This is a genomic window from Streptomyces sp. NPDC059787, from assembly GCF_042732315.1.
GTDB lineage: Bacteria > Actinomycetota > Actinomycetes > Streptomycetales > Streptomycetaceae > Streptomyces > Streptomyces atrovirens.
This window is the reverse complement of the sequence record NZ_JBHWHX010000013.1, coordinates 1-56680: the sequence shown is the minus strand read 5'-3', so window position 1 is coordinate 56680 and position 56680 is coordinate 1. Positions and strand designations below refer to the sequence as shown.

Genomic DNA, 56680 nt, shown 5'->3' with positions numbered 1-56680 from the left:
CGTCACCACCGAAGACCTCCTGGACGAGGACAACGCCCTCGCCTGGCTCACCGCCGCCCAGCGCGGCACCACCCGGCGCCGCCCCGGCCTGCACGGCCCCACCGCACCCGCCGCCGTCAACTCCATGGCCGCACGCACCAGCTCCCTGAACACCTTCTCCCGCTACTGCGGACACCCCCTCGCACTACAGCCGCCCGCCCCGCAGTTCGCCCAGCGGCTCACCCCCACCGAAGCCCACCGCACCCTGCGGCTCCTCGCCGGCCACCACCCCGCCGGAACCCTCGAAGCCACCTGGCAGCGCTCGGTCGCCCTCATCGCCCTCGCCGTCTGCACCGGACAGGGCATCAGCACACTCCACCCCATGCGGCTCACCGACCTGGAACTGGAACGCCCCCTGCCCCGCGCCCGGGCCGCCGGCGAGTGGTACCCCCTGGACACCGTCTCCCAGGGCGCCCTCACCCGCTGGAAGACCACCCACCAGGCACTGACCGCCGGACACCTCAAAGCCCTCCAGGGCGGACGGGTCCAGCACCTGTGGATCACCACCGCACCCGGCCGCCCCCGCGACGGACAACCCGCACTCCCCGCAGGCCTGCCCGCAGCCGTACGCACCCTGGAAGCCGCCCACCGCAAACTGACCGCCACCGCACTGGGCACACCACTCCTGCTCGAACAGTTCTGCGGAACCGAGACCGGCGACGGCTCCGAGAACCCGGCCCTCACCACCGACCGGACCACGACACCGAAACGACGACCGGGCAACAGAACCAGGCTCCACAGCTCCGGCCCGGACACCGAAGAACAAACGACCCGCCGGTAGCTCTCAGGGCCCTGCCGCGGCGGTCCTGCGGCCCCGGCGTCGCCCCGCTCACGCGACAGCGGCACCAGCCGGAAAGCAGCGGGGCCCTCACCGGCCGGGGCAGCCCGGTCCGCACCGGGCCGGGCTCACGTACGGCGGTGGCCGGCCCGGTGAGCGCCTTGGCGAGTCGGGGCACCGGGCGCAAGCGGGCGGTGCGGTATTCGGATCGCCACCCGGCCCCTCCCGGTCCGGCACGGGGAGCCCGCACGGGCGCATCACCACTGGGCAATGAGCGGCGTGTCCGGCGTGTGCTGCTGCCAGGCTTCGGTGAGGCGGGCGAGGCGGGTGGGGGCAGCGATGCCGCGCACGGTCGCGATCCTGCCGTTGGCGATGTCGAACGTCACGGAGCCGACGACCTGGTCGCCGAGTACGAAGAGGATGGCGGGGGCGCCGTTGACGAGCGCGTAGTGGACGGCGGGCGTGCCGCCGGCAAGCCGCCGTTTCGCGGGTGTGGATTTGAAGCCGGCCCGTACGATGGCGGCGATGCGCCGCGGGGTGTCGTACCGCAGCAGCTTCCCGGTCAGGCCGGCGCCGTCGGAGATCGCGGTCGCGTCATCGGTGAGCAGCGCCACCAGCCGTTCGGTGTGGCCCGAGGAGGCAGCGGCGAGGAATTCCTCGACGATCCTGCGGGCGGATGCCGGGTCGGCTTCGCCGCCGCGGCGTGCGGCGGTGATGCGGCGCCGGGCCCGGTGGAGATGCTGCTGGCTCGCGGACTCGGTGATGTCGAGGATCCGGGCGATCTCGGCGTGGCTGTAGGAGAACACTTCGCGCAGGACGTAGACGGCACGCTCGACGGGCGACAGGCGCTCCATGAGGGTCAGCACGGCCAGGGAGACCGATTCGCGCTGCTCGAACGTGTCGGCCGGGCCGAGCATCGGGTCGCCGTCGAGGAGCGGTTCGGGCAGCCAGGCGCCGACGGCGCGCTCACGGCGGGCCTGTGCCGAGCGGAGCCGGTCCAGGCACAGGTTGGTGACGACCTTGGTCAGCCATGCCTCCGGCACCTTGATCAGCTGCCGGTCGGCGGCCTCCCAGCGCAGGAACGCGTCCTGCACCGCGTCTTCGGCGTCATCGGCGGAGCCCAGCAGCCGGTACGCCAGCGAGGCCAGCCGGTTCCGGCTGGCCTCGAACCGGCTGGTGTCGAAGCGATCAGTGGCGGTGCTGTCCACGCGGGCCACCCTAGGGCTACGCGGCCGCCTTCCGGGCGGACGTGTTCGCGGGCATGTCCGGGGCGGTGGCCAGGCGGCGCTTGCGCTTGGGCAGGCCGAAGGTCGGGTGCGAGGTGGTCCACAGCGACATCCTGAGGATGCCCGCCTTGATCCGCGCGGCCTTCCGGCCGCCCATGTACTTCGGCTTTGCCTGCGCTTCGTCGTCGACCATCTGCAGGATCCCGTCCCGCCGTCCGAAGCTGATGTGGTTGCCCAGGTACTCCAGCTTGGTGTTCGGGACCTTGCGGCCGGTCAGGCGTCCCACGATCGCGGCTGTGGCCTGCATGCCGGTGTAGCCGGCGGAAGCGCAGGACATCGGCAGCGGCCGGCCGTTGTCGCCGATGGCGTAGGCGCTGTCGCCGGCGGCGTAGACGTTCGGGTGCGAGACCGACCGCATGGTGCGGTCGACGACGATCCGGCCGTTCTCGGTGACCTCGAGGCCGCCGGCGGCGGCGATGGGGCTGACCGCGAACCCGGCCGTCCACACTGTCGCGTCGGCCGCCACGGCGGTGCCGTCGGCGCACAGTACCCGCGCCGCTTCGACAGCCTCGACGACGGTGTGCTCCAGGACCGTGATGCCCAGCCGGTCGCAGGCCTGGCGCAGGTGGCCGCGGGCTCCGGTGGAGAGCCGGGCGCCCAGTTCGCTGCGGGCGATGAGCGTCACCGACAGGCCGGGCCGGGATTCGGCGATCTCGGTGGCGGTCTCGATGCCGGTCAGCCCGTCGCCGACGACCAGCACCCTCCCGCCTTCGTCCCGCCTGTCCAGGCTCTCCAGACGCTCGCGCAGGCGCAGCGCCGAGGGCCGGGTGGCGACGTCGAAGGCGTACTCGGCCACGCCGGGAACGCCACCGTCGTCCCCGTGGCTGCCGAGCGCGTAGAAGAGTGTGTCGTAGCCGAGCTCGCCGCCGCCCTCGGCGTCGGCCACGGTGACGACCTGGCGCCCGGGGTCGACGGCGGTGACCCGGGCCAGGCGCAGTGCTATCCCCGTGCCCGCGAAGACGTCGGTGAGTTTCGGGGCCTCGATCGCCTGGCCGGCCGCGAACTGGTGCAGCCGCAGCCGCTGGACGAAGTCCGGCTCGGCGTTGACCACGGTGATCCCGGTGTCCGCCGGGGACAGCCGGCGGGCCAGGTTACCGGCCACGTAGGCCCCGGCATAGCCGGCGCCGAGAACGACGATGCGGTGCTTCATGAGTAGCTCCTGTCGGTTCGCTTGCCTCCGGCGATTGAGCGGAACAGCATCCGGATCGCTGACAGGAAACGTATGTGACATGAGTCACATCAAGATCGGAGGGTGATCCCGGGCCCGTCACTGCCGGAGGTGGGCCGGGGCGCGGGAGTTTCCTGGAGGGCGCGGCTGCACATCCCGCGTCACGCGGCCGAGGAGGAGACCCACGGCGCGTGGATGACCGGGGAGCCGGCCTCCCACGGCTACCGGATCAGCCCCGGCGCCCTCTCCCCGACACCGCACCGGCCGGAGGCGACGGTCTGCTGGTCTCCGAGCCGCGGGTGGTCGACGGCCGTACCCGGCGCGTCCGCGAGGCGACCGAGGCCGGGAAGCAGGCTCTGGCGGAGGATCGGCGGACAACTCGGGCGGCAGCACGGTCTTCGAGTCCGGAATCGCCTCAAGAACCTGTTCCGCCTTCAGGCCGTCTGCCGTACTGAGATCAGCCCCCACGGAGATCCGCATCTTTGAGATGAGCATCGGCCAGGTCCGCATCGGGACTTGAGGCAGCCGACACAACGAGATGGATCACCCCTCAGTGTCTGTGACGCCGGCGTGCAAGCCACCCCTCGACGTGGTTGCCGTGCGTCGCGAAATCGGTCGACAAGCGCAGCCGTGAACCACTGTGATGGCTGCGACTGCCCGTCGCACGGAGCGGGCCGGCCACGGGAGCTCTCTTGGCAGCCGAGAGAACTGCGGACATCCGCCCCCAGATCGATGAGGCACTGGTCAGGCGCCTGGTCGACACCCAGTTCCCGCAGTGGGCAGGGCTGGCCCTGAAGCTGCTCGATCCCGCTGGATCCGATCATGTGATCTACCGGTTGGGTGAGGAGCTGTCCGTCCGGCTGCCCCGCCACCCCGGAGCCATCGGGCAGGCCAGGAAGGAATTCCAGTGGCTGCCTCGACTCGCCCCGCACCTTCCCCTGGCCATCCCGGTACCAGTGGGAGTGGGCGACCCCGACTTCGGTTATCCGTGGCCGTGGGCGGTGTCCCGCTGGCTGGACGGCGAGGTGGCGACCGTCGACGCACTGGGCGACTCCTCCGGGGCCGCAGTTGAACTGGCCCAGTTCCTGGCCGCCCTGCAGCGGTTCGCACCCGAGGACGTCCCCGCCGGAAACACCGGGGAAGATCTCACCGGCCGCCCGTTGTCCGACCGGGACCGCGCGACGCGGGCCGCCATCGCCGAGGTCGACGGCGTGTTCGACACAACAGCGATGACGGAGCTGTGGAACGCGGCACTGAGCGCGCCCGGATGGGACCGCTCTCCGGTGTGGTTCCACGGCGACTTCCACACCGGCAACCTGCTGACCTCCGACGGCCGCCTCGGCGCCGTCATCGACTTCGGCGGGCTCGGCATGGGCGACCCGGCCTGCGACCTGATGATCGCCTTCACCTTGATGTCGGCGAACAGCCGAGCCGCCTTCCGCGATGCGCTCGGCGTGGACGACGCCACCTGGCTGCGGGGCCGCGGCTGGGCCCTGGCCACCGGCCTGAACGCCTACACCTCCTACGCCGCCGTCAGCCCCCGGGTCGCCGCGCAGACGACCCGTCAGATCACCCAAGCCCTCATCGGCTGACGACGACACCATGCCCGGAGCTGCCGGTGGGTTGTCAGGCAGCAGGCGAGGCCGTGTGACGTCGTTACGGTTGCCACCGGTCGGCAGGACCGCAAGCGGAGTGCCGTGGCCTCCGCTTCGGCTCCTGCTGCCGTGAGTGCGGCTCTTGACCCTCACGTGACGTCAGCCCGCACAGTCGGAGCCGTGGAGGATCACTGGACCGTGGGACGCGTGGCCGAACTGGCCGACGTGAGCGTCCGCACGCTGCATCACTATGACGAGATCGGGCTCGTGCGTCCGTCGGCGCGGACCGCGGCCGGGTACCGGTCCTACTCGGCGGGCGACGTGGAGCGGCTCAGGGAGGTGCTGGCCTACCGGCGACTGGGCTTCGGTCTGCGAGAGGTCGCGGAACTGGTTGGCGACTCGTCCACCGACGCGGTCGCACACCTGCGCCGGCTGCGCGGCCTGCTGCTGGAGCGGCGTGATCGCGCCGACGCCATGGTGGCGGCCATCGACAGGGAAATCGAGGCACGGGCGAAGGGAATGAAGGTGACGCCGGAGGAGCAACTGGAGATGCTCGGCGCACGGTTGTACGACGCGATCGGTGGCGCCTACACCGCGACGCGGCGTACCGATCCTCGCATCGCCGCGCGGATCTCGGACGCGCTCGGGGACGCGCGGACGGTGCTGAACGTCGGTGCCGGCACCGGTTCCTACGAGCCTGCTGATCGTGACGTGACCGCGGTGGAGCCATCGGCGGTCATGCGGGGGCAGCGGCCTGCCGGCTCGGCGCCGTGCGTGGCCGCCGTCGCGGAGAACCTGCCGTTCGAGGACCGCTCCTTCGACGTCGCGATGGCCGTCTCCACCGTTCACCACTGGGGGGACCCGATAGCGGGACTGCGCGAGATGCGGCGCGTGGCCCGCCGCGTGGTGGTGCTCACGTTCGACACCGACGAGCCCGACTGGCAGGACCGGTTCTGGCTCACCCGCGACTACCTGCCCGAGTTCGCCACCGTCCTCGCGCGGTTCCCCTCGCTCGCCAGGATGACCGGCGCGATCGGCGCCCGCGCCGAGCCGGTACCCGTCCCGTGGGACTGCGCCGACGGCCTGTTCGAGGCGTACTGGCGCCGGCCTGGGGCGTATCTGGAGGACCACGTGCGCCGTGCGATGTCGGTGTGGACGAGGGTCGGGCCGGAGGCCGAGCAGCGTGCGGTGCGAAGCCTCGGCGACGACCTCGACTCCGGCCGGTGGGCCGAGCGCAACAGCGACCTCGCGGACCTCGACGCGGCAGATCTCGGCCTCCGCCTGCTCACGGTGTGAGACGAGGACCGGTCGGCGGACCGCGCCGGGCCGCCCCGCGGCCGGGCGGACGCCCGGCGCCGCACGCGTCCCGCGGTGCCAGGCGGGACGAAGGCCGGTACGGGTGCGTGGCTGCCGGGCTTCCGCCGCTGCGCGGGAGTCGCGGACGTCGGGGCTTACTCGGGTCCGGGACGGGCGGCACCCTTCCGGCCGGGTGACGGGCGGGGTACCGGGACGGCCGGTGCCGTGGGAAGCCATCGGCCGAGAGCCGGGGGCCTCCCCGCCGTCAGAGGCGGAAGATCTCCGTGAAGCGGGTGAGGAGGGGCTCCGGGCCCTTGAGGGCGATGCTCCGGGTGGCGAGTGCCTCGGTGGGGGCCAGGGTGGCGCGCATGAGGTCGAGGACGGGGTGGCCGGAGCGGGTCTCGATGACCAGGTCGGGGGCGGGGTGGGGGCCGTGGGCGACGGTGAGGCGGTCGCCGTCGACGGACAGGGCGAAGGTCGCGTCGGCCATGCGCACCTCGTAACCGAGGGTCTCTCCGGCGGCGGCCTCGGGGCGGAAGGCCGTGTGGAAGGACAGGGCGCGGCTTTCGGTGGTGGTGATCTCGCCGGGGCGGGGGCCGGTCATGGTGCGGGCGCCCCAGCGGCCGAGAGCGGTCACGGCCGGCTGGAGTGCGTGGCCGTGGTCGGTGAGTTCGTAGACGACACCGCGGTCGGGGTGGGGCAGGGCGCGGCGGACGGCGACGCCGTGGGCCTCGAGCTGCTTGAGGCGGGTCGCGAGGATGTTGGTGGGGATGTTCGGCAGGCCGTTGCGCAGGTCGGTGTAGCGCTTGGGGCCGAGCAGGAGGTCCCGGACGATCAGCAGGGTCCAGCGCTCGCCGACGACCTCCATCGCGCGGGCGAGGCCGCAGAACTGGCCGTACTCCTTCACCGTCATGGTTCACATTCTAGTTCCCGCACCATATTGCGAACAGAGCTTGCGTTTTACAAGCAGACTTCGGTCTGCTTGGTTGGTTGCACCGGCACGGTCGGCATCGGCAGAGGGAGTGGGAGAGGACATGTCCTTTCAGGCGTATCTGGACAAGATCGAGGACAAGACAGGCCTGACGCCCCGGCAGTTCATCGCGCTCGCCCAGGAGCGCGGCTACGACAGCGCGGACACCAAGGCCGGCGTCATCCTGGAGTGGCTCAAGCAGGACTACGAGCTGGGCCGCGGGCACGGGATGGCGCTCGTGCACGTCATCAAGAACGGCGCGAAGATCTCCGACAAGCACGTCGGTTCGGGCGGGACCCACCAGGACGAGTCGGACACGCTCTGGCTCGACGGCAAGGCGAACCGTCCCTGAGACGGGCGCGGGCCCTTCCGGCAGGTCGGTGTCCGTGCTCCGGAGGTCCGTGGGAAGACCGCCGCTCCACCGGGAGCGGCGGTCTTCTCACGTCCGGGGCGGTCCCTCAGCCGGCCACCGGCCTGCGCCGGGCGGCGGCCACCAGCAGGGCCGCGCAGACGACACCGAGGACCGCCAGGGCGGTCCCGGCCCACATGGCGTCGGCGTAGCGCAGCGTCGTGCCCGTCGCCGGGTAGAGGAAGGCGCCCACCACGGCGATCCCGGCGGCGGCCCCCAGCTGCTGGGCGGTGCTGAGCACGCCCGAGCCGGCGCCGGCGTCCTGGGGCGGCACCTGGGCGAGCACGATGCCGGTGAGCAGGGGGACGATCATTCCGTTGCCGAGCCCGTAGACCGCGAAGCCGGCCATCAGCGGCAGGATCGCGGCGTCCGGTGTGCCCAGGCCGACGGTCGCGAGCGCTACGGCGAGGCCGGCCGCGGTCAGGGCGGCGGCGACGACGAGCACCCGGATGCCGTAGCGCTTGTGCAGGGCGGGGCTGACGCGTGAGCCCACGGCGATGGCGACGGCCGCCGGGGTGAAGACGAGGCCGGCGGCGGCCGGACTGAGGTGCGACTCGTCCTGGAGGTAGAGGCCGAGCATGACGGCGAACGGCACGCTCGACATGTACAGCAGGAAATTCAGCAGGACGCCCAGGCTGAATGTCCGGCTGTGGAAGAACCGGACGGGAAGCAGCACGGGGCGGTTCTCCCTGCCGCGCCGCGTCTGGTGTCCGACGAAGAAGGAGAGGAGCAGAACGGCGGCGAAGAGGAGGAGCGGCCCGGTGGGCAGGAAATCCCATTCCTGCAGGGCCGCGAGCGGCAGGAGGAGCAGGGCGAAACCGGCGGCGCTCAGGGCGATGCCGATACCGTCGATTCCCTGTCCGGTGCGCGGGGTGCGGTCGGCCGGCGCGGTCCGGGCAATGGCGATGTGGGCAAACGCGCACAGGGGTACCGCGACGAGGAAGACGGGACGCCAACCCAGGCCCAGCAGATCCCAGGAGGGAATCGCGCCGCCGAGTATCTGTCCGCTGACCATGCCCAGGCTCATGGAGACGCCGTACCAGGACAGGGCCTTGGCCCGTTCGGCGGGCGGGAACTGGACCCGGATGAGGGCCAGCACCTGGGGCTGGAGCACGGCCGCGGAGGCGCCCTGGGCGAGGCGTGCGGCGATCAGGACCGCCGGTGACCAGGCCAGCGCGCACGCCAGCGAGGTCACGGTGAACAGGACGAGTCCGAGGCGGTACATGCGGCGGCGGCCGAAGAGGTCGCCCAGCCGTCCGCCGGTGATCAGGCCCAGCCCGTAGAGCAGGCCGTATCCGCCGACGACGGCCTGGAACTCGAAGGGCGACAGCGTGAACGACTGGTTGATCGAGGGCGCCGCGAGGTTGACGCAGAACTGGTCGAACAGGGAGAGGAAGGGGCCGATGGCCAGGACGGCGAGCGCCTGCCACCGGCGGGGGTTCAGCGGTGCCTCGTCCGCCCCCGCGGGCGGGGCGGGGGTGCCGGCCGGGGACGGTGCGCGGCCGTCCGTGCGGGGGGGCGATAACCGTACGGCCCGGTTTCACGAGAATTTTCTCCTAACGCGGCCGGTCATGACTGCCGATTCGAGGAGCGGTACGGATCGGCGGTTCATCCAATCCACCGGCCGCCGCGGTCACAAGCGGACTTGGCGAAGTCTCCGCGGCGGCCGTTGTTCGCGGCGGCTTGCGCAACTCCGCATGGACAGCGTCGTACGGGCACGAACATCCTTCCGGTGGCAGCGTCCCCTTTCAGGAAGGCTGTGCCGTGGAAAGCCATCGCTCGGCGTCCCTGCTTTTCGGGGAGAAGGACCAAGACGAGAAGGACCGGCGGGAAGAAGCCCGCTCGCTGTTGCTGCGCGTTCTGGACGGCTCCGTGCGTTCCGATCCGTATCCGGTGTTCGACCGGATTCGTGAGGCCGGGCCCTTGTGGTGGGACGGGTCGACCGTCGTCCTCTCCTCGTACGAGCACTGCTCGGCCGTGCTGCGGGCGCCGGAGGCCGTCGCCCGGCGGGCCGACGCGTGTCCCGCCGGGCGGGACGGCCGGCCGGAGGGGCTGGCCGTCGCCGTGGCGGGCTCGGCGGAGCACGTGTGGCTGCGCCGGCTGGTGGCGCGGGTGCTCACGCCGGAGCGGCTGCGCGCCCTCGTCCCCTTCGTGCGCGCCCTCGTCGACGACCGTCTCGACGGGGTGGCGGCGCGGGGGCGGCTCGAAGTGGTCACGGACCTGGCGTATCCGCTGCCCGCGGCCGTGCTCTGCCGTCTGCTGGACCTGCCGCAGGAGGACGCGTCCTGGCTGCACCGGCAGGCCCTGCTGCTCTCCCCCGCCCTGGACCCGCATCCGCTGCTGACCGGCACGGCCCCGCCGGGGGGCGAGGCCCGCCGGCGGGCGGAGCAGGAACTGGACGCCTACCTCGGCGAACTGGTGCGCTCGCGCGGCGCGCGGGGCGGCGAGGATCCGCTGTCGGTGCCGGAGGACGCGGACGGGCCGTCCTCGGCGGTGCGGCTCGCCGCCGCGTGCCGGGCCCTGCTCGTCGCGGGGCACGAGACCAGCGTCGACCTGGTCTCGGGCGGTGTCCTGGCGCTGCTGCGGGCCCCGCACGTACGGGAGGCGGTGCGGCGGGACGCCCGGTACGCGGGCCAGGTGGTCCAGGAGGTCCTGCGCCTGGACCCGCCGGTCCAGCTGCTCCACCGTCATGCCGTCGCCGATCTCGACGTCTGCGGCACACGGGTGCCCGCCGGGACCACCCTGCTGCTCCTGCTGGCCGCGGCCCACCGGGATCCGCGGGTGTGGGACAGCCCCGAGGTGTTCGCCCCGGACGCGTCCGGGGCGCCGCACGCCGCCTTCGGGATGGGGCCGCACGCGTGTCCGGGCGAACCGGTGGCCCGGCTGATCGCCGAAACGGTTCTCACCCGGTTCGCCCAGCGGGTCACCGGTGCCCGCTTCGCCACCGGAACCCCGTCCTACCGACCGAACGTCACCCTGCGCGGCCTGCGGGCGCTGTGGGTCGATTCCGACGGCTTCGGCGACCGCGGTCTGCCGTGGCCGCCCGCGTGACGCACCCGCCGCTTCGCTTCGCAGCGCTCACCCGGCTCACCCATGGGAGCAAACTCGTGACAGTCCTTCACACCGCTTCGCGCACCCTGACGCTGGACTGCGTGTTCGACACGCCGGCCGGCGAGGACCGGGACGTCCTGGCCGGCCGGCACGTCCTGGCCCGCATCGTGTACGGGCACCACGGCGGGCAGCCGACGCTGTACCAGGGGTCCCCCCGGCTCGACGTGCACATGATGGCCGCGCCCGCCGTCCCGTTCACGGAGGCCTGGGTCACCGACCGTCCCGTGCGCTCCGGACTGCAGGACAACCTGGTCTACGCGGAGGACGGCGAGCACTTCTTCTGCGCGGTACGCGTCGAGGAGAGCGGCGTGTACCGCGACGCGGTGCACGCCGCCTACGGCGCCGCGCTCCGGATGGCCTGGCAGCAGGGGTACACCGACCTGTTCCGCATGTGGAACCTGGTCGGTGACATCACCGGCGACAACGCCGAGGGCACCGAGATCTACCAGGACTTCTGCGCCGGCCGGGCCCTGGCCTTCGACGAGTGGTCCGAGCACTTCGAGGGCATCCCCGCGGCGACCGGCATCGGCTCCCTGGGAACGGGCATCGACCTGTACTTCCTGGCCTGCCGCCCCGGGCGCACGACCCACCTGGAGAACCCGCGGCAGACCCCGGCCCACCGGTACCCCGACCGGTACGGGACCCTGTCGCCGAGCTTCGCGCGCGGCACCCACCTGGCGTCCGAGGGGTACGGGACGGGCGCCCTCTACGTGTCGGGCACGGCCAGCATCCTCGGGGACGACACCGTGCACCCCGGCGACATCGAGCGGCAGCTGGACGTCACGCTGGCCAACATCGAGGCGCTGGTGAGCGGGGACAACTTGCGCCAGCACGCCGTCGACGCCGGGTACGGGCTGACGGAGCTGGACAGCGTCAAGGTCTACGTCCGTGACGCGGAGCACCTGCCGGCGGTGCGGGCCCGGTGCGCCGAGGTGTTCTCCGGCGCGGCGGACGTGGTCTTCCTCAACGTCGGTATCTGCCGGCCGGACCTGCTCGTCGAGATGGAAGGGATCTGCCGGTGACCACCGCCCCGCCCCACCCCGCCGGCGGCACGGCCGCCCCGGTCTCCGTCTCCGGGACCCGCAGCGGCAACCTGGTCGAGCTGCTGGAGGAGTCCGCACGCGCGCACGGCCGGCTGGACCGCACCGCCTACATCGACGAGGACGGCGAGCACTCCTTCCGCTCGGTGTACGAGGGGGCGGGCCGGGCCGCCGCGGCGTTCGCGGCGCGCGGTCTCGGCCCCGGTTCCCGGATCCTCGTCGCGCTGCCCGACGGCATCGACTTCGTACGGGCGTTCCTGGGCGCCGTGCGCATCGGCGCGGTGGCGATCCCCGTCAACTCGATGTTCCACCCGGACGAGATGGCGCGGGCCGGGCGCATCGCCGAACCGGCGGCCGTGGTGGCCTCGCCGGAGTTCGACGGGCTGTTCACCGCGCCGGTACTGACCGCGGAGTCGTTGACGCGGGACGACGGCGGTGCGGTGCCGCCGTACGCCGACTGCGCGCCGCACACGCCGGCGTTCGCCGCGTTCACGTCGGGCACGACCGGCGGCCCCAAGCTCTGCTTCCACACGCACGCCGACGCGGAGGTCCTCGACCGTGCGGCCGGCGAGGCGATCGGGGTGACCGAGGACGACGTCTGCTACTCGGTGCCGCGGATGAACTTCGCCTACGGGCTCGGCAATTCGCTGTTCTTCCCGCTGCTGCGGGGTGCCGCCACGGTGCTCACCGGCCGGCGGCTGGGCCCGGCCGACTGCCTCGCCCTCATCGCCCGGCACGGCGTGAGCGTCTACTACAGCCAGCCCACCTTCTTCGCGCACATGCTCGCCCACCCCGACGCGGAGGACGTCCTCGGCCGGCTACGCGTGGCGGTCGTCGCCGGGGAGGTGCTGCCCCAGGCTCTGGAGCGACGGCTGCGCCACATCATGGGCGAGCGCCTGCTCAACGTGTACGGCACAACCGAGATCGGGCACGCCCTGCTGGTCAACGGGGCGGGCTCCTACCGGGAGTTCACCCTCGGCAGGGTGCTGGCGCCGTACCGGCTGCGCGTCGTCGACGAGGAGGGACAGCCGGTGGCCGCCGGCTGCGAGGGCCGGCTGGAGCTGGCCGGGCCCACCATCGGTCCGGGCGTCGCCCGGGGAAGCGACACCCCGCTGCGGACGACGCCACAGGAGTGGTACGCCACCAGCGACGCCGCGACGGTCGACGCCGACGGTTTCGTCCGCGTGCACGGGCGTCTCGACGACGTCGAGATCGTCGGCGGCATCAACGTGCACCCCACCGAGATCGAGGACCGTCTCATGGAGCACCCGGCCGTGAAGGAGGCGGCGGTGTGCGCGGTGCGGCGCGACGACGGGGTCTCGGTGCTGCGGGCCTTCACCGTCCTGCGGGCGGACGTCGACGCCGCTGCCGCGCAGGAGGTGCGGCAGGAGCTGCTCGCCGCCTGCCGCAAGTCGCTGACCTGGTACAAGGTCCCCGAGGACGTCTTCTTCGTGACGTCGCTGCCCCGTAATCACACCGGCAAGCTGCTGCGCCGCACGGTCCGCGCGCAGGCCGCCGACGGTTCGTTCCGGCCCTGACATCCGCTGCCCCGACCTGTCCGCCGGTTCCTCGTCGGGTCCGGCCTCGTCCACCTGGAGTGAGAGCGTTGACAACAGCTGACACCGGCACCACCACGGTCACCTTCGACGGTGAGAGCCTCACCACCGACGCGGTCGGCCGCGTCGCGGAACTGGGAGCGCCCGTGGGGGTGTGCCCCGGTGCCGTCGCCAAGGCGCTCAAGAGCCGCGCGATGCTCGAGGACCTGGCGGAGCAGAACATCCCCATCTACGGCGTGACCACGGGGTACGGCGAGATGATCTACATGCAGATCGACAAGTCGAAAGAGGTCGAACTGCAGACGAACCTGGTGCGCAGCCACAGCGCCGGGGTGGGCCCGCTGTTCGCCGAGGACGAGGCCCGGGCCATCATGGCGGCACGTCTGAACACGCTCGCCAAGGGGCACTCCGCGGTCCGCCCGGAGATCCTGGACCGCCTGGCGCTGTATCTGAACGAGGCGATCACACCGGCGATACCGGAGATCGGTTCGCTCGGCGCCAGCGGTGACCTCGTACCGCTCTCGCACCTCGCCGGCACGCTCATCGGCGAGGGCCAGGTACTGCGCGACGGCAAGCGGCGGGAGACGGGCAAGGTCCTGCGCGAACTGGGCATCGCCCCGCTGCAACTGCGCTTCAAGGAGGGCCTGGCGCTGATCAACGGGACCTCCGCCATGACGGGTCTCGGCTCCCTCGTCGTGGAGCGGGCGTTCACCCAGGTCCGCCAGGCGGAGGTGGTCTCAGGCCTCCTCAACGACGTACTGCGCGGGTCCAGGAGCCCGTTCCTGGCCGAGGGCCACGACGTAGCCCGGCCGCACGCGGGACAGATCGACTCGGCGGCCAACATGCGGACCCTGCTCGCGGGCAGCCGTCTGGCCCTGGACCACGCGGACCTGCGCCGCGAGCTGGAGAAGGCCAGGGAAGGCGGCGGTGACGTCCAGCGCACCGACGTGTACCTGCAGAAGGCGTACACGCTGCGTGCCGTGCCGCAGATCCTCGGGGCGGTGCGGGACACCCTCGAACACGCGCGGGGGCGGCTGGAGACCGAACTCAACTCCGCCAACGACAACCCCCTGTTCTTCGAGGGCGAGGAGATCTTCCACGGGGCGAACTTCCACGGCCAGCCCATCGCGTTCGTCATGGACTTCACCACGATCGCGCTCACCCAGCTCGGGGTGCTCGCCGAACGGCAGGTCAACCGGCTGCTCAACCGGCACCTCAGCTACGGTCTGCCGGAGTTCCTCGTCGCCGCCGACCCGGGCCTGCACTGCGGTTTCGCCGGCGCGAACTACCCGGCGACGGCCCTGGTGGCGGAGAACCGGACCATCGGGCCCGCCAGCACCCAGAGCGTGCCGTCCAACGGCGACAACCAGGACGTCGTCAGCATGGGCCTGATCGCGGCCCGCAACGCCCGGCGGGTGCTGCAGAACAACAACCACATCCTCGCGGTGGAGTTCCTCGCCGCCGCCCAGGCCGTGGACGTCTCCCGGCGGTACGACGACCTGAGTCCGGCGAGCCGGGCCACGTACGACGCGGTGCGGTCCCTGGTGCCCACCCTGGGCGTGGACCGCTACATGGCCGACGACATCGAGCTGATCGCCGCGGCGCTGTCGCGGGGCGAGTTCCTGCGGTCCCTGAGCCGGGAGGGAATCGCGCTGCGCTGATCCGGCGTACGGCGGCGCGGGGGACGGGGCACGACCGGTGCGCCGTCCCCCGCACCGCGTTCGGGGGCCCTTCCCGGGGCCCGGAAACACCGCACGTCCCCTGTTCCGTCCTCTTCGGTGAAAGGCGTTTCCATGACTCAAGTGACACAGCGTCCCACCCTGGACGCCCCGGCCCCGCCACGGACCGGCACCTCGCGTACGCCCTCGTTCTTCTTCAACGGCCACGTGCCGCGGCGGCGGCTGCTGGTCGCCGTGGTGAGCGCGCTGTTCGGTTTCGCCCTGACGGTGGTGTGGTCGGCGGAGTTCGTCGACAGCACCATCGGCGACAACGTCGCCGACACCCTGCTCGGACACCACGCCAAGGACAGCCCCATCGCCGGCGCCCTGGCCGGTCTGGCCTTCGCCGTGGCGACCGGGGTGGCGGGCACGTTCACCGCGTGCAACGTCGCCGTGTTCAGCGCGCTGGCCCCGCTGACCGGCGGCCCCTCCTCACCGCGCCGGCGGCTGACCGCCGCGCTGCAGCCGCTGAGCAGACTCGCCCTGGGCGCGATCGTCGTGTCGGCGCTGTACGGGGTGCTCGTCGCGCTGGTCGGCACCGGGATGCCGCAGTTCGACGAGACCCCGTCGGGCGGCGGGCTGTCCGGCCGTCTGATCCAGGCGATGGTGGTGTACGGGCTCATCGGCCTGTGCATGCTGGTGCTCGGGCTCTCCGCGCTGGGCGTGGTGAGGGATCCGCTCGCGCGGCTGTCGCACCGCTTCCCCGGTGCGCCGATGCTGTTCATGGGCGCCCTGATCGGGGCGTTCCTCATCGGGCGTCCGTTCCCGCTGTTCCGGCAGCTGTTCCGGGACGCGGCCGAGAGCGGCAACCCGCTCTACGGGGCGGCGGTGTTCGTGCTCCAGACGCTCGGCAACCTCGCCGTCGTGGCGGTGCTGTTCCTCCTGGTCACCGTCGTCTTCGGGAACCGGCTGAACCGCTGGCTGACGGCCCGGCCGAGCCGCGCCTCGGCGCTGATGGCGGCGGCGTTCATCGCCGCCGGCGTCTTCATGCTCCTGTACTGGGACCTGCGGATCCTGGCCCGCCGCGACCTGATCTGGTACCCGATGGCCCCCTGGGCGCACTGAGGCCCCGGCGGCACGCGAACGGGCCGGATGCGCGGGGCGCGCACCCGGCCCGTTCGCGCACCCATGACGTCGTCCGGCTCCTGCCGCTGACCGGCGGGCCGGGCTCGGGGCTCAGGGTGCTCCGGCGGCGTCGCCGGAGCCGGCCGTCTCCTCCTGCGCCATGCCGAGGAAACGCCGGATCGCCTCGACCGGCATGTCGAGCCCCTCGGACGCGGACTGCTCGTCGCCGAACACCTGCACGGCCTCGGCGACGGCCCCGGCCAGTTCCACCTCTCATGCCGGGCAGGGTGCCCGGTCCCTTCAGGGCCGGGGTGAATGCCCGTTCCCGCGGAGCGGGGTACGGGGAGAGCCGCATCGCCTTCGGGAGTGATGCGGTGTTCCGGAAGAGGACGGCAGTGAGTTCGGCTGTGAACAGGTGTGGCGGTGCGCGGTGGAGAGTGGTGGCAGGGGTAGATCGCTCGTTCGGGTGAGCCGGGCCGGATGCGAAGAGAGGAACGAGTGTCGGGGCTACGTTGGGCGGCATGTCACGTTTCCGGATGTACCCGACGGGCGCGCAGGAGCAGCGGATGCTGCTGCACTGCGCGCACGCCCGGTACGTGTGGAACCTGGCCGTCGAGCAGCACGCGTCCTGGCAGCCAGGCCGCAGGTCTGCGCCCGGGTTCGCGGAGCAGTGCCGCCAGCTCACCGAGGCCCGGCGGGACAACGACTGGCTGGCCGCCGGGAACGCGGATGTGCAGCAGCAGGCGTTGCAGGACTTCGCCAAGGCCAGGAACGCGCGCTTCACCTCCGGGTTCGGTAAGCCGACCTGGCGCAGGAAGCACGTGCACGAGGGTTTCCGGGTGATCGGCACCGACCGCGTTCCGGAGTGCCATCCGGACGGTTCGCCAAAGCTGAACGCCAAGGGCAGGCAGGTGGTGGGCCGTTCGGTGGTGGTGCAGAGGCTGAACCGGCGGTGGGCTCGGGTGAAGGTCCCCGGCTGCGGCTGGATCCGCTTCCGCCTCACCCGCACCGAACTGCCGCAGGCGAAGACGTTCCGGGTCACCTTCCGCAACGGCCGGTGGCACATTGCCTTCGCGACCATCCCCGACCCCATCCCTGCACTCGGCACGGGTGAGATCGTCGGGATCGACCGGGGCGTGAAGATCACCGCCGCCCTGTCCGATGGCCGGAAGCTGAACTGCCCCCAGCTCACCACCCGCGAGCGCGCGCAGATCCGCAAACACCAGCGCCGGGCCGTCCGCGCCCCCAAGAACAGCGACCGCAAACGAGCCGAGCACGCGAAGGTGGCCAGGCTCAAGGCGCGGGAGGCGGACCGGCGCAAGGACTGGTGCGAGAAGACCTCGACCATGCTCGCCCGCACCTACGGTCTGATCCGGTTCGAAAAGCTCACCATCACGACCATGACCCGCTCCGCGAAAGGAACGATCGAGCAGCCGGGCAGGAACATCCGGCAGAAGGCCGGGCTGAACCGGGCGATTCTCGCCCAGGGCTGGGGCCTGCTGCGCCGCCGCACCGGCGAGAAGGCCCCCGGGCGGGTGGAGGACGTGCCCGCCCCCTACACGTCGCTGCGGTGCAGTGCCTGCGGCTGGATCGAGAAGAACTCGCGCAAGAGCCAAGCCGAGTTCGTCTGCACATCCTGCGGGTTCACCTGCAACGCCGACGAGAACGCAGCAGTCAACGTCGCGGCAGGACAGGGCGGGATCCCCCACCCCCGGCGCACAGCCGGTGCCGGAGGGGTGACAGCGGCCACCAGCCGCTCGAGCGCCCGTGAACCTCAACCCGTCTGGGTTGGAATCCCCCTCTTTTAAGAGGGGGAGGATGTCAAGGTGTCGACCACCGCCAACTGGCGGCGCTGCTTCTCCTGAAGCCGCTGCTTGCGGGAATTGGATGCGATGGACGCGGTGGACTGGGGTGCCGTACCAGGCCATCCCGACTGGTATGAACCGGCTCGTGCCGCCCGCGGTCTGCGCGCGCTGGCCGATGCGTCGAACCTGGTGGAGGCGGCGGAGGCCGGCTCGCTGCTCAGCGGCGGCGGAATCGTCCATGGCCACAGTGCCGCAGTGTTTCCGGCGGCTGCGGTCGCGGCCCCTCGGCTCCTGGACATCGCTCAGCAGGGTCACCCGGCGGCTCGGGACACCGCGTTGGAGCTGGTCGGCGAGGCCCTGTCGTCCTGTCCTCACGCCGAGTACACGCGGGTGACGACGTCCTACGGCACAGCAATCCCGATCTGCTGCGCCATCGCCCACCATCTGCGAGCCCGCACGGCTCTCCTCGCCGGACTGGGCAAGCGGGGCAGGGCGCTGCTTGCCGATGCGGCCGAGCACTGGCGTTTCGAGATCCGAGAGTGCGTCGCCGACGGCAATGACACGGCAGCCTTCGGGGCCCTGGTCGGTTGTTTCCCGGGCGGCGTGCACGCGGTGGAACTGCACCTCGTTGGTGAGATCGCCGTGCTGGACGAGGTTGCCCTCGAATACCCACCCGTGGAGGGCACTGTTGAAGCGTGCCTGCGTGTGATGGGGCGGCGTCCGGGCGAACTGCCGCCCGGCGCCGTCCTGTTTCCGGCAGAGTGCGGTGAACGCGTGCACTGACCGGCCCCATGGGGCACGGGGCATGCGGTGCAGGGTCCGTCTGCCGTCGTGGCGCGGTGAGACGCCTCCAGCAGATGACGACGCATCCGAAGACAAGAAAGGCTTCGTGGATGTCGTCGCGTATCTCCCAGTGGATCCGTAGGCGACGGAACCAGTGCAGGTGGGCGAACGTGCGGTGTTCTTCGGTCGAGCAACATTCTCCGGCGGTGTCGGCGTACCGGGAGAAGTGCTCAGTCGTGGGACCGGGAGGACGACCCTGCGGCCGTGAGGGTGTCAGCGAGCGTCCATGACTCGACGGCGGTCCGGGCCTGGAGCGCGCGGCGTAGGCTCTCAGGGATGCGGATAGGCGAGTTGTCCAAGCGCACGGGCGTGAGTCCGCGCTCACTGCGGTACTACGAAGAGCAGGGCCTGCTGACCAGCTCACGCTCCGAAGCGGGGCAGCGTCACTATTCCGATGCTGCGGTCCAGCGCGTGTCCCTCATCCGACAGCTGTTCGACGCGGGTATGTCCAGCAGGGTGATCGCGACTGTGCTGCCGTGCGTGGACGTCCCGGGTGACCTGGCCGTCGCCGAGGAGACGTTCACGGCGATGACGCGCGAGCGCGACCGGATCGACGCCGACATCGCGCACCTGATCGAGACCCGGGATGCACTCGACATTCTGATCAGGGCCAACAGCCGGCACCGGGCGGAGCTGTCCACGGCCCCGGAACCGGTGGCGCGGTCGGCCTGAAGCTGTGATCTGCGTCTCAGCCGGTTGCCCCTCACATCAATGTCAGAGGTGAGGATGGCGACAACGCCCGGAATCACCGGGCCGGTCGTACGAGAGGCGGCGGAAGATGGGACAGGCGTGGGGTTTCGGCAGGTATGGCGGACCCGAGGTGCAGGAGTTCTTCGATCGTCCCGACCCTGTCCCCGGTCGCGGCGAGGTGCTGATCCAGGTCGACGTCGCCGGCGTGAATCCCCTCGACCACCTGCTGCGCTCGGGTCTGGTCGACGGGCTCGACGGCGGGCGTCCGTTTCCCCGCGTGCTGGGCATGGAGGCAGCCGGAACCGTTCTCGCCCGGGGCGAGGACGTCACCGGGCTCGAGGTGGGTGACGCGGTCTTCGGCTTCGCACTCACCGGTGGCGGCACCTACGCCGAGACGACGGTGCTGTCCGCGCCGCACACCGCGCGCATCCCGGAGGGTCTGTCCGCGACCGTGGCGGCAACGCTGCCGGTGGCCGGGACGACCGCGGTGGACGTGTTCGACCAGCTCGGCCTCCCGGCCGGTGCCACGGTCCTGGTCAACGGGGTCGGGGGCGGGGTCGGCCTCGTCGTCGCCCGGCTGGCCATCGGGCGCGAGCTGCGTGTGATCGGCACCGGGAGTACTGCCAAACGCGAGCATGCCGAGGCCATCGGGGTGCGGTTCATCGACTACACCGCCGAGGACGTCGCCGCCGCGGCACGCGAGCTGGTTCCGGACGGCTTCAACGGGATCGTCGACCTGGCCGGAGGCGCCTCGCTGCGGACGGTCGCTCCGCTGGCCCGGGATCCCCGCAACGTCATCGCCGTGGGTGATATGTCCGTGTCCGATCTCGGCGGACGTTTCGTCGAGCGTCGCGTCGACCGCGAGAACCTGGAGCGGTCGGCCCAGCTGGCCCTCGACGGACTCCTCGCACCCGTGATCACCGCGGTCCATCCGCTCTCCGACGCCCCGGCCGCCCTCGCCACCGTCGAGAACGGCCACACCTCGGGCAAGGTCGTCATCAAGGTGGCATGAGAAGTACCCGGCCCTCCGACACTGCCGACCGTCCACTGCGGACTGACGAGAACCCGTGGCCAGCGCATCATCAACCGAGCACGTTCACCTGTACGGGGTTGAGCAACGTTCAGGCGTACGCCGACAGGCGGCACGGTGTCTTTCGACGGCGCGACGTTCCCGGACGGCACGGTGCTCTTCGTCGTCGCGAGGTTCTCCGGCGGCGGGGTGTCCTTCATGGACGCGACGGGTCTTGCTCCGAGGGGGCTTCTCTCTGTCGTCGGCGCTCCACCGACAAGCGGACAAACGCCCGCCGGCTCCACGCGCTCACCGAACGGCTGAAGGCCGGCGGCTCCTCAGGCGGGCAGCCTCGTGTCGATGACGAAACCGATCTCGACGACCTGGCCGGGCAGGGTCAGTTCGCTGACGCCCACGACCGTACTGGCCGGACGGTGGCCGCCGAAGTACGCCAGGTTGCCCTCCGCCGTCGCCGTGGCGTTCCGCCGCAGGTCCACCACGTACAGGGTCTGCGAGACGATCTGGTTCCGGGTGGCGCCGTAGTGGTCCAGGACCCTGTCCATGTTGGCGTGGGTCCGCTCGAGCTGGGCGGCGAAGTCGCCCGCGTGGAGGAACCCGCCCGCGTCGTCGAACGCGAGCTGTCCGGAGACGTGGACCAGCTCGCCGGACCTGATCGCCTGCGCGTAGCCGAAGTCGCTCTCGGCCGGTATGCCGTAGCTGAGGACATCGAGGGTGGTCATGGAGTTCGCCCTTCCGATCCGCTCTCTGGTGGTTACTCGGGAACTGTAGGAGAGTGAGGGCTGACCTGGAAGAACGCACTTTTCAGTGACTGAGGAACCTCATGGTGACCAAGCATCTGCTCGAGGGCCTGCCCGAGGACGCCGACCTGCGGCGCGCGGACTCCCTGGCGCGGGAGATCTTCTCGGACGTCGCCAACAAGTGGGCGCTCCTGATCATCGAGGCGCTCGGCGAGCGCACCCTGCGCTTCAGCGAGCTGCGGGACGAGGTCGAGGGCGTCAGCCACAAGATGCTCACCCAGAACCTGCGCATGCTGGAGCGCAACGGCCTGGTCGACCGGAAGGTGCACCCCACCGTGCCGCCACGAGTCGAGTACACCCTCACCGAGCCGGGCCGGGCCCTGCGCATCGCGGTCGACGTCATATGCGGCTGGACCCAGCAGCACCTCGGTCACATCGAGAGCGCGCGCGGCCGTTTCGACGCCTGACGGGCACGCGGCGGCACCCTCGGCAGAGTTGGCCGGGTCTCCCGGGCCCGTCAACGGCGTCTGCCCCACCGCGGGATGTCCGGGGTGGGGCAGACGCGTGTGCGAGCCAGGTGCTTCGGCGCCGGGGAGGTTCAGACCGCCGCCACCTTCGGCGCCGGCTCCTCCGCGGTCTCGGTCTTGTTCTCGCTCTCGGTCTCGGTCTCGGTCCCGGCTTCGGGCTCCGGCGGGGCCTCCTCCTGGCCGACCGGCGGGATGTGCCGCATCAGGACGACGAAGAAGGCGCCGGCGACGGCGATGAGGGCCGCGCTGACCCCGGCCACCGTGTGCAGGCCGCTGGTGAAGGCCACGCGCACGGGCTCCATCAGCGTCTCGGCGAGCGGTCCGGACAACCCGTCGGTGGCGGCCGCGGCACCGGCGACGCTGTCGCGGGCGGCGTCGGCGGCGCCGGCGGGCACGCCCGCCGGGACGGTGTCGGCGATCTCGTTCCGGTAGACGGCCAGGCCCGCGGTGCCCAGGGTCGCCACACCGAGGGCGGCTCCGAACTCGTTGCTCATCTGGGACAGGGCCCCGGCCGAACCGGCCTTCTCCACGGGGACGGTGCCCACGACCATGCTCGTGCCCAGCGCCACGATCGGGGCGCCGCAGAAGGAGAACACGGCGAACCCGGCGATCAGCACGGCCGTGCCGGAACCGGCGTCGAGCTGGGTGAAGGTGAGCAGGACGGCGGTCACGCCCGCGATGCCCGCGCCGATGACGTACGCGGGACGGACCTTGCGGGCGATGATCGGGCACACCGCGAAGGAGACGGTGGCCGCGGCCATGCCGGGCAGCATGCCCAGTCCCGCCTCGAACGGGGACATGCCCTGGGCGGCCTGGAAGTACTGGGTCATGAAGAGCATGACCGTACCGCCGATGAGGCTGTAGGCGAGCAGGCTGAGCAGCGCGGCGGTGAACCGGCCGTGGGCGAACAGGGTGACGTCGAGGAGCGGACTGCTCAGCCGGCGCTGGCGCTGGACGAACAGCACGCCGATCACGAGCCCGGCGACCAGTACGACGACGGGCAGGGCCTCCCACCCGTTGCGGGCGAGTTCCTTGATGCCGTAGATGACCGGGACGGTGCCGCCCAGGCTCAGCAGGACGCTCGCCGGGTCCAGACGGCCGGCCTCGGGGTTCTTGAACTCGGGCAGGACGCGCGGGCCGACGACCAGGGTGAGCACCATCACCGGGACGCCGATCAGGAACAGCGAACCCCACCAGAAGTACTCCAGCATCACGCCGCCGAGCAGCGGGCCGACGATCGCGCCGATGGTGAAGCAGCTCGCCCACAGGCTGATGGCGACCGTGCGCTGTTTGGCGTCCTGGAACATGGTGGTGATGAGGGCCAGGGTGGACGGCGTCAGGCTGGCGCCGGCGATGCCCAGGAGCACGCGTGCGGTGATGAGCATGCCCGGACTGGTGGCGAAGGCCGCCATCAGGGACGCGGCACCGAACGCGGCCGAGCCGATCAGCAGCAGCTTGCGGCGGCCGATGCGGTCACCGAGGGTGCCCATGGTGACCAGGAAACCGGCGACCATGAAGCCGTAGATGTCCATGATCCACAGCTGCTGGTTGGAGTCGGCGCCGAGATCCGCGCTCAGGTGCGGCAGCGCCAGGAGGAGTACGAAGACGTCGAGGGCCACGAGGAGGGTCGGCAGAGCGAGGATGCCCAGCCCGATCCACTCCTTCCGCCCGGCTTTGGGAGCACCGCCTGCAGTCATGTGCCTGTTACTTCCCCTCGTCATGGGTCGTGCGCGTGTGGGTGTGGGTGCGGTGGCGCCCGTGTACTGCGCGTACCGCGTGCGTCGGGCCCACCCGCCACCGTCCTCCGGGGCCTGCCGCGCCCGCATCTCCCTGCGTGCTGAGTCCGGATGCGGAATCCGCGGGCCGCATGAAGCGACTTGGAGAATGCCCAGGCCGAAGCGGGGCCCGTAACTTCGTGGACACAGCGGCCGGAACGCCCGGCTCGCCACGATCCGCGGGGAGTCGAGGTCACCGTCTGCCAGGTGGGCCCGGGCCTCGACAAGGGGAGGGCGGTGGCCGGCTGTTCTCCTTCTCCTGACACCGGGACCCGCATCGACCGCCTTTCTGAGGCGCGGTCGGCTCACCGACGTCGGCCCGCTCCCGGTCCCCGCTCCGCCACGGCCCTCTCCCCTCCGGGCCGTGGTGGCGGGGGCGGAGAGCCGCTTCATCTCCGCGGGTCGGTACCGAGACGGTGGCCGTGCCGGCGCCGGGCGGGACGGGGTCTGCGCCGTACGGGGCAGGGCTGGACCTCCGGCACGGGCGCGGCTGCGGCAGGAGGTACGGAGGTGGGGGCGGCAGACGCGGGTGTGTCCGGGGAAGCGGGCCGCGGGGCAGCAGACGCCTCCGGCGGACTCCCGGTTCCCGGCAGGCCTTCGGCCCATGGCAATCCCCCGGTTCCCGGCAGCCCTTCGGCCCTCGGCAGACCTTTCACATCCGGCAGCCCCTCGGCCCCCGGCGATCCCCCGCTCCCCGGCGGGTCTTCGGTGTCCGGCAGGCCGATGTCGAAGTCACGCCAGGCCCAGGCCCAGGCGGCGGCCCGCCGGAAGGGCCCGTCGGGGCCGTCGTCGAGGCGGGCGCCGGCCGGGGTGCTCATCGTCCGGCCGTCGTCGGGGAGCCGCCCGCCGCGGTGCGCGCCGGCGCGAGGCTGTAGCGGACGCCGGTCAGCGCCTCCGACAGCTCCCACAGGCAGAGCCGCGCCGAGGCGTCACGTGAGGCGCGGCTGGAGGACGCGGGGGCCGGCGCACCCCGGCTCTCGAACCGTTCGCCGGGGCCGAGGTAGGCCCCTCCCGGCAGGCCGGGATCGGTGGCGGCGCGCAGCACCGGCAGCATCGCCCGCTCGGGAGGCTGTGCCAGCAGCCGTAGCGCGACCCCGCTCACCGGGCGCAGCCACACGGGCGCCTCCCCCTGCCACAGGGCGGTCGCCGACAGGCCCGGGTGCGCGGCGACGGAGAGGGTCTCGGCTCCGCTGCCGGCCAGCCGCCGCTGCAACTCCCGGGCGAACAGCAGATTCGCCAGCTTCGACCGGCCGTAGGCGCTCAGTGAGCGGTGGCCGGCGCCGTCACGGGCCCCCGGTCCGTCCAGGGCGCCCCGGCCGGCCCGGTGGGCGAGGCTGGCCACCGTCACCACGCGGGAGCCGGGAACCGGGCGCATCAGGTCCAGCAGCAGTCCGGTCAGGGCGAAGTGACCCAGGTGGTTGACGCCGAAGTGGGGCTCGAAGCCGTCCTCGGTGCGCGGACGGGCGGGGAACATCACCCCCGCGTTGTTCACCAGCAGGTCGAGCCGCCAGTGCCGGCGCCGTACCTCGTCCGCGGCCCGGCGTACCGAGTCCAGGGAGGCGAGGTCGAGACGGACGACCTCGGTGCTCCCTCCGATACGGGCCGCGGCGGCCCGGCCGCGTGCGGTGCTGCGGCAGGCCAGGACGACGTGCGCACCGCGTTCGGCGAGCGCCCGGGCCACCTCGAGTCCGAGGCCGCCGCTGCCGCCGGTGACCAGGGCCGTTCTGCCGTACTGGCCGGGGACACCGGCCGGGGACCAGTCCATGGGAGTCTCCTCGGGTGGCGGCACGCGCCGCGGAAGGTCAGGCCGCGGCTCCGTAGCCGTGCCGGACGATGAAGTCCGCCGTGACGTCGTAGTAGGCCGGGTCGGAGGGCGCGTCGGTGGCCAGGCCGCTGACGTAGCGGTTGTACATGCAGAAGGCCGCCGCGATCAGCACCGTGTCGTGCAGGTGGGCGTCGGTGGCGCCCTCGGCGCGTGCGGCGCGTACCGCCTCGTCGGAGACGGGACGGGCCTGGGTCTGCACCTCGGCGGCGACCCGCAGCAGGCTCTTCAGCAGTGCGGGGACCGGGGCCCCCTCCGGGTCGGCGAGGACCGCCCGGACCAGGTCGGCACCGCCGTCCAGCTGGGCGGCGGCGAACGCGCTGTGGGAACCGGCGCAGAACGGCGTGCTGTTGAGGTGCGAGACGTAGGCGGCGATCAGCTCGCGCTCGCCGCGGGTCAGCGGAGAGTCGCCGCTGCGCAGCAGCGTCTCCGCGAGCCGGTTCAGCGGGGCCCCGGTGTCGGGACGCTGGGCCATCAGGCCGCTGATGCCGGGCAGGTCGTTGTCGAGCGTGATGTGCGCCATCGGAACACCCTTCACTGGGGCGGGCTCGGTCGGTGCCCATCGTCGTCAGCGGCCGGGAGGGCGGCCAACTCCGAGGATGCGCAGCCCCGGGGCCCGCGGCGGACGGCCGCCGAAGGTGCGCACGCTCGGAGTTGGCCGGAACCCGTGCCGCTTTCCACGATGGGCACCGGCCGGTCGCCCCGGGCAGGGGCGGCCGGCCGTCCCTGCCCTTCCGGGCCGCCCAACGACTTACGGAGCCTCATGCCCGCATCCGTGTCCGCGTCCATGCCCGCGTCCGTGCCCGCGCACGGGAAGGCCCACCGGCGCTCGGTCGCCGCGACGGTCGTCGGCAATTTCATCGAGTCCTTCGACTGGCTGGCGTACGGGCTGTTCGCGCCGCTGTTCGCCGCCCGGTTCTTCCCCTCCGACAACACCCTGACCTCCGTACTGGGAGTGTTCGCGGTCCTCGGCGCCGGTGTCCTGATGCGGCCGCTCGGCGGCCTGCTGCTGGGCCGGTTCGCCGACCGGCGCGGCAGGAGGCCGGCGCTGATGCTGGCCATCTCCCTCATGGCGGGCGGCTCGTTCCTCATCGGAATCACCCCGACGTACGAGCGGATCGGACTGCTCGCGCCGCTCGTGCTGCTCCTGGCGCGGGCCGCCCAGGGCATCTCGCACGGCGGCGAGTGGCCGGCCGCGGCCACCTATCTGATGGAGGTCGCTCCGGAGCGGCGCAAGTGCGCGTACGGCAGCCTGTTCTCGCTGACCACCTGCGCCGGCGCGTTCACCGCCTCCCTGCTGGGCGGCGTGCTGACCGCCGCGATCGGTTCCGAGGCCATGGCGTCGTGGGGGTGGCGGGTGCCGTTCCTGGTCGGCGGCGTCCTCGGCCTGGTGCTGCTGGTGCTGCGCGCCCGGCTGGCCGAGACCGACGTGTTCCGCCGCGAGGTGAGCAGCCGGGCGGGCCGCGGCTCGGTGCGCCGGGTCCTGGGCGCCCACCGGCGCCAGGTCCTGCTCGCCGTGCTGTTCGTGGCCGGTACGGGCACCGTCGGCGGTACCTGGACCGCGGTCGTCCCCGCGCTGGGCGGGCGGATGGCCGAGCCCGGCACGATGATGTGGGTCGCCGTGACCGTCACCGCATTCCTCATGGTGGTCAACGTCCCGCTCGGTCTGCTCGCGGACCGGATCGGGGCCGCCCGCTTCCTCGCCGCGGCGAGCGTGGTGTTCGCGGTGGCGGGCTCCTGGTCGTACCTGACCATGCGGGGCACCTTCACCAGTCTGCTGCTCGCCTACGGCTCCGGCGTGCTCTACCTGACGTGCGCGACCACGGTGCTGCCCAAGCTCCTGACGGAGATCTTCCCGCCGCAGGTGCGCGCCCTGGGGATCGGGCTGCCCAACGCCGTGACCAGTGCGGTGCTCGGTGCCGTCATGCCGGTGTCGGCCACGTTCGCCGCCGAACGGGACGCCTCCGGCTGGTTCATCGCAGCGGTGATGGCGGCCGTCCTGCTGTCGCTGCCGGCGGCGGTGCTCTCCCGCCGCCCGGACGCCGCCCGCCCCGTGCTGGACCGGGCCGGGCTCACGCTCACCAGGTGAAGTGAGAAGAGAGGGTCAGAGCTCGGGTTCGCGGTGGAAGTAGGTCACCGCCCGTTCACCGCGGACGCCGAGGTCCCGGCGCAGGGCGTCGGGGTCGAGGAGCTGGGTCGTGTCGACGGCGACGAGGGCCTGTGCGCATCCGCGCCGGCGCAGTTCCGTGAGGGCCGCCGCCACCAGGGCGAGACCCACGCCGATCCCGCGCAGGGCGGGGGCGACGGCGGCCTCCAGGACGCGGCCCCGGTCGTCCGCCGCGTACGCCAGGACGTGACCGGCGGGGTGGCCGCCCACCTCCAGGAGCAGCGCGAACCCGGAGAACTCGCCCAGCCGCCGGATCCTGGCCCGGAAGAGGGCGGGGTCGTACGTCTTGGGGACCCGGGAACGGCTGCGCAGGTGCAGGCCGTGCAGCACCTCGGCGTCCCGGTCCGACACGGCCGGCCGGATGTGCCCGGCCGGGGGCAGGGCCGCCGGCGGCGCCCCGTGCGACAGGTCGACGTCGTACTGGGTGAGCGTGGCACCGCGTACGAAGCCGGTCTCCTCCAGGACGCGGGGCAGCACCTGGTCGCCTTCGAGGACCCCGCCGACGTCCAGGCCAAGCGGGGTGCCCCGGGCCAGTCCGAGCTCGTCCGTGCGGTCCAGCAGGTGCAGGATCAGGAAGCGGGCCGCCGGGGCGCTGCGCGGGCCCGGCGGGACCGTGAGGGCCGCCTCGGCTGCGGTGCCGCCGCCCAGGGCCAGTGACGCCCAGGCCAGCAGTTCGTCGCCGGGGCCGGTCAGGCACCAGCTGTTGTCCGCGTAGTGGGGGTGCGAGAGCGTCAGCCGGATGTCCTCGTGGGTGCACTCGGCCGTGCCCGTACTGCCTTCCTCGTACGCCCTGACCAGTCGCACCAGCGTGTCCACGGAGACGTCCGCGGAGCGCCTGAGGACGAATTCTCCCGGCACGGTCATGGAAATTCGTGCCCCTTCCTGGGGGGATCGATCATGGGTCGGCGAGTCATCGCCCGGGGCGGTCGGCGACGGGTGGGCGGCGCGGACGGGAGGGCCGAGGGCGCGGCGGCGCCCCTTCCCGGTCGCGGAGCCGGCGGAAACGGGGTCGCCGGACACACCGTGGGCCGTACGGAGTCGTCAGCGTCTGCGTCGTCCGGTCCGGGCGGGCAGCGATCCGGTGGAGATCCGGACCGTGCCGGGCGCTCGGCCGGGTAAGGCGCCGGGGCGGAGGCGCGGACGCCTCGCGGGGGCGGCCGGGATGCGGCGCGGGGCGCCGGCACGGCGTCCGTCGAACGCCATGGCACCTCACCGCCCTTCGCTCCGGCCAACGCCCTTCGGCGTAGTCGGATGCTACTTGGCGAAGTGGTTCCGGATGTTCTTCCAGATTGCTCTCTGCCCTCGTGACGTGCGGAAATTGTCCCCGTCTGCCGGGCAAACACCGGTCGGGGGCGCCGTGTCCGCCGTGGCGGGGGCGCCCGCCGGGTGAAGAAACGATTTGCTCGGACACCCTCGCGGGCACCGGGCCGCCGGCCCGCCTACCGCGGTTCACGCCGGACCGGACCGGCCGCGCCGGGGGCGACGTCCCCGGCGAACACACCGTGCGGGTCGACGCGGTCCCGCACCCGGCCGACGGCGGCCGCGCGGTCCCGGTCGAGGTGGAGCTGCGGACGCCCGTACCCCTCGACCAGGGACGGCACGGTGCTCCCCGTGTCCCAGGGTGCGAGTGCCTCCCGCACGGTGGCGCAGTGGTCGTGCAGGGCCTGGACGGTGACCGGTCCGAAAGGCGGGCCGGACCCCATGTACGCGTAGGCCGCGTCCACCTGGGACAGCGCGCCGCCCTCCGGGTGGGCCTCGGCGAACGCCCCGCCGAGCTGGCGCAGCGTGGCCACGGCCAGCGGTGAGCCCGACCCTTCGCCGACGGCGCCCAGGAAGGCTTCGCCGCCGGCGTCGTCCAGCTCGCGCAGCAGCAGGTGGTCGCCGATGAAGGGGACCGGTTCCGCGGGGTCCATGTGGGCGTCCAGCACCCCGGCGGGTCCGGTCGGCGCCCAGGTGTCCAGCAGCGGCTCGGCGATGTCGCGCAGCGGGCCGAGGAGTCCCGCCGCCGTCTCGTGGGCCGTCGCGGTGTCCTCCGCACGACGCGCGAGGACGGCGCCGTCGACGCAGAGCACCGGGCCGGCGGCGAGCTGCGGCGGGACGCCGGGGACCGGGGGCAGGTTCATGATGCGCAGGGACGTGGTGGCCTCGCGCGGCGCGTGGCGTGACCACGCCCGCCAACGGTCCAGCAGCGGCCGGGCGTGCGCGGCGGACCAGTAGCAGGCACCGGTGACGACCTGCGCGACGGGGAAGAGGCCGATCTCGACACCGGTGACGACACCGAACCCGCCGCCTCCGCCGCGCAGCGCCCAGAACAGCTCGGGTTCGTTCCCGGCGTCGGCGCGCACCGACTCCCCGTCGGCGGTGACCAGTTCGACGGCGCGGACGGTGTTGACGGCGAGTCCTGTGCCGCGGCCGTAGAAGCTGACGCCGCCGCCGAGCAGGTAGCCGACGACGCCGACGTGCTCGGCCGAGCCGTGCGCGGCGGCGAGCCCGTACGGGGCCGCCGCGCGGACGACCTCGCCCCAGGTGGTGCCGGCCGGGACGCGGGCGGTGCGGCGGACGGGGTCGATCTCGACGCCGCCCGCGAGTTCGGTGCGGATGAGCAGGGCGCCGTCGGCGGGCCGTACGGCGCCGGAGGCGTGCCCGGTGCTGTGCACGCGCACCGGCAGGGCGGCCCGGACCGCGGTGCGCACGGCGGCCCGTACCTGACCGGGGGTGCGCGCGACGACGGCGGCGGCCGGGCGGGGCGGGGCGGCGAGGTTGAACGCGGCGGTGGCCCGCTCGTACTCCGGGCTCCCGGGCCGGGCGAGGGCCGCCTCCCGGACGTCGGAGAGGGACATGGACGGATTCCTTCCGTAGCGGGCTTCCGTATCGGTGGCCGGGCGGGGCCGACCGGCTGTCAGGCCTCTTTGACGGCGGTGAGGAACACGAAGGTGCCCGGCCCGCTCTCCTCGCGGATGGTCAGGCCCGCCTCGGCCAGCCAGCGCCTGAGGTCCTCCGGATCGAACAGCCGCAGTCCGCCCTCGTGCTGCGGGAAGCGGTGGGCCGACTGGAAGTAGCGGTAGACGGGGTCCTCGGAACGGCGGAACGTCATCGCGGTGAAGGTGCCGCCGGGCCGCAGGATCCGGCCGGCCTCGGCGATGGCGGCCGGCGCCTCGTCGTAGAAGGCCTGCAGGGCGTTCCAGCACACGACCGCGCCGACGGAGGCGTCGGCGAAGGGCAGGTCGGCGGCGCCGGCCAGCACGGCGGGCACGTCGGGCAGCCGGCCGCGCAGCACGTTGAGCATGGGCAGCGAGCTGTCGACCGCGACGAGGCGGTCGGCGCCGACGGCCTCGGCGATCACGGTGGTCCACCGGCCGGCCCCGGCCGCGAGGTCGACGACGGGGCCGTCGACGGGGGTCACGTGCTCGGCGATGTAGCGGTCCTCGTCGTCGGGGGTGACGGCGCCGCCCCAGTTGGAGCCGGCCACCCGGAGGAACGAGGGGCGGGCCACGGCCTCGTAGAACAGGCCCATGCTGGGCACCTGGGACAGCTTCTCCAGGAAGTCGTCCACGCCCGCCTCCTCGCCGACGGGGGCGGTCAGGTCGAGGATGCCGCCCGCGGCCGGATAGTCCGCGGCGCAGCCGGTGCAGGTGAAGCGCCCGTCGCCCGGCTCGAGTTCCTTGTGGCAGGCGGGGCAGCGCAGCACGGCGGCGTGCGCGGCGATCAGTTCGGGTCCCGCGGCGGGGGCGGTGGCACGGGCCCGGTCGGGGACGGCGGCGGCCGGGGCGTCGGCCGGGTCGCCGTGGCACACCGCCCAGTAGGCGCGGGCCCCGGTGCAGCCGAGGACCGTGCGGGTGTCGTTGTCCCAGGCGGCCAGGAGCTGCTGCGGGCTCAGGGCCTTCACCCAGCTCTGGTCGAAGGCGACTTCGTCCTCGTTGAGGGTCCACACGGACGGGGAGGGCCACACGCGGCCCAGTCCGGGCCGGCCGGGGTCGAGTTCGCTCAGGGCGCGGTCGAGGCGGGAGAGGTCGGCCGGGTCCAGTTCCAGGCCGGAGACGGCGGCGAGGATCTCGTCCCGGTCGGCCGGGAAGTGCGACAGCAGGTAGAGCAGGGCGAGGGTCAGCGGGGTGCCGATGCCCTCGGTGCGCAGCAGCTCCAGGTACGCGTCCAGGTGGACGCGGACCGCGCGGGCCACCGGCCCGGCGACGGTGGGGTGTTCGGACTCGGCGAGCAGGCCGAGCAGGATCGCCAGGTGCCCGCGGCGCCCGTCGCCGGCCCGTTCGAGGGCGGCGGCCAGGGCGGGTACGGCGTCGAGGGCCGACGCGGTGGGTTCGCCGTCGTCCCACACCGCCTCGACCAGCGTGCGGTAGTGGTGCTCCGCCTGTTCCGGCGCGGCGTTCACGAAGGCGTCGATCAGGGCGTCGGTGGCGTGGGCGGTGGCTGCGTTCACGGGGCGTCCTTCCTGCATCGGTGCGGCGTCACCGGCGTCACCCGGCTCCCTGCGTGACCGGCGCGCTGACTTGCGCGCTTACCTACGCGCTGACCTGCGACGAAAGGGGCCGGTCGTGGGGATGCTGCCAGTGCCGCACGCGCCGCCGCATCTTCTGGACTGCCCTCCTTGCGGGGGCCGCGGGGCCGCGGGGCCGCCGGGCCCCGCCTGCGGAACGGACGCGCCGACGGGTCGCCCGGGGTCCGCCGGGACGCGCTTGCGGGACAGTCGCCGCCGACGAGCCACCCGGGGACCCCCGGGCCCCGCCTGCGGAACGGACGCGCCGACGGACCACCCGGGGCCATCGGGACGCGCTTGCGAGACGGATGCCGCCGGCGTGCCGCCCAGGGGTCGCCGGCGTGCCACGCGGGCGGCGACGGCGTGCCACGCGGGCGGCGACGGGAGTGCCGGGACGCGTCGGCGGCGCCCGCCGGGCACCGGGGACCACGGAGCAATCGACAAGATGCGGGGCCGTTCCGCGGCGGCGCACGATACGGCTGGACGCACGTGTTTCGGGATCCGTCCCGCCGGGCGAGCCCTGTGACCTCCTTCAGTGAGCCGCGGCCTTCACGCGCGGACCGACTCTCCTCGGAGCGCTTCATGCATCCCTTCCGTATCGACATCCCGCAGGACCAGCTCGACGACCTGCACCGACGGCTGGAGGCGACCCGCTGGCCCGACGAACTGCCCGGTGTCGGCTGGAGCCGCGGGGTGCCGCTCGGTTATCTGAAGGAGCTCGCCGAGTACTGGCGCACGTCGTTCGACTGGCGTGCGGCCGAGGCGCGCCTGAACGCGCACCCGCAGTTCGTCACCGAGATCGACGGCGCCCCCGTGCACTTCCTGCACATCACCTCGCCCGAGCCGGACGCGACGCCGCTGCTGCTCACGCACGGCTGGCCGGGTTCCGTCGCCGAGTTCCTCGACGTGATCGGCCCGCTGTCCGACCCGAGGTCCCACGGCGGCGACCCGGCGCAGGCGTTCCACCTGGTCATCCCGTCGATCCCGGGCTACGGGTTCTCCCGTCCGCTGCCGGAGAAGGGCTGGGACACGGGCCGTATCGCCCGCGCCTGGGCCACGCTGATGGAGCGTCTGGGGTACGACCGCTACCTGGCGCAGGGCGGTGACGCCGGCGCGGTGATCTCCCTGGAGCTCGGGCGGATCGACCCCGAGCACGTCATCGGCGTTCACGTGAACATGCTGATGACCTTCCCCTCGGGCGATCCGGCCGAGCTCGCCGGGCTCGGCCCGGCCGACCAGGCCCGCCTGGGCAAGCTGGCCCGCTTCGACGCGGAGCTGTCGGGCTACATGAAGGTCCAGCAGACCCGCCCGCAGACACTGGCCTACGCGCTGACCGACTCGCCGGTGGGCCAGCTCGCCTGGATCGTGGAGAGGTTCCTGGACTGGACCTCGGCCGAGCAGCGGCCCGAGGAGGCGGTCGACCGCGACCTGCTGCTGACCGTCGTGTCGATCTACTGGCTGACGGCCACGGCCGGTTCGTCGGCCCAGTTCTACTTCGAGGGCGCCGAGGGGGTGCGGGCCGCCGCCTCCGGCGCGGTCCCGCCGCCGCTGACGGTGCCGGTGGGCGTCGCCGTCTTCCCCGACGACATCTTCGTGCCCATCCGGAGCCTCGCCGAGCGCGACCTGCCCAACCTCACGCACTGGACCGAGTTCGAACACGGCGGGCACTTCGCCGCGATGGAACAGCCGGCCGCCCTGACCGGCGACATCCGCGCCTTCGCCCGCTCCCTCACGTCCGCCACCGCCACCGCCGCCTGAGCCGACACCCGCTCAGACAGAGAAGAGGCCTTAGATGACCACCCCGACCGTGATCGACGTCTGGCTGGGCGACCTGACCTTCCCCGGCTACATGGACCGGCTGCACCGGCTGGGCGCCGAGTTCGAGAAGGCCCACCCCGAGTACCGGATCAACATCGAGGGCCGGGACTTCCGCAACCTGTCGAAGGAGATCGCCGAGGCCGCCGACGCGGGCCGCCCGCCGGCGATCGGCGAGTTCTACTTCGCCGTCACCCAGGCCGCGTACGACATGCGGACGAAGGACGGCGAGCCGCTGTTCACCTCGGTGCAGCGGGCGATCGCCGGCCGCACCGAGATCCTCGGCGAGCCGGTCGTCGTCGACGACCTCCTGCCGGCCGTGCGCGAGCACTACTCCCGCGACGGCGACCTGGTCTCGATGCCCGCCGTGGTGACGGCGATGCTGATCTACGGCAACCAGGACCTGCTGCGCGCCGCCGGTGTCGAGCGGCTGCCCACCACCTGGGAGGAGCTGGAGGCGGCCTGCGAGGCCGTCGCCGCGCTCCCCGACGGCCCGAGCCACGCGGTGACCTGGGCCAACCACGGCCTGTTCTTCCAGCAGGCGCTCGCCGTCCAGGGCGGGCACCTGGCCGACCACGACAACGGCCGCTCGGGCCGGGCCTCCCGCCTGGACCTGTCGTCCAAGGAGATGCTCACCTTCGTCGAGTACTGGCAGCGGCTGCACCAGGAGGGCCACTACCTGTACACCGGCAAGATCCCGGACTGGGAGGGCAACCTCAAGGCCTTCGCCGACCAGGACGTGGCGCTGCGCGTCACCTCGTCCAACGACCTCAACTACATGGCCCAGGCGGCCGAGCACGCCGGCTTCCAGATGACGGTCGGCCGCTTCCCCGGCCGGGCGGGCGAGCCGTACGGCGGGAACATCATCGCCGGCACCTCGCTGTGGCTGACCGCCGGTCTCGACGAGGTGACGCAGGACGGCGCCCTGGCGTTCATGCAGTTCCTGAACAACCCGCGCAACGCCGCGGACCGCCACATCGCGAGCAGCTTCGTACCGGTGACCCGCTCCTCGTACCGGCTGCTGGAGGACGAGGGCTGGTTCGAGGCGAACCCCTACCACCGGCTGGCCAGCGCCCAGCTCGGCAGTTACACCGAGGGCGAGGGCGTGCCGCCGTGCCGGGGCGCGCTGTTCGGCGACTTCGCCGGCGCGCAGGACGTGATGACCCGCGCGATGGGCGACGTCCTGCTGCAGGGCGCGGACCCGGCGTCCCGGTTCGCCGAGGCGACCGCGGAGGCGCAGGAGCTGCTCGACGCCTACGAGCGCGACCGCGCCGACAACGGCGTGCGCAGCCCCGAGAGCCTGCGGGTGGAGTACTTCACCGGCGCCGAGGCCTACACGGGCGCGCAGCTGGAGAACGCGGTGCGCGGCAGCAACGGCTGACACCGGACACGTTGAAGGGGCGCCCCCACTCGGGGGCGCCCCTTCCGTGTGCCGTCAGGCCACCAGGGTGCGGGCGGGCTCGCGGTAGTAGTCGAAGTCGACGGCCTGGCCGTCGAGGGCCAGACGCAGTTCGGCCAGGCAGGTCCGTAGCGAGGCGAGTACCGCGGGTACCTGGACGGTGTCCGCGAGGTGGGTCAGGGTGCGGTAGCTCTCGATGAGGTGGAGCTCCTGCTCAGCCGTGAGAGGTGAGGACGCGTTCGTCATGAAGTCGTGCCGCCTTCCATTGTGATCGGGGCAGGCTGCCGGCGGGGGCGAGCTCCACCACGGGACGGATGCCGATCTCGCGCTTGAACTCCTCCGCGATACGGCCGCACAGCGCGTCGGCGGCCGGGCCGGCGAGTTCGCCCGCGTCCACCTTGACGTGGACGGTGTCGAGCCCGCGCACGGTGCGGATGGACGACTGGAACTCGTTGACCTCGTCGAAGGAGCGGACGACGTCCTCGATCATCACCGGGGTGACGGACACCCCGCGGATCTTGCGCATGTCGTCGACGCGCCGCAGGATGCCGCCGTCGTAGAAGTCCCAGGTGCGGCCGCAGCCGCACTCGGTGTGCGGGCGCCTGACGACGATGTCCTCGGTCCAGTGGCGGAAGAGCTGGACGCCCTCGCGGGAGAGTCCCGTGGTGACGCGGACGCCCTCCTCGCCGTAACCGACGGGCTGCTTCGTCTCGGGGTGGAGCACCTCGTCGTAGCAGGACTGCTCGTTGATGTGGCAGGCGTTGCGCCGCGAGGGACACTCGAACATGAAGACGCCGCCGAACTCGGTGGTGCCGGCCGCGTTGAAGACGCGGGCGCCGAAGGCCTCCTCGATGGTGCGGGTGGTGAAGTCGGAGCGCGGCTCCGCCCCGGCGAGGATGATCCGTACGTTCGCCTCGCGGGCGAGGTCGACGCCCATCTCGCGGGCCGTCTCGATCAGCCGCATGGCGTAGCTGGGGGTCAGGCCGAGGACCTCGATCCGCTGCTCCACCAGCAGACGGACGCGGGTGCGGGAGTCGAGTCCGCCGGAGGGGAAGACCGTGCAGCCCATGCGTTCCAGCGCGTAGTGCATGCCCCAGAAGCCGGCGAGCAGGCCGTAGCCGAAGCACACCATGCCCTTGTGGTGCGGGCGCACCCCGTTGGCGTACAGGGCGGTGCAGAAGGTGTCCACGCACCACGCCCAGTCCCGCTCGGTGTCGAAGGTGCGCACCGGCGGGTTGCCGCTGGTGCCGCTCGTCTGGTGGTGGCGCACGCCCAGCGACGGGTCGAGCGAGGGCCAGGTGCCGTACGGCGGTGCCTGTTCCTCGGCGGCGAGCAGGTCCGCCTTGTACAGCAGCGGCATCCGGGCGGTGTAGTCGGCGAGCGAGGTGATGTCCTCGGGTATGCGGGCGTTCCAGAACGGTGAGGAGCGCCGGGCGTGGTCGAGGGCGCGGCTGAGGCGCCGCCACCGCCAGGACTCCAGCTGTTCGCGCGGCATGGTCTCCGCTGTGCTGTTCCAGTAGTCCACGTATGTCTCCCCATGTACGCCCGGCGGTCGGTGACACCGGGAATCCTGACGCCCGTCGGCCCGGCGGCGCATCTTTGCGCGTGCGGTCCGTGGGCTCACGCCGGACGGCGGTTGTCACGGCGTGACAACCCGGTGAGGGCCACCGTCTCAGGCGGCCGTGACGGTGGCCGCCCGGGTGGTGAACTCCCGTACGGAGCGCAGGTAGTTGGTGATGATGTCCATGCCGTGGTCGGTGCGGAAGCTCTCGGGGTGGAACTGGACCGACTCCACGGGCAGGGTCCGGTGGCGCAGCCCCATCACATAGCCGTCGTCCGCCGAGCGGGCGGTGACCTCCAGGCAGTCCGGGACGCTCTCCTCGGGCACGACGAGGGAGTGGTAGCGGGTCGCCTCGAACCGGTCGGGCAGGCCGGCGAACAGGCCGCGTCCGTCGTGGCGGATCCGGCTGGTCTTGCCGTGCACGAGGTGCTCGGCGGGCACCACGCTCGCGCCGTAGGCACGGCCGATGGCCTGGTGGCCCAGGCACACCCCGAGCAGCGGCAGACGCCCGGCGAAGGCCCGTACGAGTTCCACGTGGCCCGACTCGTCCGGGTGCCCGGGGCCGGGGCCGAGGAGGATGCCGTCCAGCCCCATGGCGGGCACGTCGTCCGGGGCGAGCGCGTTGGAGCGGACCATGAGGGGGACGGCTCCCGCCGACATCAGGTACTGGCGCAGGATGTCGACGAAGCTGTCGAACGCGTCGACCACCAGGATCCGCGGGGGCGGACCGGAGGCGGGCCGGACGGTGAACATCCGGGTCACAGCAGTTCCTTTCCGGTGACCGCCCAGTGTGCGGCGCTCATCTTGGCCAGCGTCTCGCGCCATTCGGCACGGGGATCGGAGTCGGCGACGATGCCCGCGGAGGCGCGGGTGCGGTACACGCCGTCGCGGTGGAACAGGGTGCGGATGCACAGGGCGAGGTTGGTGTAGCCGCCGACGTCGAGGACGCCGAGGGCGCCCGCGTACAGGCCGCGGCGGCTGCGCTCGACGGACTCGATGATCTCCATGGCCCGGATCCGGGGGGTGCCGGTCATGGTGCCGGCGGGGAAGAGGGCGGCGATCGTGTCGAAGGCGTCCTTGTCCGGTTCGGCCTCCCCCAGCACGGTGGACACCAGGTGCAGCACGTGCGAGTAGCGTTCGACGGTGAGCCGGTCGGGCACCTGGAGGGTGTCGGCGCGGCAGATCCGTCCGATGTCGTTGCGGCACAGGTCGACGAGCATGGTGTGCTCGGCGATCTCCTTGGGGTCGGAGGACAGCCGCCGGGCGCCGGCCTCGTCGTCCCCGGTGCGCGGCAGCGTGCCGGCGATGGGCCGCATGGTGACGGTGCCGTCCTCGATCCGCACGAACAGTTCGGGGCTCGCGCCGATGACGCACTGGCCCGCCAGGCTCGCGAGGTACATGTACGGCGAGGCGTTGCGCCGGCGCAGCCGCTGGTAGACGTCGGCCGGGCGGGCCGGGGAGCGGATGGTCAGCTCGTGCCCGATCTGCACCTGGTAGATGTCGCCGGCCGCGATGTGCTTCAGGCAGCGTTCGACGTCGGCGGCGAACAGGTCGGGCCCGCTGTCGTCGGTGACGACGGAGGCGGGGAAGGTGTCGGCGGCCGGCTCGGGGTGGGTCTGTTCGGCCCGTGCGAGCAGGCCGAGGACGCCGCCCCGGTCGAGGGGTTCCCAGTGTTCGGACTCGTGCAGCAGCAGCTCGGCCCCGCCGTCCTCCAGGTCGGCGACGACGCAGCCCTGGTGCAGGACGAGGTGGACGTCGGGCAGGTCGGGGCGCTCCTCGATGAGGTGGGGGAGGTCCTCGACGTAGCGGACGGCGTCGTAGCCGAAGTAGGCGAGGAAGCCGAAGCGGAAGCGGGTGGCCGAGCCCTCGGCGTCGAACATCCGCTGGGCGGTGCGCAGCAGCGCCCACAGGTCCTTGAAGGAGCGCAGCCGCACGGTGGCGTGCCCCGCGCCGCCGGCCTCCTGAGCCCCGTCGTGTGCGAGCAGCGGCCGGGCGCGTTCCAGCAGCAGCCGTACGAGGCCGGGGCGGCCCGCGACGCGCACCGTCCCGTCGGTGACGGACAGCGACAGCAGGGTGCCGAAGCCGGCGAACTGGTAGCGGCGGTCGCGCAGCGGGCCGGCGGCGGACTCCAGGAGGTACACCTGGTCCGGCCCGAAGCGTTCGGCGAGGGCACGGTAGGCGGGGAGCATCGCCGGCTGGGGCAGGGCCCGCGCGTGTGTCGTCACGCGGACCGGGGCGGGCGCCGGGTGCGGATCGGTCATGGCAGGTCCTTACGGTTCACGTGGTGATCGCGTAGCGGTGCGCGACCTGTCGGGCGGTGCGCGCCGCGCCGTCGGGCCCGGTACGGCGGTCCAGGACCCGGGCCGCCTTCCAGCTGACGAACGAACCGGTGTGGGTCACGGGGTCGATGTCGGTGTCGACCACGACGGTGCTGTGCGCGCCGGTGCGTTCGCGCAGCCGGGCGGTGACGGCCGCGGCGACCCGGTCGGGCCGTGCGGTGCCGGGGAGGAGGTCCATGCGGACGGTGACCCGGTCGCCGCCGTCCGGTGCGCTGTCGACGACGACCTGGTAGCCCAGGCAGCCGCGGACGTCGGTGAGCACCGCCGCCTCCAGTTCGGCCGGCCACAGCAGGCCGTCGCCGAGCGGGATGCGGTCGCCGGCGCGTCCGACGACCTCGACGACCGGGCCGGGCAGGGCGGAGCCGGGCGGTGCGGGGGTGAGCCGGACCAGGTCCCCGGTGCGGTAGCGGATCAGCGGCTTGATGCCGTCGACCAGCATGGTCAGCACCAGTTCGCCGGTGCCGTACGGGCCGAGCGGGGCGCCGGTGTCCGGGTCCACCAGTTCGGCCAGGTAGTTGGGCGAGGACAGGTGCAGGGCGCCGCTGTCGGCGCCGGAGGCGATGCACAGGGCCTCCTGCGAGCCGTACAGGGCGGGCCGTACGACGGCCTGCGGCCAGACCGTGGAGACGTTCGCCGCGAACTGAGGGGTGCAGATCTCGCCGAGGACGAGGAACAGCTTCACCGGCAGCGCGGCCGGGTCGTAGCCGTGGTGCAGGGCGGCCTTGGCCAGGCTCAGGCACAGCGCGGGCGCGCACACGACGACCTCGACGCCGAGTTCCTCGATGAGGCGCAGCGCCTTCTTGAAGCCGACGCGCGGGGACTCTGGCCAGATCTTGACGTGGCAGAGGTCGAGGGTGGCGGCCACGTCGGTGAACACGTCGCCGAACGCGTACAGTTCGGACGGTCCCATGAGGCCGACGACGGGCTTGCGGTCGCCGAAGCGGGTGCGCAGCAGGTGACGCCAGGACTGCTCCACGGCGGTGTTGGAGGCGGCGATGTCGCGGGCGCCGCGCGGACAGGGGGTGGCGGCCCCGGTGGTGCCGTTGGTCTCGTAGTAGATCCGCGCGTCGGCGAGCGGACCGGACAGGACGTCGTACATCTCGCGGCGCAGGTCGTCCTTGGTGGTGAAGGGCAGCGTCGTGAGCGTGGCGGGGGTGACGGCCTCGATGTCCACGCCGGCCAGGTGGCGGCGGTAGAACGGGGAGCGTGCGGTGACGTGCCGCAGTACGGCGGTCAGCCGCTCGGCGTGCCAGTCGGCCAGCGCCCGCTCGGTGAGGGTGCCGTCGTGGAAGGAGTCGCTGATCCGGCGGTGGGCGGCGAGGAAGGCGTCGGTGCCGTCGGCGGTCACGGCCGGGCCTGCGCGGAGAGGGCGGGTTCGGGGGCGTCCTCGAACTCGGCGGCGTTCAGGGCGAGTCCCACGCGCTCGTTGGCCTCGCCGGTGTGGATCGGGCCGTCCTGCCCGGTGAGCCTGCGGTGCTCGGCCAGCAGCTCCATCATGTCGATCATCCGGTCCACGAGCCGGGAGACGTTGGTCAGTCCCTCGTCGTCCTTCAGCGCGTCGCCGCGGTGCAGGGCGTGCACGGTGGCCGGGAAGCCGCTGCCCACCACGATCATCCGGTTGAGCAGGGCGTTGACGGTGAGCTGCGCCCACACCTCGCCGCCGCTGTAACGGCGGGCGACGGAGACGACCCCGGCGACCTTGTTGGTCAGCGGGCGGTCGAAGCGCAGGTGGCCGACCCCGGCCCGCTCGATGAAGGTCTGCATGAGGCTGGCGGTGCCGAAGCCGTGGACCGGCGCGGCGAAGACGATGCCGTCCGCCTCGATCATCCTGGCCACCACGTCGGCGACGCCGTCCTCCACCGCGCAGGGCACCGTACGGGTGTTGCAGTCGCCGCACGGGCCGCAGCGGTCCATGCGGACGGAGCGCAGATCGACCGTCTCGAACTCGACCCCGCGCCGCGCCGCGACCCCGGCGGCGTACCGCAGGACGTCGGCGGTGTTGCCGTCACGCTCCGATCCGTTGATCGCCAGGATCCTGAGTGGTGCTGTCACGAGATGACTCCTTCGCATGCGAGGATTCGGCGGTTCCGGCGCAGTCGGCGGTGGGCCGCCGGAGAGCAGGGCGCGGATGGCGGGGTGCTCGGCTTCGCCAAGTCGTCGTGAGGGCCTGCCGACTTACCTGAATCGTCACGTCTGCGGGTGTGAAGGCGCATCTCTCTAAATGCTGTGCGAAAATCCCGGCCCCGCGGGCCCGCGGGAGGGGCGACGGCGCAGGTCAGGCACCTGACACGAAGGGATACGCGTCGAGTCCGCGCACCGGTTGCGGTGGATGGAGGTGGTGACGGCCGTCAGGCGCGGGAAGCGGCGCAGCAGCCGGGGCAGGGCGATCCGGGCCTCCAGGCCGGCGCAGGTCAGGCGCCGAGCACGAGGGGATACGTGTCGAGTCCGCGGACGACCCACCGGTCGCGGTAGACGGGGGAGGCGGCGGCCGTCAGGCGCGGGAAGCGGCGCAGCAGCCGGGGCAGGGCGATCCGGGCCTCCAGGCGGGCCAGGGGGGCGCCCAGGCAGTAGTGGGGGCCCGCGCCGAAGCTCAGGGGCCCCGGGGCGCCGCCGCGCGCCGGGTCGAAGCGGTCCGGCGCGGTGAAGCGGCGCGGGTCGCGGTTGGCGGCGGCCAGGATCAGGGTGAGCCGGGTGCCGCGCGGGACGGCGGTGCCGAGCAGCTCGGTGTCCTTCGCGGCCCAGCGGCTGGTGACGTGGACGGGCGGCTCGTAGCGCAGGATCTCCTCGACGTAGGCGTCGGCGAAGTCCGCGTCGTCGCACAGCCTCCGCGCGTACGGGGCGTGGTCCAGGGCGATCATCAGGCCGTGGCCGATGAGGAAGCTGGTGGTCTCGAAGCCGGCGGTGAGCAGCACCATGAGGTTGCCCATCAGCTCTTCGTGGCCGAGCCGCTCCGGGTCGTCGTCGTGGGTCGCGACGAGGAGGGTGAGGAGGTCGTCGGCGGGCTTCCGGCGGCGCTCCTCGGCGAGCCGGCCGAAGTAGTCGGCGAGGGCGTCCATCGCGGCGTCGGCCCGGTTCAGGGCCGTGGGGTCGGAGAGGCCGTCGGTGGACACGGCGATGGTGGAGGCCATCTCCCGGAACCAGACCTGGTCCTCCTCGGGGAAGCCGAGCAGGGCGCCGATGACGGCGATGGGCAGCCGGGAGGCGAACTCGGCGATGACGTCGACGGGACTGCCGCCGGCGCCGAGGCGGGCCATGCGGTCCAGCAGGCGGTCGGCCATGTCCTCGACGACCGAGGCGAGTTCGCGCACCCGGGGCGGGGTGAAGGCGAAGGCGGCCAGGGACCTCAGCCGGGTGTGGTCGGGCCCGTTGCTGTAGAGCATGGAGCTGGTGAAGGCGCGCAGGGAGGAGTGGGAGCGCCAGGCCGGACCGGCGGCGTCGTAGGCCGCACGGTCCTGGACGTGCAGGCTGTTGTCGCGCAGGGCGCGGGCGCACTCGTCGTACCCGGTGACGACCAGCCGGCCGGGTCCGCGCCGGGCGAGGTCGCCGTGGGCGCGGATCGCCTCGTACAGCGGGTAGGGGTCCTGCCGCCCCCGCGCGGTACCCAGGGCGGCGAACGCCTCCGTCAGGGACAACAGGGGGGCGGGCTCGGCCATCCGGGGTCTCCTCTGCGGCGGGCCGCTCGGTGCGGCCGGGCGGGCCGGTCACGCGGCGCGGGCGGGCCGGTCACACGGCGCCGGCGGGCCGTCCCGTGGCGCGGTCGGCGGCGGTCAGTTCGATTGCGGCGGGCCGCTCGGTGGGGCCGGGCGGGCCGGTCACGCGGCGTGGGTGGGCGGGCCGATGGCGTGGTCGGCGGCGGTCACGTGGCGCGGTCGGCGGCGGTCAGTTCGATGATCGCCGAGGGGCCGGCGGGGTGGACGGCGGCCACCTTCAGGCCGGCGTCGGCGGCGAGCGCGGCGAACTCGGGCACGCCGCGCTCCTGGGCCCCGTAGACGCACAGCATCCGCAGGTCCATGCCGGTGTGCGGGGCGTCGCCGTGGGGGCCGACCGACTCGATGACGAAGACGGAGCCGGTGCGCCCTGCGGCCTCGGCACAGCGGCGCAGGATCGCGGTCGCCGCGGTGTCGTCCCAGTCGTGCAGGATCAGCGAGAGCACGTAGCCGCCGGCTCCGGCGGGCAGCGGGTCGAAGAAGCTGCCGGTGACGGCGTCGGCGCGGTCGTCCAGACCGGAGGCGGCGAAGGACCGTTCGGCGTCGAGCGCGGCCTCCTTCAGGTCGACGACCGTGCCGCGCAGACCGGGGTGGGCTTCGAGCAGGGCGGTCAGCAGGGAGCCGTCGCCGCCGCCCACGTCGACGACGTGGGCGAGGCGGCCCCAGTCGTAGCCGGTGACGATGTCCGGGGCCCGGACGGCCACGTCGGCGCCCAGCAGGGAGTTGAAGGCGGTGGCCCGCTCGGGGTCGGCGGTCAGGTCGTCCCAGTAGGGGCGTCCGTAGCGCACCGGGAAGGCGGCCTCGCCCGTGGTGACGCTGTGCAGCAGCTCCACGAAGGACAGTTCGCCGCGGCCTCCGGTGTGGATGTCGAACCAGGCGCGCAGACCGGCCGGGTGGTCCTCGCGCAGGGGCCGGCCCAAGGCGGTGAGGTCGTACCGGCCGTCCTCGTCGCGTTCGAGCACCCCCCGCACGGCCAGGTAGCGCAACAGCCGCTCCAGGGCGCCGGGGTGGGCGCCGACGGCCTCGGCCAGGGCCGGTGCCGTCCGGGTGCCGGCGGCTATGTGGTCGGCGATCCGCAGGGTCGCGGCCACGCGCACGGCCATCGGCGTGCCCAGGTTCGCCATCCGCCACAGCGCGGCGGCACTGCCGTCCTCGTCACCCAACACAGCGATGCCCTCCTTCACCGCGGGCACAGCGGGGCCCGCGATGCCATCCTCCCGGAGCGGTGGGCCCGGCCCATCTCCTGGATTGCGCTCCTGGGACGCCGGGTTGTACGGGGGTGCGGCGGGCGGTCCTCGGCCTCGCGCCGCGAACGCCGCCTCGTACGCCCGGCCGCCGCGCGGGAACCGCCGGCGCGCGTGTACCGGGCCCGGTGGACCGGGGCGGAGTCTCCGCCGTGTCGGCCTCGCGGAACCGTCCGCCTGCAGTGTTCGAGCTGTGCGTACGCGGTCCCTGTCCGCTCGGCCCGCCGACTGCTTGCCTACCGTTGTGGCCATGACCGCCCAGGCTCCCGGGCCTTCTCCGTGTGCCGTCCCGGGAGGTCGGTGACGCGCGTACCGGGTGACGGCGGGGCACGATCCGCTGGTGGGCGGCGCCTTGATCGTGGGGCCGGACCGGGATGGGATATTCGGTGTTCCGCACGCTCCACGGGCGCACAGGATGGTGCGCATGACTCCGGCCACCCCCGTGCTGCACACCGCCCGCCTGCGACTGCGGCCCTTCACCGACGCCGACGCGGACCCCCTCTTCGCACTGCACAGCAGCGCCCACGTGCTGCGCTACTGGGACTCCCCGCCGTGGACCGAACGGGCCCGCGCCGAGCGCTTCATCGCGATGTCCCGGAAGACGGCGGACGAAGGCACCGGGGCGCGGGTGGCGATCGGCCGGGCCTCCGACGGGGCCTTCGTCGGCTGGTGCGGCCTGGTCGAATGGAACCCGGTCCACCGCAGCGCGTCGCTGGGCTATGTCCTCGACGAGGCGATGTGGGGCCACGGCTACGCGACGGAGGCCGCCCACGCCCTGCTGCGGTGGGCCTTCGACACGCTGGACCTGAACCGGGTCCAGGCCGAGGCGGACACGCGCAACGTGGCGTCCGCCCGGGTCCTGGAGAAGCTCGGGTTCGTGCGTGAAGGGACGTTGCGGGAGGACTGCGTCGTCGACGGCGAGGTGTCCGACTCCTGGGTGTTCGGGTTGCTCAGACGCGAATGGCGGCCGTCGGCCATGTCGCATCCGGCCCACTGAGCGGTCGTCGGGGAGGGGGCGGTCCGCATTCACTCGTAACGCAGGCGCAGCGACTCCCGTTCGGCCTCCTCGATCTGGTCGACGGTCAGGCCCGGCAGGTTCAGCTGGGCCAGCGTCACCTCGGCGCTGGTCGGCTGGGCGTCGGCGGGTACCCACTGCTCCGGTTTCCAGGCGCCGGCGCGCATCAGTGACTTCGGGCGGTGCGGATAGACCCGTTCGGCGTGCACCACGATTGCCGTGACCGGCGGTCTGCCGACGGGAGTGAGCCGGGCGAGCAACTCCGGGCGCGCGGAGACGCAGGCGCGGCCGTTGACCCGCAGCGTGGTCGGGCGGCCGGGAATGAGGAAGAGCAGTCCGACGCGTCCGGTCCGCAGCACGTTGTGCAGGGTGTCGAGCCGCTTGTTGCCGGTCGCGTCGGGGATGACCAGGGTTCGCTCGTCCAGCAGGGCCCCGGACCGTGCCGGAACGGCGGGCCCGGGTGCTCACGGGATCCCGGAGGATGCCCGGAACGGCCAGTCCGCTCAGGGGAGTTCGTGCCGAGTGCCGTCGGCGACCGCGTGGAGCTTGTCGGGGTTGGCCACGTTGTGGATGGCCGAGATGCGGCCTTCCGGATCGAAGTCGAAGGTCAGCGTGGCGACCACGCGGTCCGGGCCGCGGAAGACCACGCCCGGGCCGCCGTTGATCCAGGTGATCTCCGCCCGCATCTGCCGGGGCTCGATGCCCTGGTAGGTCGCGGTGCCGAGCGCGGCGAACCAGCGGGCCACGGTCTCCGGGCCGACGACCGGCTTGAGGGCCTGGCGGACCTTGCCGCCGCCGTCGGTCCACAGCGTCACGTCCGGGGAGACCAGCTCCATGAGGGTGTTGATGTCACCGCCCGCCACCGTCGCGAAGAAGCGCTCGGTGACGTCGCGTTGGCGGGCACGGTCCGCGGTGAAACGGGGCCGGTGCCGTCCAGCAGCTCCGGGATGTTCATCCGGGCCGTCTGCTGACCGGTGGCGGTCATGTGCAGCCGGAGCCGCTCGGTGAAGGTGTCGTAGGGGTTGACCAGCGTCACTCGCAGGTTCCCGCGCTTCCTGGTGCGGGCCGCGAGCTGGATCGCGGCGGAGAGCCCGGCGTAGCCGGCGCCCAGGACCAGGACCTCGTGCCGCTGCGCTGCTGTCGTGTTCATCGCCCTGCTGCCTCTTCCGTGTCGGTCGTTCCCGCTGTGCGGACGACCACCAGACGCAAGCCGGTCTTTCGATCGTGACGTCGGGCCGATATGACCCGCGTCACACCGAAGAGGAGAAAGAACGCGCACGGCGCCGGCACAAGGACTTCCGGAACTGTGACGGCGAGGGACGTAATGCCGGATTCGCAGAGGCCACGGAGTTCAGTCGGTCATGTGGCGGTGTCCACGCTCGTCGAGCAGGTGGCCGGGGAGGTCTCGGACTCGGTGGCGAGGCCGATCAGCTCCTCGAGCCGGTCGTGAGCCCTGGTCAGGTCGTCGATCTGGGTCCGGATGCGGTCGCGTTCGTCCTTGAGCCGCTGTGTCATCCGCGGGGTCGCGACGAGGGTGTCCAGGAAGGGCAGGATCTGCAGGATGGCTTTGCTGCTCAGCCCGGCCGAGTAGAGAAGCTGGATGAACTTCACCCGCTCGACGGCGGACTCGGGATACCGCCGGTGGCCGCTGGGGCTGCGGTCGGCGACGACGAGCCCCTGCTCTTCGTAGTACCGCAGCGCACGGACGCTGACCCCGGCGCCCTCGGCCACCTTTCCGATACGCATGGCGCCTCCCGGCGGTCCGGACTTGATCCTCACGTTGACGTGAGGTTTTAGCGTACGCCCCATGAACATCCACGGAGCCACCGCGCTCGTCACCGGAGCCAACCGCGGCATCGGCCGCCAGCTTGCCGCCCAGCTCGTCGAGCGGGGCGCGAAGGTCTACGCAACCGCCCGTCGACCCGAATCGATCGACCTCGACGGCGTGGAGGTCCTCGCCCTGGACATCAGCGACCCGGCCGCCGTCGCGGCGGCGGCCCGCGCGGCGGGCGACGTCGACCTGCTCGTCAACAACGCCGGAATCGCAGGAGGCACCCTGCTCGGCGACCTGGAGAATGTCCGCGCCGCGCTGGACGTGAACTTCTGGGGCACGCTGTCCATGGCCCGCGCCTTCGCGCCGGTCCTCGCGGCGAACGGCGGGGGCGCGATGGTGAACATCGCCTCGTCGGCGTCCTGGTTCGTCTTCCCCGGCAGCAGCGCCTACGCGGTCTCGAAGGCCGCGGTCTGGAGCATGGGCAACGCCCTGCGCCAGGAACTGGCCGGGCAGGGCACCAGTGTCGTCTCGGTCCATCTCGGAGCAGCCGACACGGACATGATGAAGGGCCTGGACGTACCCAAGACGGACCCGGCCGAGGTCGCCCGCATCGCCCTCGACGGTGTCCAGGACGATGTGTTCGAGGTGGTCGTCGATGAGTTCACCGCGATGGTCAAGGCGTCGCTGAGCAAAGATCCTCGCGACTTCGACCAGCAGTTCCAGCAGTTCCTGAACTCCTGACCACAGCCGGAACCCCCGGCAGACGATCATCGATCGCGAGGCGGGGGACTGCTGTCGAGGCAGCTCCGAGAGGTCGTTGAGTCCGTTTCTGGTAGCGGCCTCGTCCGGGCTGGTCGAGGAAGCCTTGGCGGGTGAGGCGTCCGAGACGGCCGCGGGTGATGTCGGCGGATGCCTCGTCGGTGGGCGGTAGAGCTGTCACGGCCGGCCGCGGGACTGGAGGACGTTCGGCTCTTCCGAGGTTTTCCCAACCGTTGACCGTTCGACTCGGGGCTCGGCGGGTGAGCGACGACGTCCTGTGCGTGCTCTTCGTCATCCAGCGACAACCTGGCGAAGGGCAGCTCTGTGCTCGCCGAGTTCCTGATGGACCAGGGACGTGAGCGACAAGTCGTCCGGGGACGTGATCCAGGAGGCGTAGCCGGCGTAGAAAGACCGCACACCCATGTCAGCCAGGACGCCCGCCAGGCTCCGGTCCTCGAACCGCTCGAAGAGCTCGTGTTCGATCGCCCGTGCGATGGCGTCACGCTTGAAGGCGGCTCGTTCCTGCAGCTCCGGACTCGAGGCGATGAGAGGCATCAGGAGCCGGCCCGTTTCCCGGTGCTCGGCGGTGTGGAGGCCGGCCATTCCCGCGACCGCGGCGGCGAGCACCTCCTCCGCCCGTGCGTCGGCGGGCACCCGGTCGATGGCTTCGGTCGCGCTCGCGATCAACGCACTCTGACCCTGGAACAGGATCTCGCGCTTGTCGGAGAACAGCCGGAAGAGGGTCGTCCGCGTCAGACCGGCCCGTTGGGCGATCTGCGCCGTTGTCGTGGCCTCGTAGCCCTGCTCGGTGAACAACTCGATCGCCGCCTGCAGCAGTCGCCCTCGAGCGTCCGGATCCCATCTCGCCATGGGAACCACTCTAAATGATGCAACACAGTCACATCCGAAGTTGATATTACAGAGTCACATCACCTAGCCTGATGGAACACAGTCACATCACGGTGCGTGACAGTCCCGGCCGGTTTCGCCGGTGCCCGGGCACTCCCCCAGACTTCGATTGAGAGCACACCATGCAGGTTTTCATCACCGGTGCGTCAGGCTGGATCGGAACAGTACTGACGAAGGATCTGGTTACAGCAGGTCACACGGTGGTCGGTCTCGCCCGCTCGGACTCCTCCGCCGAGAAGATCATCGCTGCCGGCGGCAGTGTCGTGCGGGGCGACATGTCCGACCACGACGTGATCGTGGAACAGGCGAAGCAGGCCGACGCCGTGGCCCACCTGGCGTTCACGCTCGACTTCTCGAAGTTCGGGGAGACGGTCGAGAACGAGCTTCAGCTGCTGACGAAGATCGCTGCGGCCCTGGAGGGCAGCGGCAAGGCGTTCTTCGCTGCCTCCGGCACCCCGATGGTCGCGGGCCGGGCCGCCCTGGAGAGCGACGTCATGGACGACTCGGGGCCCGCCGGTGCTCGTGCCGCCACGGCCAAGGCCGTCCTGGCTCTGGCCGAGCGGGGAATCCGCTCGGGTCTGGTCCGGCTGCCGCGCACCGTGCACGCCGAGGGAGACCACGGCCTGATCGCCATGCTGGTCGGCTTCGACCGGCAGCTGGGCGTGGCCGCCTACGTGGGCGACGGCCAGAACCGCTGGCCTGCCGTGCACCGCAGCGACGTCGGCAGCCTGTTCCGACTCGCCCTGGAAAAGGCCCCCGCCGGCACCGTGCTGCACGCGGTCGCCGAGGAGGGCGTACCGATGCGCCAGGTCGCGGAAATCATCGCGGCCAAGACCGGCCTGCCCGCCACGCCCGTCGACCCCGCGCAGATGGGTCCCTTCGGTGACCTGCTCGGCGGCGACCAGCCCGCCTCCAGCGCCGCCACCCGCGAGCTGCTGGGCTGGGAACCGACCGGGCCGACGCTGCTCGAGGACCTCGAGGCCGGCCACTACACCTCCTGATTCCTCGATGTTCGAGCGGTGCGTCGGCTTGGCCTGGTGTTCCAGGTGCCGGATCCACTCGGGTGCGATGGTTCGCATCCCTCGAGCACGTGTCCTCGTCGGCGTACTGGCCTCCCTCCTCGCAGACGAGTGTGATCGACTCATCGCACCGAGGTGCAACTGATCGACTATCCGGATCACCAGGGCAGCCGGTAGCGGCCCCTCCCGCAGCCGCTGCGCAAGAACGTGAGCGCCGTCATCGCCAAGCGGCTGCGGGACGTCGGCGACTCGCCCATCCCCGGTCCGCGCCGGACACGGGAGAGCGAACCCACCCCGACGCCAAGGCCGTACGCGGAGGGCGTCGATCCGGTGGTCCGCCGTAAGTACGAGTGCGACCGGCGGGACGGCATGTGCGGCCGTCCCGTCGACGTCCGGGGCGACCGGTGTCCCGCGTGCGCGCGGATTCGGGAGCCCTCGTGGTGACGGCCCCGCGCACGGCACCGCCCGCCGCCGGAGGGTTCCGGGGCGGGCGGGGGTTCGGGGCGGATCACAGGGCGGTGGGTTCCCGGGCGGAGGTGGTGGGTTCGGTGCCCCGGACGTCCACGTCGAGCGCCGTCGGCTGCCGCCGGAGCGGTTCGCCGACCGCCATGCCGTCCCACGGCCGTGAGGCGGACGGAGACGCCGTCCGGGTACGCGGCTCAGGACCTGTGCCGCGTACCCGGAGGGAAAGCCCGGCCGGCCTCTACCTGAGGGGGCCCTCCTCCTTGTCCTTCCGGATGTGGAAGGTGAGCCACCGGGCGCTACTCGGTGCGCAGCGCCGCGGCCGTGCGTGCCCCGGCGGCCCAGCCTGCCGGGGCCAGCGCGCCCAGCATCGCGATCACGACCCCGCCGAGCCCCAGCAGGAGCAGCCGGAAGGGCCCGTACACGTCGAGGACGAGCGGCGGCAGGCCGGTGCCCACGGCACGCCCCATCACCGGCATGACGACGTGGTGCAGCGCGTACCCGGCGGGGACGCCGAGCAGCCCGCCGATCACGCCGGTCACGGCCACCGAGGCGAGCACGAGGCTCAGGGTCTGCCGCGGTGACATGCCGATCGCCTTGCAGACGCCCAGGTCGTGGATGCGTTCCCGGGTGTCGAGGACCACGGAGTTGAGTACGCCGAGACCGGCCACGACGATCAGCATGAGGGTGAGCAGCGCCGCCATCGCGGCCATGACGAGGATGACGCCGTCCTGCCCCGGCTCGGAGCCGGTCGTGGCGTCGCCCCCCAGCGGCCGTACGACCGCGGCGACCTTCCGGGCGTACTCGTCGGCGGAGACGCCGGCCTTCGTCTCGACGAGGAAGGTACCGGGCTCGGCCGACTCGAAGTCGGCCATGTCCGCGTGGATCTCCAGCCGGCTGCCCGAGGTGTCGAAGGACTCGCCCACGATCCGCAGGTTCGCGGTCTCCTTCTCGTGGGTCACCCGCACCGTGTCACCGAGCTCGGTGCTGGTCCTTTCCAGGAAGCGTGAGGGCACCACGACCTGTCCCCTGCCGGTGATCCAGTGCCCGGAGAGCATCTCGTAGCTGCCGGGGCGCGAATCGCCCTCGTAGAGGGCGGCCCGGACCGGTCCTGAGACCCCGGCCACGGCGACCTCGGTCCGGGCCTTGCCGTAGTACGACTCCGTGCCCGGCTGCGACGTGATGGCGGACCGCACCTTCGCCGGGTCGGCGGCCTTGGGCTTCTCGGACGTGCCCGCCGCGCTGTTCCCCACGGGAGGCGGGCCCGACCCGCTGCCGCCGGGGGGAGGCGGATCTCCCGCGTCGCCCCCCGCAGGAGGCGGTGGCGGGGGAGCGACTTCGATCGCCCTGGTCGTCGTGACCGTGACCGCGGCACGGTTCTCGGGGTCCTGCGAGGTGCCGATCGCGTTCAGGGACGAGGTCAGCCCCACCGCGAACGTCGCCGCGACGGTGCCGGACGCCACCGCGAGCAGCATCGCGAGGGTGCGTGCCGGATGGGTGAAGGGGGTGGCGAGACCGTAGGTCACCGGCCGCGGCAGCGGCAGCGTCCCCATCACCCGGTGCGCCCACCGGCCGCGTCCCGTGCGCGGCGCCCGGCCGACCGCGATGGCCTCGACCGTGCGCAGCCTGCCGGCCCGCGACGCGGGAATCAGCGCCGCGAGCCCCACGACGACCAGGGCGGCGGCCGGCACGGCGACGTCCACCCACCAGGCCACCGAGAGCGGGACGCCGCCGTACACCGACTCGGTGTCGGACAGCAGCGGCACCGCCAGGAGGTTGCCCAGGACGACCCCCAGGGCGATGCCGACGACGGCCGGGATCAGCGCCTGGGCCACGTAGGCGAGTACGACCTCGCGCGGAGTGAAGCCGATGGCCTTGAGGATGCCGATCCTGCGCAGGCCGGTGCCGACCGCGCCGCTGATCACGCTGCTGACGGTGATCACCGACATCACGATGCCGAGCGCGCCGAAAGCCGTCACGAACGGGACGGTCGCCGCCGCACCCTGATCAGCGGCGCGCTTGGTGTCCAGCCAGGACTGGGTTCCGAGGAGCGCTCCGGACCCCACAAAGGCGGCGAGCTCCTTCCGGTCGGCGAGGATCTGCTGCTTCGTGCTCGCGGAGTCGAAGCGGTAGAGCATCTGACTCGAGACCGGGTTGTCCTTCGATCCCAGCGCGTCGACCTGCGCGGGGGCCGCCCAGGCGTCGGCGCTCTCGCCGGCCGACACGGCGAAGCCGACGACCGAAAGGGCCGGGGTGTCCTTGGCGTTCGACGTCTTCATGGAGGTGCCGATCCCGATGGCGGGCCCCTCGAACGACGCGTCGAGCACGATCTCGCCGGGCTTCCGCGCCCACCGGCCCGACTTCAGGTCCACCCGGTCCACGGCGCCGTCAGGACCGGACCGTCCCACCAGGGTCAGCGTCGGCAGTGGGAAGCCCGACCGGTCCACCGGGCGGACCGCCGTGGACGGGTACGGTCCCGCGCTCGCGGCGACGCCGGGCAGTCTCCCGGTCCTCGCCAGCCGCGCCGCACTCGCCTCGGCCGGATCGAACTGCGCGGTGATGTGCGCGCCCCGCTGCCTCTCGAAGGCCTTGTCGAAGGGCGCGGCCGCGGCGACCATCAGCGACCCGGCGACCACGGCCGAGGCCACGGCCATCATCGCGGCCACGGCGATCACCACGGTCTGCACCCGCCGCCGGTCGACGCCGGAACGTACGACCCGGCCCAGCGCGCCGGTACCGAACGGGCTCATCGGGCGGCCCGCGCGTACGTGTCGCGGTCGAGGCGACCGTCGACCAGGTGGATCGTGCGGCTCGCGCACGCCTTGGCCAGCGTCAGGTCGTGTGTCACCAGCACGATGGTCTGTCCGGCGCGGTGCAGATCCGTCAGCAGATCGCGGACGTCGTGGCCCGAGGCGGTGTCGAGCGCGCCGGTGGGTTCGTCGGCGAGCAGCAGCGCGGGCCGGTTGACCAACGCCCGGGCGACCGCGACCCGCTGGCGTTCGCCTCCGGACAGCCGGCCCGGGTAGGCGCGGGCGTGCTTCTGGATGCCCAGCGTCTCCATGAGCTCACCCGCGCGGGCCGCGGCCTCGCGCCGGCCGGCCCCGGTCAGCCGGGCCGGGAGCTGGATGTTGTCGGTGACGGTGAGGTCGTCGAGGAGGTTGAAGAACTGGAAGGCCATGCCGATGTGCTCGCGACGGAACCTGGCGAGGGCGTGCTCGCCCAACCGGTCGATCCGTCGCCCGGCCACGGTCACGGCGCCGTCGGTCGGCTTGTCCAGGCCGGCGACGAGGTTCAGCAGCGTGGACTTGCCGCTGCCGGAAGGGCCCGTCACGGCAAGGGCCTCGCCCTTGGCGACGCCGAGCGTGAGCGGTCCGAGCGCCGGCGCGCCGGCGCTGTCGTAGCGCTTCGCCACACCCTCCAGTTCGATCACTTGACGCATATGGGTTGTCCGTCCTTGCGGTCGCGAGAGGCACATGCCGTTGCCGGTCCTGCGAACCTAGGGATGCCGGGCACGGGACGCGTCGGCCGCGGAACCGACATCAGGTCCTCCCCGCGGAGGGCCCGGCCGCGGAGTCGTCCCTGAGGAGTAGGCCTCTCGGACAGTGCTCCGGCCGGACAGGCGGACGCGGGCCGGGTGGGGAGCGCAGCACAATGCACGGATGGAGGCGGAGGACCGGCGCAGCCGGCATCAGCAACTCGTCGAAGCGCTACGCCCGGAGGCGAAGGCCGCTCCGCTGTCCCGGCGTGCGGTGCGCGCCGATGTGGTGCTGGCGGTCGTACTGACCGTCATGGCCCTGTTCGTGGCGGTGCGCCATCCCGGCGACGGGCCGGTGGACGTCAACCCTCCTGCGGTGGACGCCGGGACCGGGGTCCCGGCCCCGCCCTCGCCGCCCGGCCCTGGCCGGGTGCCCGTGGAGGAAGGACCCTCCTCGGTGCCCTGGGCCCTGGTCGTCCTGTCGACGCTGCCGCTGGCAGCCCGGCGCCGGTATCCGCTGACCTTGTTCGTGGTGGTGCTGGGCGCGGCGCTGGCCATCGGCGGCTCCGCCTCCTGGATCACCGTCCTGGCCTGTGTCATCGGCGCCTACAGCGCCGTCGTGTACAGCCGTTACCGGACGGCGGCGATCGCCGTCCTGGTGGCGGCCGCCGTGCTGTCCGGTGTCGCCTTCCGCAACGCGGAACCCGTGCTCCCGGGATGGTCCAGCCCGGGGTTCGTGCTCCTGGTGGCGGGGATGCTGGCCAGCCTCGTCCGCTTCCTGCAACTGCGGCTGGCGTCCAGCCGGGCCCGGGTGACGGAACTGCGGGCCGCCCAGGAGGAGGCCACGCGCCGCGCGGTCGAGGAGGAGCGTGCCCGCATAGCCGCCGAACTGCACGACGTGGTGACCCACAATGTGAGCGTGATGGTGATCCAGGCCGGCGCGGCCCGCAAGGTGATGGACATGGCGCCCGAGCAGTCGAAGGAGGCACTGCTGGCCGTCGAGGCGGGTGGCCGGGCCGCCATGGCCGAACTCCGCCACGTGATGGGCCTGCTGGCCGGTCCGGACCACGAGAGGCCCGACGGCCTGGAGCCCCAGCCGGGGCTCGCACAGCTCGACGCGCTCGTCGCGCGCGTGCGCGCCGCCGGTACGCCCGTGAGCGTCGGGGTGTCGCTGCCGCCGGATCCGCTGCCGCCGGGGGTGGACCTGGCGGCGTACCGCGTCGTGCAGGAGGCGCTGACCAACACGATCAAACATGCGCGCGGCGCGCGGGCGTCCGTCGCCATCGGTTACACCGACACCTGTCTGGAGATCGAGATCACGGACACCGGTGGTGCCGGGGACTCCCCGCCGGTGCGGAGCAACGGCCGTGGCCACATGGGGCTGCGCGAGCGGTTGGCCGTCTACCGGGGCGAGCTGACGGCCGGACCGACGCCGACCGACGGCTACCGGGTGACGGCCCGCATCCCACGGAGCGCGGTATGACCGCGGACCGGCCACCTCTGCGCGCCGTCATCGCCGACGACCAGGCCCTCGTACGCACCGGTTTCAGGATGATCCTGGCCGCGGACGGCATAGAGGTGACGGCCGAGGCCGCCGACGGGGCCGAGGCCGTCGCAGCGGTCCGCCGTACGCGGCCCGACGTCGTCCTCATGGACGTCCGGATGCCGGAGATGGACGGCATCGAGGCCACCAGGCGCATCATCGGCGACGCCGGCCCGGCCGGAACGCGGGTCGTCATCCTCACCACGTACGACCTCGACCACTACGTCTACACCGCGCTCACGGCCGGCGCCAGCGGCTTCCTGCTCAAGGACGTCACCCCCGAACACCTGGTCGCCGCCCTGCGCCTGGTGCGGACCGGCGACGCCCTCCTCGCGCCCACGATCACCCGCCGGCTGATCGAGCGCTTCGCCCGTCACGACGAACCGCAGACCATCGCCCCGCACCGCGATCCGTCCGGCCTGACCCCGCGCGAGCTCGAGGTGCTCCGCCTGCTCGCTACGGGCCTCAGCAACGCCGAACTCGCCTCCCGGCTGTTCCTCAGCCCGACCACGGTCAAGACCCACGTCGGCCGCATCCTGTCCAAGCTGGACCTGCGCGACCGCGTCCAGGCCGTCGTCTTCGCCTACGAGACGGGGCTGATCGCCCCGGGCGGGGGCGCCTAGCACTCCAGCCGTTGTCGATCCACCGCGGAGCCCCCGGAGAACCGTCCGTTCCCCCGTTCGACGCCCGGGGCGACCGGTGCCCCGTGCGCGAGGATTCCGGAGCCCTTGTGGTGACGGCCCCCGCACACGGCACCGCCCGCCGCCGGAGGGTTCCGGGGCGGGTGGCGGTGGACCTCCCGGGGCGGCAAACCGCTTCCGGGAGCGGGCTGCGTCCTTCGCGGCCGGCACGGGCACGCGGCCGGAGAACGCGGTGCGCGGCAGCCGCCCACCACCTCCGTCACCAGGTGAGTTGCACGGAGCAACTTGGAAGATGCCGCCGCTTTCCAAGGTCACTAACTTCATATGTGGGCGCTACACGAAGCCCTCACCAACCCCCACGATTTCACATGGAGTTGACTGTGACTGCCACGAAGAAGCTCGGTCTCATCACCCGTCTCGGCGCCACCGCCGTCATCGCCACCGGTCTGGCTCTCGCCACCCAGTCCTCGGCCATGGCCGCGCCCACGGTCTCGGTCTCGCCGGCCTCCGGCCTCTCCGACGGCCAGACGGTCGCCGTCTCGGCCAACGGTCTCACCCCGAACACGGTCTTCCACATCGGCCAGTGCGCGCAGGTGGAGGCGCAGAAGTTCGGGTGCGACAAGTCCACCTCCAAGGACGTCACCACGAACGCCCAGGGCGAGATCAACACCTCCCTGGTTGTCCACAGCTCCTTCGAGGCGGTCGTGAGCGCCGACGGTCCGGTCTGGGGCACCGTGGACGCCAAGGCCACGCAGACCCAGGTGGTCGTGCTCAGCGACACCGGTGAGGGCGGTGGTCAGGCGATCAGCTTCAAGTGATCGCAGGTTGCCCCTCCCCCCACTACAAGCGGCGGAACTCCGGCAGGCCCATGGGGCCGGGGTTCCGCCGCTGTGCGGATCCACGCATGTGCTGACCGCCCGACGCGGCGAGTGCGTCCAGCGGCTCAGGACGCGGCTGCGCCGGGACCGGCGCGCGCGGAGCCGTCGATGTCGATCGCCCGGCCGTCCAGGGCGACGCGCAGTTCCACGAGGACACTACGCAGAGCTACCACGCCTTGTGGGCACCGGGCACTTCCGGGCCGGTGCCCACCAGGCGTGGTTGC

The 56680-nt window shown here is 72.5% G+C and carries 49 protein-coding genes and 3 pseudogenes (1 of these 52 cut by a window edge); 23 read left to right on the top strand and 29 right to left on the bottom strand.

The genetic code is table 11. From position 1 onward, the window contains the following. On the top strand, positions 1-820 hold the 3' portion of the coding sequence (locus ACFV5H_RS14965) for a hypothetical protein (RefSeq protein ID WP_385194963.1). It extends 143 nt beyond the left edge of the window; the window shows 820 of its 963 coding nt (coding positions 144-963); the start codon falls outside the window, past its left edge; the stop codon is at positions 818-820. 254 nt (positions 821-1074) lie between these two features. Here ACFV5H_RS14965 and ACFV5H_RS14960 read toward each other — a convergent pair whose 3' ends face one another. Then, positions 1075-2025, bottom strand: a complete 951-nt coding sequence (locus ACFV5H_RS14960; RefSeq protein WP_385194960.1) for a sigma-70 family RNA polymerase sigma factor — start codon at positions 2023-2025, stop codon at positions 1075-1077. Positions 2026-2041: 16 nt separating this feature from the next. Then, positions 2042-3253 (bottom strand): NAD(P)/FAD-dependent oxidoreductase, encoded by a 1212-nt coding sequence (locus ACFV5H_RS14955; protein WP_385051429.1) that lies wholly within the window; start codon positions 3251-3253, stop codon positions 2042-2044. Positions 3254-3963: 710 nt separating this feature from the next. Here ACFV5H_RS14955 and ACFV5H_RS14950 point away from each other — a divergent pair. Then, complete coding sequence (locus ACFV5H_RS14950) at positions 3964-4863, top strand: aminoglycoside phosphotransferase family protein (protein WP_385194957.1); 900 nt, start codon at positions 3964-3966, stop codon at positions 4861-4863. Between the two features lie 6 nt (positions 4864-4869). Here the strand turns inward: ACFV5H_RS14950 and ACFV5H_RS14945 are convergent. After that, positions 4870-4974: pseudogene (locus ACFV5H_RS14945) on the bottom strand (IS5/IS1182 family transposase); the annotation flags it as partial. 90 nt (positions 4975-5064) lie between these two features. Here ACFV5H_RS14945 and ACFV5H_RS14940 point away from each other — a divergent pair. Next, positions 5065-6162 (top strand): MerR family DNA-binding transcriptional regulator, encoded by a 1098-nt coding sequence (locus tag ACFV5H_RS14940; protein WP_385051539.1) that lies wholly within the window; start codon positions 5065-5067, stop codon positions 6160-6162. Positions 6163-6427: 265 nt separating this feature from the next. On the opposite strand, the gene ACFV5H_RS14935 is transcribed toward ACFV5H_RS14940, so the two are convergent. Further along, the gene (locus ACFV5H_RS14935) at positions 6428-7075 is read right to left on the bottom strand and encodes a winged helix-turn-helix transcriptional regulator (protein ID WP_385194954.1); all 648 of its coding nucleotides are present in this window, start codon (positions 7073-7075) and stop codon (positions 6428-6430) included. A 121-nt stretch (positions 7076-7196) separates the two neighbouring features. Between ACFV5H_RS14935 and ACFV5H_RS14930 the strand changes: the two genes are divergently transcribed. Next, positions 7197-7484 carry a DUF4287 domain-containing protein gene (locus ACFV5H_RS14930; protein WP_385051423.1) on the top strand — a complete coding sequence of 96 codons (288 nt, stop codon included), beginning with the start codon at positions 7197-7199 and terminating at the stop codon, positions 7482-7484. Positions 7485-7590: 106 nt separating this feature from the next. On the opposite strand, the gene ACFV5H_RS14925 is transcribed toward ACFV5H_RS14930, so the two are convergent. Further along, on the bottom strand, positions 7591-8946 hold the full coding sequence (locus ACFV5H_RS14925) for an MFS transporter (RefSeq protein ID WP_385195144.1): 1356 nt from the start codon (positions 8944-8946) through the stop codon (positions 7591-7593). A 359-nt stretch (positions 8947-9305) separates the two neighbouring features. Between ACFV5H_RS14925 and ACFV5H_RS14920 the strand changes: the two genes are divergently transcribed. The 5 genes from ACFV5H_RS14920 to ACFV5H_RS14900 all read left to right on the top strand — a co-directional run bounded on the left by ACFV5H_RS14920 (position 9306) and on the right by ACFV5H_RS14900 (position 16031). After that, positions 9306-10592, top strand: coding sequence for a cytochrome P450 (locus tag ACFV5H_RS14920; RefSeq protein ID WP_385054141.1), 1287 nt, complete (start codon positions 9306-9308; stop codon positions 10590-10592). 56 nt (positions 10593-10648) lie between these two features. Continuing rightward, on the top strand, positions 10649-11674 hold the full coding sequence (locus tag ACFV5H_RS14915; protein WP_385194951.1) for an FkbO/Hyg5 family chorismatase: 1026 nt from the start codon (positions 10649-10651) through the stop codon (positions 11672-11674). After that, the gene (locus tag ACFV5H_RS14910) at positions 11671-13230 is read left to right on the top strand and encodes a class I adenylate-forming enzyme family protein (protein WP_385054136.1); all 1560 of its coding nucleotides are present in this window, start codon (positions 11671-11673) and stop codon (positions 13228-13230) included. The genes ACFV5H_RS14915 and ACFV5H_RS14910 overlap by 4 nt, the downstream gene beginning before the upstream one ends. Positions 13231-13298: 68 nt before the next feature. Next, positions 13299-14909: a tyrosine 2,3-aminomutase gene (cmdF, locus tag ACFV5H_RS14905; protein ID WP_385054133.1), complete on the top strand. Its 1611-nt coding sequence runs from the start codon at positions 13299-13301 to the stop codon at positions 14907-14909. A gap of 132 nt (positions 14910-15041) precedes the next feature. Next, complete coding sequence (locus ACFV5H_RS14900; RefSeq protein ID WP_385054130.1) at positions 15042-16031, top strand: hypothetical protein; 990 nt, start codon at positions 15042-15044, stop codon at positions 16029-16031. 111 nt (positions 16032-16142) lie between these two features. Here ACFV5H_RS14900 and ACFV5H_RS14895 read toward each other — a convergent pair whose 3' ends face one another. After that, complete coding sequence (locus tag ACFV5H_RS14895) at positions 16143-16301, bottom strand: hypothetical protein (protein ID WP_385054128.1); 159 nt, start codon at positions 16299-16301, stop codon at positions 16143-16145. Positions 16302-16552: 251 nt separating this feature from the next. Between ACFV5H_RS14895 and ACFV5H_RS14890 the strand changes: the two genes are divergently transcribed. The 4 genes from ACFV5H_RS14890 to ACFV5H_RS14875 all read left to right on the top strand — a co-directional run bounded on the left by ACFV5H_RS14890 (position 16553) and on the right by ACFV5H_RS14875 (position 20381). Continuing rightward, positions 16553-17839 carry an RNA-guided endonuclease InsQ/TnpB family protein gene (locus ACFV5H_RS14890; protein ID WP_385054125.1) on the top strand — a complete coding sequence of 429 codons (1287 nt, stop codon included), beginning with the start codon at positions 16553-16555 and terminating at the stop codon, positions 17837-17839. A gap of 84 nt (positions 17840-17923) precedes the next feature. Further along, on the top strand, positions 17924-18619 hold the full coding sequence (locus tag ACFV5H_RS14885; protein ID WP_385194949.1) for a hypothetical protein: 696 nt from the start codon (positions 17924-17926) through the stop codon (positions 18617-18619). A gap of 336 nt (positions 18620-18955) precedes the next feature. Beyond that, the gene (locus ACFV5H_RS14880; RefSeq protein ID WP_385054120.1) at positions 18956-19351 is read left to right on the top strand and encodes a MerR family transcriptional regulator; all 396 of its coding nucleotides are present in this window, start codon (positions 18956-18958) and stop codon (positions 19349-19351) included. A gap of 106 nt (positions 19352-19457) precedes the next feature. Next, a complete protein-coding gene (locus ACFV5H_RS14875; RefSeq protein ID WP_385054117.1) occupies positions 19458-20381 on the top strand; it encodes an NADP-dependent oxidoreductase in 924 nt (307 codons plus the stop codon). A gap of 335 nt (positions 20382-20716) precedes the next feature. On the opposite strand, the gene ACFV5H_RS14870 is transcribed toward ACFV5H_RS14875, so the two are convergent. Further along, on the bottom strand, positions 20717-21118 hold the full coding sequence (locus tag ACFV5H_RS14870; protein ID WP_385054114.1) for a RidA family protein: 402 nt from the start codon (positions 21116-21118) through the stop codon (positions 20717-20719). A 101-nt stretch (positions 21119-21219) separates the two neighbouring features. Here ACFV5H_RS14870 and ACFV5H_RS14865 point away from each other — a divergent pair, with 101 nt between their 5' ends. Further along, positions 21220-21603 (top strand): winged helix-turn-helix transcriptional regulator, encoded by a 384-nt coding sequence (locus ACFV5H_RS14865; protein ID WP_385054111.1) that lies wholly within the window; start codon positions 21220-21222, stop codon positions 21601-21603. A 131-nt stretch (positions 21604-21734) separates the two neighbouring features. Here the strand turns inward: ACFV5H_RS14865 and ACFV5H_RS14860 are convergent, their stop codons facing one another. The 3 genes from ACFV5H_RS14860 to ACFV5H_RS14850 form a co-directional block, all read right to left on the bottom strand. Then, positions 21735-23360, bottom strand: a complete 1626-nt coding sequence (locus ACFV5H_RS14860; RefSeq protein ID WP_385054108.1) for an MFS transporter — start codon at positions 23358-23360, stop codon at positions 21735-21737. A gap of 892 nt (positions 23361-24252) precedes the next feature. Continuing rightward, the gene (locus ACFV5H_RS14855; protein WP_385194945.1) at positions 24253-25203 is read right to left on the bottom strand and encodes an oxidoreductase; all 951 of its coding nucleotides are present in this window, start codon (positions 25201-25203) and stop codon (positions 24253-24255) included. A gap of 37 nt (positions 25204-25240) precedes the next feature. Continuing rightward, positions 25241-25783 (bottom strand): carboxymuconolactone decarboxylase family protein, encoded by a 543-nt coding sequence (locus ACFV5H_RS14850; protein WP_385194943.1) that lies wholly within the window; start codon positions 25781-25783, stop codon positions 25241-25243. A gap of 240 nt (positions 25784-26023) precedes the next feature. Between ACFV5H_RS14850 and ACFV5H_RS14845 the strand changes: the two genes are divergently transcribed. Next, entirely contained in the window at positions 26024-27349 is a 1326-nt protein-coding gene (locus tag ACFV5H_RS14845; protein ID WP_385194941.1) for an MFS transporter, read from the top strand. Positions 27350-27364: 15 nt separating this feature from the next. Here ACFV5H_RS14845 and ACFV5H_RS14840 read toward each other — a convergent pair whose 3' ends face one another. The 3 genes from ACFV5H_RS14840 to ACFV5H_RS14830 form a co-directional block, all read right to left on the bottom strand. Continuing rightward, positions 27365-28291 (bottom strand): GNAT family N-acetyltransferase, encoded by a 927-nt coding sequence (locus ACFV5H_RS14840; protein ID WP_385054098.1) that lies wholly within the window; start codon positions 28289-28291, stop codon positions 27365-27367. A gap of 575 nt (positions 28292-28866) precedes the next feature. Beyond that, positions 28867-30267: an FAD-binding protein gene (locus ACFV5H_RS14835; protein WP_385194939.1), complete on the bottom strand. Its 1401-nt coding sequence runs from the start codon at positions 30265-30267 to the stop codon at positions 28867-28869. Positions 30268-30326: 59 nt separating this feature from the next. Further along, the gene (locus ACFV5H_RS14830; protein ID WP_385054092.1) at positions 30327-31859 is read right to left on the bottom strand and encodes a methyltransferase domain-containing protein; all 1533 of its coding nucleotides are present in this window, start codon (positions 31857-31859) and stop codon (positions 30327-30329) included. Between the two features lie 639 nt (positions 31860-32498). Between ACFV5H_RS14830 and ACFV5H_RS14825 the strand changes: the two genes are divergently transcribed. Both ACFV5H_RS14825 and ACFV5H_RS14820 read left to right on the top strand, forming a co-directional pair. Next, positions 32499-33674: an epoxide hydrolase family protein gene (locus ACFV5H_RS14825; RefSeq protein WP_385054089.1), complete on the top strand. Its 1176-nt coding sequence runs from the start codon at positions 32499-32501 to the stop codon at positions 33672-33674. A gap of 34 nt (positions 33675-33708) precedes the next feature. Next, complete coding sequence (locus ACFV5H_RS14820; protein WP_385194937.1) at positions 33709-35112, top strand: extracellular solute-binding protein; 1404 nt, start codon at positions 33709-33711, stop codon at positions 35110-35112. Between the two features lie 54 nt (positions 35113-35166). On the opposite strand, the gene ACFV5H_RS14815 is transcribed toward ACFV5H_RS14820, so the two are convergent. From ACFV5H_RS14815 to ACFV5H_RS14780, 8 genes are all read right to left on the bottom strand, one after another. Further along, on the bottom strand, positions 35167-35376 hold the full coding sequence (locus ACFV5H_RS14815) for a DUF6052 family protein (RefSeq protein WP_385194935.1): 210 nt from the start codon (positions 35374-35376) through the stop codon (positions 35167-35169). After that, positions 35345-36655 (bottom strand): phenylacetate--CoA ligase family protein, encoded by a 1311-nt coding sequence (locus tag ACFV5H_RS14810; RefSeq protein WP_385054080.1) that lies wholly within the window; start codon positions 36653-36655, stop codon positions 35345-35347. The genes ACFV5H_RS14815 and ACFV5H_RS14810 overlap by 32 nt, the downstream gene beginning before the upstream one ends. Positions 36656-36802: 147 nt before the next feature. Continuing rightward, positions 36803-37444, bottom strand: coding sequence for an anthranilate synthase component II (locus ACFV5H_RS14805; RefSeq protein ID WP_385054150.1), 642 nt, complete (start codon positions 37442-37444; stop codon positions 36803-36805). A gap of 5 nt (positions 37445-37449) precedes the next feature. Next, positions 37450-38952 (bottom strand): anthranilate synthase component I family protein, encoded by a 1503-nt coding sequence (locus ACFV5H_RS14800; protein WP_385194932.1) that lies wholly within the window; start codon positions 38950-38952, stop codon positions 37450-37452. 16 nt (positions 38953-38968) lie between these two features. After that, on the bottom strand, positions 38969-40378 hold the full coding sequence (locus tag ACFV5H_RS14795; RefSeq protein ID WP_371100595.1) for a phenylacetate--CoA ligase family protein: 1410 nt from the start codon (positions 40376-40378) through the stop codon (positions 38969-38971). Then, positions 40375-41082 (bottom strand): flavodoxin family protein, encoded by a 708-nt coding sequence (locus ACFV5H_RS14790; protein WP_385054075.1) that lies wholly within the window; start codon positions 41080-41082, stop codon positions 40375-40377. Before ACFV5H_RS14790 ends, ACFV5H_RS14795 begins: the two co-directional genes overlap by 4 nt. A gap of 359 nt (positions 41083-41441) precedes the next feature. Further along, positions 41442-42683, bottom strand: coding sequence for a cytochrome P450 (locus ACFV5H_RS14785; RefSeq protein WP_385054072.1), 1242 nt, complete (start codon positions 42681-42683; stop codon positions 41442-41444). 203 nt (positions 42684-42886) lie between these two features. After that, on the bottom strand, positions 42887-43900 hold the full coding sequence (locus tag ACFV5H_RS14780) for a methyltransferase (protein WP_385194930.1): 1014 nt from the start codon (positions 43898-43900) through the stop codon (positions 42887-42889). Positions 43901-44405: 505 nt separating this feature from the next. Between ACFV5H_RS14780 and ACFV5H_RS14775 the strand changes: the two genes are divergently transcribed. Further along, a complete protein-coding gene (locus ACFV5H_RS14775; RefSeq protein ID WP_385194927.1) occupies positions 44406-44978 on the top strand; it encodes a GNAT family N-acetyltransferase in 573 nt (190 codons plus the stop codon). A gap of 29 nt (positions 44979-45007) precedes the next feature. Here ACFV5H_RS14775 and ACFV5H_RS14770 read toward each other — a convergent pair. The 4 genes and pseudogenes from ACFV5H_RS14770 to ACFV5H_RS14755 all read right to left on the bottom strand — a co-directional run. Next, positions 45008-45442 (bottom strand): annotated as a pseudogene (locus ACFV5H_RS14770) (pyridoxamine 5'-phosphate oxidase family protein); the annotation flags it as partial. Between the two features lie 57 nt (positions 45443-45499). Continuing rightward, positions 45500-45922: pseudogene (locus ACFV5H_RS14765) on the bottom strand (nuclear transport factor 2 family protein); the annotation flags it as partial. Then, a complete protein-coding gene (locus ACFV5H_RS14760; protein WP_385194924.1) occupies positions 45808-46146 on the bottom strand; it encodes a hypothetical protein in 339 nt (112 codons plus the stop codon). The pseudogene ACFV5H_RS14765 and the gene ACFV5H_RS14760, both read right to left, overlap by 115 nt. 209 nt (positions 46147-46355) lie before the next feature. After that, on the bottom strand, positions 46356-46742 hold the full coding sequence (locus ACFV5H_RS14755; RefSeq protein ID WP_385054062.1) for a MerR family transcriptional regulator: 387 nt from the start codon (positions 46740-46742) through the stop codon (positions 46356-46358). Positions 46743-46803: 61 nt separating this feature from the next. Here ACFV5H_RS14755 and ACFV5H_RS14750 point away from each other — a divergent pair, with 61 nt between their 5' ends. Beyond that, entirely contained in the window at positions 46804-47511 is a 708-nt protein-coding gene (locus ACFV5H_RS14750; protein WP_385054059.1) for an SDR family oxidoreductase, read from the top strand. A 309-nt stretch (positions 47512-47820) separates the two neighbouring features. Here the strand turns inward: ACFV5H_RS14750 and ACFV5H_RS14745 are convergent, their stop codons facing one another. Then, complete coding sequence (locus ACFV5H_RS14745; RefSeq protein WP_385054056.1) at positions 47821-48399, bottom strand: TetR/AcrR family transcriptional regulator; 579 nt, start codon at positions 48397-48399, stop codon at positions 47821-47823. A gap of 161 nt (positions 48400-48560) precedes the next feature. Between ACFV5H_RS14745 and ACFV5H_RS14740 the strand changes: the two genes are divergently transcribed. Continuing rightward, a complete protein-coding gene (locus tag ACFV5H_RS14740; protein WP_385054053.1) occupies positions 48561-49439 on the top strand; it encodes an SDR family oxidoreductase in 879 nt (292 codons plus the stop codon). Positions 49440-50218: 779 nt separating this feature from the next. Here the strand turns inward: ACFV5H_RS14740 and ACFV5H_RS14735 are convergent. Beyond that, positions 50219-52669 (bottom strand): ABC transporter permease, encoded by a 2451-nt coding sequence (locus ACFV5H_RS14735; RefSeq protein WP_385194922.1) that lies wholly within the window; start codon positions 52667-52669, stop codon positions 50219-50221. Further along, complete coding sequence (locus ACFV5H_RS14730) at positions 52666-53358, bottom strand: ABC transporter ATP-binding protein (RefSeq protein ID WP_385194920.1); 693 nt, start codon at positions 53356-53358, stop codon at positions 52666-52668. The genes ACFV5H_RS14735 and ACFV5H_RS14730 overlap by 4 nt, the downstream gene beginning before the upstream one ends. A 220-nt stretch (positions 53359-53578) precedes the next feature. Here ACFV5H_RS14730 and ACFV5H_RS14725 point away from each other — a divergent pair, with 220 nt between their 5' ends. From ACFV5H_RS14725 to ACFV5H_RS14715, 3 genes are all read left to right on the top strand, one after another. Beyond that, positions 53579-54877, top strand: coding sequence for a sensor histidine kinase (locus ACFV5H_RS14725; RefSeq protein WP_385194916.1), 1299 nt, complete (start codon positions 53579-53581; stop codon positions 54875-54877). Further along, entirely contained in the window at positions 54874-55560 is a 687-nt protein-coding gene (locus tag ACFV5H_RS14720; protein ID WP_385194914.1) for a response regulator, read from the top strand. Before ACFV5H_RS14725 ends, ACFV5H_RS14720 begins: the two co-directional genes overlap by 4 nt. Positions 55561-55958: 398 nt before the next feature. Continuing rightward, positions 55959-56396 (top strand): enediyne antibiotic chromoprotein, encoded by a 438-nt coding sequence (locus tag ACFV5H_RS14715; protein WP_385054035.1) that lies wholly within the window; start codon positions 55959-55961, stop codon positions 56394-56396. 125 nt (positions 56397-56521) lie between these two features. Here ACFV5H_RS14715 and ACFV5H_RS14710 read toward each other — a convergent pair. After that, positions 56522-56680 (bottom strand): DUF6052 family protein (locus ACFV5H_RS14710; protein WP_385195142.1); only part of this gene is annotated, 159 nt, incomplete at its 5' end.

Coding starts and splice junctions, on each gene's coding strand:
- ACFV5H_RS14955 (WP_385051429.1), bottom strand. CDS start 3,253: ATGAAGCACCGCATCGTCGTTCTCGGCGCCGGCTATGCCGGGGCCTAC.
- ACFV5H_RS14935 (WP_385194954.1), bottom strand. CDS start 7,075: ATGACGGTGAAGGAGTACGGCCAGTTCTGCGGCCTCGCCCGCGCGATG.
- ACFV5H_RS14930 (WP_385051423.1), top strand. CDS start 7,197: ATGTCCTTTCAGGCGTATCTGGACAAGATCGAGGACAAGACAGGCCTG.
- ACFV5H_RS14900 (WP_385054130.1), top strand. CDS start 15,042: ATGACTCAAGTGACACAGCGTCCCACCCTGGACGCCCCGGCCCCGCCA.
- ACFV5H_RS14890 (WP_385054125.1), top strand. CDS start 16,553: ATGTCACGTTTCCGGATGTACCCGACGGGCGCGCAGGAGCAGCGGATG.
- ACFV5H_RS14885 (WP_385194949.1), top strand. CDS start 17,924: ATGGACGCGGTGGACTGGGGTGCCGTACCAGGCCATCCCGACTGGTAT.
- ACFV5H_RS14880 (WP_385054120.1), top strand. CDS start 18,956: ATGCGGATAGGCGAGTTGTCCAAGCGCACGGGCGTGAGTCCGCGCTCA.
- ACFV5H_RS14875 (WP_385054117.1), top strand. CDS start 19,458: ATGGGACAGGCGTGGGGTTTCGGCAGGTATGGCGGACCCGAGGTGCAG.
- ACFV5H_RS14870 (WP_385054114.1), bottom strand. CDS start 21,118: ATGACCACCCTCGATGTCCTCAGCTACGGCATACCGGCCGAGAGCGAC.
- ACFV5H_RS14865 (WP_385054111.1), top strand. CDS start 21,220: ATGGTGACCAAGCATCTGCTCGAGGGCCTGCCCGAGGACGCCGACCTG.
- ACFV5H_RS14860 (WP_385054108.1), bottom strand. CDS start 23,360: ATGACTGCAGGCGGTGCTCCCAAAGCCGGGCGGAAGGAGTGGATCGGG.
- ACFV5H_RS14855 (WP_385194945.1), bottom strand. CDS start 25,203: ATGGACTGGTCCCCGGCCGGTGTCCCCGGCCAGTACGGCAGAACGGCC.
- ACFV5H_RS14850 (WP_385194943.1), bottom strand. CDS start 25,783: ATGGCGCACATCACGCTCGACAACGACCTGCCCGGCATCAGCGGCCTG.
- ACFV5H_RS14845 (WP_385194941.1), top strand. CDS start 26,024: ATGCCCGCATCCGTGTCCGCGTCCATGCCCGCGTCCGTGCCCGCGCAC.
- ACFV5H_RS14840 (WP_385054098.1), bottom strand. CDS start 28,291: ATGACCGTGCCGGGAGAATTCGTCCTCAGGCGCTCCGCGGACGTCTCC.
- ACFV5H_RS14835 (WP_385194939.1), bottom strand. CDS start 30,267: ATGTCCCTCTCCGACGTCCGGGAGGCGGCCCTCGCCCGGCCCGGGAGC.
- ACFV5H_RS14825 (WP_385054089.1), top strand. CDS start 32,499: ATGCATCCCTTCCGTATCGACATCCCGCAGGACCAGCTCGACGACCTG.
- ACFV5H_RS14820 (WP_385194937.1), top strand. CDS start 33,709: ATGACCACCCCGACCGTGATCGACGTCTGGCTGGGCGACCTGACCTTC.
- ACFV5H_RS14815 (WP_385194935.1), bottom strand. CDS start 35,376: ATGACGAACGCGTCCTCACCTCTCACGGCTGAGCAGGAGCTCCACCTC.
- ACFV5H_RS14805 (WP_385054150.1), bottom strand. CDS start 37,444: ATGTTCACCGTCCGGCCCGCCTCCGGTCCGCCCCCGCGGATCCTGGTG.
- ACFV5H_RS14800 (WP_385194932.1), bottom strand. CDS start 38,952: ATGACCGATCCGCACCCGGCGCCCGCCCCGGTCCGCGTGACGACACAC.
- ACFV5H_RS14785 (WP_385054072.1), bottom strand. CDS start 42,683: ATGGCCGAGCCCGCCCCCCTGTTGTCCCTGACGGAGGCGTTCGCCGCC.
- ACFV5H_RS14775 (WP_385194927.1), top strand. CDS start 44,406: ATGACTCCGGCCACCCCCGTGCTGCACACCGCCCGCCTGCGACTGCGG.
- ACFV5H_RS14760 (WP_385194924.1), bottom strand. CDS start 46,146: ATGAACACGACAGCAGCGCAGCGGCACGAGGTCCTGGTCCTGGGCGCC.
- ACFV5H_RS14755 (WP_385054062.1), bottom strand. CDS start 46,742: ATGCGTATCGGAAAGGTGGCCGAGGGCGCCGGGGTCAGCGTCCGTGCG.
- ACFV5H_RS14750 (WP_385054059.1), top strand. CDS start 46,804: ATGAACATCCACGGAGCCACCGCGCTCGTCACCGGAGCCAACCGCGGC.
- ACFV5H_RS14745 (WP_385054056.1), bottom strand. CDS start 48,399: ATGGCGAGATGGGATCCGGACGCTCGAGGGCGACTGCTGCAGGCGGCG.
- ACFV5H_RS14740 (WP_385054053.1), top strand. CDS start 48,561: ATGCAGGTTTTCATCACCGGTGCGTCAGGCTGGATCGGAACAGTACTG.
- ACFV5H_RS14735 (WP_385194922.1), bottom strand. CDS start 52,669: ATGAGCCCGTTCGGTACCGGCGCGCTGGGCCGGGTCGTACGTTCCGGC.
- ACFV5H_RS14730 (WP_385194920.1), bottom strand. CDS start 53,358: ATGCGTCAAGTGATCGAACTGGAGGGTGTGGCGAAGCGCTACGACAGC.
- ACFV5H_RS14725 (WP_385194916.1), top strand. CDS start 53,579: ATGGAGGCGGAGGACCGGCGCAGCCGGCATCAGCAACTCGTCGAAGCG.
- ACFV5H_RS14720 (WP_385194914.1), top strand. CDS start 54,874: ATGACCGCGGACCGGCCACCTCTGCGCGCCGTCATCGCCGACGACCAG.